The organism is Bradyrhizobium sp. Arg816, from assembly GCF_029989365.1.
Taxonomy (GTDB): Bacteria; Pseudomonadota; Alphaproteobacteria; order Rhizobiales; family Xanthobacteraceae; genus Bradyrhizobium.
The window spans coordinates 1-56054 of the sequence record NZ_JAPRAQ010000035.1; the positions used below are offsets into that span (position 1 = coordinate 1).

A 56054-nucleotide genomic window follows, 5' to 3' on the forward strand; every position below is an offset into this window, starting at 1 on the left:
TACAGATCTTGGCAGGAAATTACCGGGACCAAGGCCTTCTCTCCTGACGTCTTCAGCCTCAAGAGCCGATAACGCAACAGGCCCCTTGTGGGAGAAGGTGGCGCGCGCAGCGCGACGGATGAGGGGTATCTCTCCGCACGATTCAATCGTGAGAGGTTTGCTCGCGGAGAGATACCCCTCACCCGTCTCGCCGCTACGCGGCGAGCCCCCCTCCCCCACAAGGGGGGAGGGAAAGAGCAACCTTAGAAACACGTCGTCCGTTCGGCGGCGATGTAGCCGAACAACAGGCCCGCGCCGAACAGCAGCACGAGGGCTGCGGCGCCGAATTCGATGCCGCGCATGAACAGCGCGCCGCCGCCGTCGCGCCCCGCGCTGAGGCGGGCGGCGATGTCCTTGGCGGAGACGGCGACGACGGCGATGGCCGCGACCGTAATGGCGGTGCCGAGCCCCATCAGCAAGGTCGCGGCGATGCCGGCCCAGAACAGGCCCTGCGCAAGCGCGAACACCAGCACCAGGATCGCACCCGAGCAGGGCCGGATGCCGACGGTCAGGATCGCAGCAAACCCGCGCCGCCAGCCGCCGGGACCGGCGAGCTCACTCGGCGTGGGGCCGTGGGAATGGCCGCAATGCTCGTCATGGACGTGGTCGTGCCCATGGTGGTGATGGGCGTGGGCGTGACCATGGTCGTGATGATGGTGATCATGACCGTGATCGTGGTCGTGATGATCATGGGCGTCATGATGATGGTGATGGCCGTGATCATGATGCTCATGCGGCACGCCGGCGATGGCCGGCACCGGCTGGACCGCCTGGAGCGCGCGGATGAAGGTGCGGCCCTTGACCCAGACCAGGCGCAGGCCGAACAGCGCGATCAGGCCGTAGCTTGCGATCTCGATCGCGCCTTCCGCCTTGCACATGGTCTTGGCGGTGGCGTTCAGCACCCAGGCCGAGATGCCGACGATCAGGATCGCCACCAGCGACTGCATCAGCGCCGAGGCAAACGACAGCGCGATACCGCGCCGCGCGGTCTCGCGGTTGGCGACGAGATAAGAGGCGATCACCGCCTTGCCGTGGCCGGGGCCGGCGGCGTGGAAGATGCCGTAGGCAAAGGAGATGAAGAGCAGCGTCCACACCGCCGAGCCGTCGGACTTGGCGGCGCGGATGGTCGCCGACATCTGGCGATAGAATTCCGACTGCTTGGCCAACAGCCAGCCGATGACGCCGCTGGCCTCGGGCTCGGCCGCCTGCGCCGGCCGTGGTGCGCCGAACGGATTTTGCGCGAGGAGATCGCGAAGCGCGGCGTCCGCCACGCTCACAACAACGAGCACGGCCGCACAGGCCAGAAGCCCGCGCACAAGCGGGGAACGAAGACGACCGATCAAGGGCAATCCACCGTGATCTTGTTGGCGAACATCATGCCGAAATTCGAGTTCTCACCGTTCAGGAAGGTCTGCTCGTTGAGCTTCTGCGCGGTGGCGGAGCCGTCGCTGGGCCGATCGAGCTTCATCTGGCAGCCGGCGGGCGCGCCGACCAGCTTGACCGGGTTGTCCTTGGCCATCTGGAAGTCGATGAAATAGGAGCGGTCGAACACTTCGAGCACCAGCTGCTTGGGCTTGACCGGGTTCTTCAGCGGCAGCGTGAAGTGCAGGGTCAGCACGGTATCTTTGTAGTCGAGGAAGTAGTCGACCGGCTCGTTAAAACGCTCCTTCTTGCCGTCGGCTCGCGCGAAGGTGAAGTAGGCGTATTCCTTCAGCGACTCGACATTGGTCTGCGCCAGCGGCCCCAGCTCTTCACGGGTGTAGGCGCCCTTGGTCTTGCTCTCGAGCCCCTGCAGCGCATAGGCCGAGAACATGTCATCGAAGGTCCAGGCGTGGCGGACACCGGTAATGCTGCCGTCGGCGGCGTAGAGCAGCTCGCTGGTCGCGGTGATCCAGACATGTGGATGCGCGCTTGCCGCGCCCGCTGCGAACGTCATCGCAGCGGCGAGCAACAGGCCGAACAGGGCACGCATGCCCATCAGGCCGCCTTCGCGCCATCGAGCAGGCCGCGCCGGCGCAGCAGCGCGTCGGGCTCCGGCGGACGGCCGCGGAAGGCTTCATAGGCGGCTTCGGGATCGACCGATCCGCCCGAGGAGTAGATGTCGTCGTGCAGGCGTTTTGCCACCGCCGGGTCGAAGATGTCGCCGGCCTCCTCGAAGGCGCCGAAGGCGTCGGCGTCCATCACCTCCGACCACATGTAGCTGTAGTAACCGGATGCATAGTGGTCGCCGGAGAAGATGTGGCCGAACTGGGTCGGCCGGTGGCGTAGCGAGATCTCCTCGGGCATGCCGATCTTCTCCAGTTCCCTCTTCTCGAAGGCGCGGACATCCTGCGCGGCAGAAGCCGGCTGGGTGTGGAATTCCAGATCGACCAGCGCCGAGGAGACGAACTCGACCGTGGCAAAGCCCTGGTTGAACTTTCGCGCGGCGAGGAAGCGCTGGAGCAGATCGTCCGGCAGCGGCTCGCCGGTCTGGTAGTGGCGGGCGAACTGCTGCAGCACCTCGGGCCGCTCCTGCCAGTGCTCGTAGAGCTGGGACGGCAGCTCGACGAAGTCGGTGAACACCGCGGTGCCCGAGAGTGACGGATAGGTCACATTGGAGAGCATGCCGTGCAGGCCGTGGCCGAACTCGTGGAACAGGGTACGGGCATCGTCGGGCGAGAGCAGCGAGGGCTCGCCGTTCGCGCCCTTGGCGAAGTTGCAGACATTGATGACGAGCGGCGCGATCTCGCCGTCGAGCTTCTGCTGGTCGCGCAGCGAGGTCATCCAGGCGCCGGAGCGCTTCGACGGCCGGGCGTAGTAGTCGCCGTAGAACAGCGCCTTGTGCTTGCCGTCCGGCCCCTTCACCTCCCAGACCCGGACATCAGGGTGCCAGGCCGGTACGTCCTTGCGCTCCTCGAAGGTGATGCCGAACAGGCGCGTGGCACAGTCGAAGGCGGCGGCGATCATGTGATCGAGCGTGAGATATGGCTTGATCGCGGCGTCGTCGAAATTGGCGCGCTGGAGGCGGAGTTTTTCGGCATAGAAACGCCAGTCCCAGGGCGCGAGCTTGAAATTGGCGCCCTCTTCCGTGATCAGCGCCTGCATCTCGTCGCGGTCGGCGAGCGCGCGCGCCCGCGCCGGCTTCCAGACCCGCTCCAGCAGGCCGCGCACCGCATCCGGCGTCTTGGCCATGGAATCCTCGAGCCGGTAGGCGGCGAAGGTCGGATAGCCCAGGAGCTTGGCGCTCTCCTCGCGCAGCTTCAGGATCTCGACGATGGTGTCGTTGTTGTCGTTGGTATTGCCGTTGTCGCCACGCGCCGTGAAGGCCTTGTAGACCTTCTCGCGCAGGTCACGGCGGGCCGAGCTCTTCAGGAACGGCTCGGTCGAGGAGCGCGACAGCGTCACGATGGCCTTGCCGTCCATGCCGCGCTCTTCCGCCGCAGCCTTGGCGGCGGCGACGAAGCTCTCCGGCAGGCCCTGGCGGTCGGCCTCCCCCAGCTCCATGAACCACTCCTGCTCGTCGCCGAGCAGGTGGTGGCTGAAGCTGGTGCCGAGTTGGGCGAGCTTCTCGTTGATCTCCGCCATCCGCGCCTTGGCCTCTTCGGAGAGGCCGGCACCGGAACGGTGGAAGCGGGTGTAGGTGCGCTCCAGCAGCCGGAGCTGCTCGGGCGAAAGACCAAGACTGGCGCGGTTCTCGTGCAGATGGGCGATGCGACCAAACAGCACGGCGTTCATCATGATCGGATTCCAGTGCCGCGCCATCCGCAAGGAGACCTCCTTGTCGATCTCCAGGATGGCCGGGTTGGAATGCGCCGAGACGAGGTCGTAGAAGACCGCGGCGACCTTGGTGAGGAGCTTGCCGGAGCGCTCCAGCGCCGTGATGGTGTTGGCGAAGTCGGCGGCCGCGGGATCGTTGGTGATCGCCGCGATCTCGGCGGAGTGATCGGCGAAGGCCTGCTCGAAGCCCGGGAGGAAGTGCTCAGGCTTGAGCTCGTCGAAGGGCGGTGTCGCAAACGGCGTCACCCAGGCCTTCAGCAGCGGGTTGGTCTCGGGGTCCGTGGTTTGGCGGGGGTCTGACATCGCAAGTCCCGGTTTTTGTGGCTCGATTGTTGGGGTCAGGTATAGCACGCGATGGGGCTTTTTTGGGCCATTTGCCCTTGCTCCCGGGCGCCTTTTCGGGGAGATTGCGGCCCTCGAAGCCACGGACCCCAAAGCTCATGAACGCGCCTGCCTCCTCTTCCCGTCAGATCGTCTGGCCGAGCGTCATCACTGTCATCAGCGCCGCCATCCTGATCGGCGCCGAGGTGTTCGGCGCCGCGTTCGCCGGTGGCTGGGCGCTCGCGATCCTGTTCGGGCTCGGCGATCAGGGCACGCACATCCTCCAGGCCGTGCTGTTCGCGCTCGGCGTGCTCGTGATGACCGCGTTCATCCGCGCGGCTCAGCGCGTCGAGCCGTTCACGAAGCGCCGCTGACGCTTCCTCGCGCGCGCGAGACGCGCGCACGACGCAGAAAACTTAACGCGCGTTCATCTTCCGCGTCGCTCGCGCAACACCGCGCAAGCAGATGTTAGGCAATTCTGTCCGCAGCCTAAAAAAATTCTTGCGAACCAGAGTCAAAACGCTTATGTGCGGACTTGCCCAATTTCGCACGTGCCTGTGGTCGTGTGTCAGTCGGTAGGTATCCGGACAAGAGGCCGGACAGCCGCCAAGGGGTGAAGAAGCCGAGGGGCTCTTCGGAAGTGCGGAAGTCGAAAGACCGAAAGGTCGGACGAGGAAGCAAACCCGGAGCGTCCAGCATCTCTCTCAAAGAGATGCCATGTCGAAGGTGACTTCACTTTTTGCAACCGTGACTGGCAGCCGGAGGCGAACCGGCGCACCCCGCTCTCAACGGGGGACGCGACTTAAAGCAACGACGGATCGGGCTTTTTTGGTCTCTACCGGCATTCCAACGCCGGCGCGGGCTACTGAAAAGGCTTGTCCTTCATTGCCAGGTGTGCGGGCGGGAAAACTCCCAACCAATCCACGGCAGCACAGTCTGATGTGAGTCTTTGGCTCGTCACGCCTCCATCGCGTGATCTGGCCGGAGCGCTCTTATCCGACGACATTTTTTGAACGGATCCCCGTCGCTGGGCCGTTTGGGAGAGTGCTATGACCGAACGTATTCAGGAATTCCTGCGCAACCGCCGCAGCGAGGGCCGGGACACCGAGCCTTGCCTCGTGGTCGATCTCGAAGTCGTGCGCGACAATTACCAGACCTTCGCCAAGGCGCTGCCCGACAGCCGCGTGTTCTACGCCGTCAAGGCGAACCCGGCGCCGGAAGTGCTGGCGCTGCTGGCCTCCATGGGCTCCTGCTTCGACACCGCAACCGTCGCCGAGATCGAGATGGCGCTGGCCGCAGGTGCGACGCCCGACCGCATCTCCTTCGGCAACACGATCAAGAAGGAGCGCGACATCGCGCGCGCCTTCGCGCTCGGCATCCGGCTGTTCGCAGTCGACTGCGCCGCCGAGGTCGAGAAGGTCTCCCGTGCCGCTCCCGGTGCAAAGGTGTTCTGCCGCATCCTCTATGACTGTGCCGGCGCCGAATGGCCGCTGTCGCGCAAGTTCGGCTGCGACCCGGAAATGGCCGTCGACGTGCTCGACGTCGCCAAGCGCCTGGGCCTGGAGCCGTGCGGCATCTCCTTCCATGTCGGCTCGCAGCAGCGCAAGGTGAAGGCGTGGGACCGTGCGCTGGCGATGGCCTCGCAGGTGTTCCGCGACTGCGCCGAGCGCGGCATCAACCTGACCATGGTCAACATGGGCGGCGGCTTCCCGACCAAGTACCTGAAGGACGTGCCGCCGGTCGTGACCTACGGCCGCTCGATCTTCCGCGCGCTGCGCAAGCACTTCGGCAACCAGATTCCGGAGACCATCATCGAGCCGGGCCGCGGCATGGTGGGTAACGCCGGCATCATCGAATCCGAGGTCGTGCTCATCTCGAAGAAGAGCGACGAGGACGAGGTGCGCTGGGTCTATCTCGACATCGGCAAGTTCGGCGGTCTCGCCGAGACGATGGACGAGTCGATCCGCTACGCCATCCGCACCCCGCATGACGGCGCGGACATGACGCCGTGCGTGCTCGCGGGCCCGACCTGCGACAGCGCCGACGTGCTGTACGAGAAGAGCCCGTATCCGCTCCCCGTCACGCTCGAGATCGGCGACAAGCTGCTGATCGAAGGCACCGGGGCGTATACGTCGACCTACTCGGCGGTGGCGTTCAACGGCATCCCGCCGCTGAAGACGTACCACATCTGATTTGCCACATCTGATCCGCCTCTCGTTCTGAGGCCTGACGAACCCGGGAGCCGGTCCGCCGGCTCCTTTCCTGACATTGCCATTCTGACGACGTCTTGAGCCGGCGTGCTTCTCGCACGCGGGTTCAAGCGGGGACTGACGCGCCATGACTGCTTTTCGGAAGCCACAAGTCGCCCTCACTTCGAAAGCCGCTCCGTTCGCGATCCGTGCGGAACGTGCTGCCGACGTCGCCGCCCGTGAAGCGCTGCTGGATGCCTGCTTTGGCGAGAACCGCCATGACCGCACCTGCCAGCGCCTGCGCGACGGACGTGCACCTGCCGCAGGCCTTGCCCTGTCGGCTGTGCGCGAGGGGACACTCGTGGGAACCGTGCGGCTGTGGCACGTCAGCGCCGGAGGCAGGCCCGCCCTGGTCCTCGGACCGCTGGCGGTGGACCCTGCCTTCCGCGAGCTCGGGATCGGCGCCGCGCTGATGCAACAAGCGCTGGCCGCCGCCCGGGCGCGCGGGCATGCCGCCGTGATCCTGCTCGGCGATGCCCCCTATTACGCCCGCTTCGGCTTCTCGCCCGCCTGGCGATCGAATTCCTACCCGGTGCGCTGGATGGCGTTGAGGGGATGATCGTCCCGACCGGCGCGGCCCTGCCCAAACGGAGGGTAGTTCGCGCCCTCCAGGCGCACGCGGCCTAAGGGATCGCCATGATGGCGACGACTTAAGCCGCGCTCCGCGGCGATGCCTGCGCGTGCCCGTTCCTTTAGGGTTGCGCGGGCCTGAGAAACGCCCTTTAACCCGCCAACCCCCCCCCTTCAGTCGAGGCCCACGACCATGTCCCGTCGCCTGATCTCCACCGGCTCTCCCCTCGAGAAGACCGTCGGCTACAGCCGCGCCGTGATCGACGGTGAGTTCGCCTTCGTCGCCGGAACCACCGGCTATGACTACGCGACGATGACGATGCCGGCCGATGTCACGAGCCAGTCACGCAACTGCTTCAAGACCATCGAAGCCGCCCTGAAGGAGGGCGGATTCGAGATGGCCGATATCGTCCGTGCGACCTACTACGTCACCGACGCCAGCTACATCGACGCCCACTTCGCCGTCTGCGGCGAGGTTCTCGGTGACATCAGACCTGCTGCGACGCTGCTGGTCGTCAGCGCCCTCGCCAAGCCCGAGATGAAGGTCGAGATCGAAGTCACCGCCAAGCGCCGCAGCGTCTGACAAGCGCCGCAGCGCCTGATCCACCCCTCACCCTTTAGTTTGCCAGCACGTTCCGGAGAAACCATCCCATGAGCCACCCCTCGCAGATCTACGCGAAGATCACTGGTCCCATCGTCATGGTCGGCTTCGGCTCCATCGGCAAGGGCACGCTGCCGATGATCGAGCGGCATCTCGATTACGACAAGTCGCGCGTCACCGTGATCGATCCCAAGGACGAGGGCCGCAAGGCGCATTGCGAGAAGCAGAACGTCCGCTTCATCCAGAAGGCCGTGACCCGGGACAATTACCGCGAGTTGCTGACCCCGCTGCTCACCGAAGGCGGCGGCCAGGGCTTTTGCGTCAATCTCTCGGTCGACACCGGCTCCACCGACATCATGGAGCTCTGCAACGAGCTCGGCGCGCTCTACATCGATACCGTCAACGAGCCCTGGCTCGGCTTGTATTTCGACGCGTCGAAGGGCCCGGAAGCGCGCTCCAACTACGCGCTTCGCGAAGTGACGCTGGCCGCCAAGAAGGCGCGCCCGGCGGGCTCGACGACGGCCGTCTCCTGCTGCGGCGCCAATCCCGGCATGGTCTCCTTTTTCGTCAAGCAGGCGCTGCTCAATGTCGCCGCCGATCTGAAGCTCAATGCCCCCAAGCCGAAGACCAAGGCCGAATGGGCCGACTTGATGCGGCAGGCCGGTATCAAGGGCATCCACATCGCCGAACGCGACACCCAGCGCTCCAAGACGCCGAAAGAGCCTGACGTCTTCGTCAACACCTGGTCGGTGGAAGGCTTCCTGTCCGAAGGCGTGCAGCCGTCCGAACTCGGTTGGGGCACCCATGAAAGGTGGATGCCCGAGAATGCGCATACCCACGAAGCCGGCTGCGGCGCGGCCATCTATCTGATGCAGCCCGGCGCCAACACGCGCGTGCGCACCTGGTGCCCGACCCGCGGCGCACAGTATGGCTTCCTCGTCACCCACAACGAGTCGATCTCGATCTCCGATTACTTCACGGTGCGCGACGCATCGGGCACGGCGGTCTATCGGCCGACTTGCCACTATGCCTATCATCCGGCCGACGATGCCGTGCTGTCGCTGCATGAAATGTTCGGCCGCGCCGCGAAGATGCAGGAGAAGCACCATATCCTCGATGAGAACGAAATCGTCGACGGCATCGACGAACTCGGCGTGCTGCTGTTCGGCCATGACAACAATGCCTATTGGTACGGTTCGCAGCTCTCCATCGAAGAGACCCGCAAGCTCGCGCCCTACCAGAACGCCACCGGCCTGCAGGTGACCTCCGCCGTGCTCGGCGGCATGGTGTGGGCGCTGGAAAACCCGAACGAAGGCATCGTCGAAGCCGACGAGATGGATTTCGATCGTCTGCTGGAAATCCAGCTGCCGTATCTCGGCCCGGTGAAAGGTTTCTACACCGACTGGACGCCGCTGACGGATCGTCCGGGACTGTTCCCCGAAGATATCGACACCAGCGATCCCTGGCAGTTCCGGAATGTCCTGGTGCGCTGATCGCTCAACGGACTCGAACGATCAAAATGCCCGGCTTCGTGCCGGGCATTGTCGTTTCGCGACCTATTTCGCCAGATAGTCGAACGCGACGCTGCCGAGCCCCAGCGTCAAATCCGCTTTGAAATGCAGCGCCGAGACCACCTCGCGCACCGGCAGACGGGCGACGTCGCAGAGCGCGTGAGGAAACAGGCCGAGCGCGGCGGGACCGGTCCAGGCTTCCTTCAGCGTGATGTCCTCGAGATGGAAGCGCACCAGCTCGCAGATCCGAGGGGAACCGTCGACATGCGGGATGATCTTCAGGATGAAGTTCGGCGCCTTCATCGACTGCAGCACCACGTCAAGGTCGACCTTGCGGTGCTTGTAGCCCATCGTCGCGGAGGCGCAGAGCACCGAGCCGTAATGCAGCGAGCCGACCAGCACGTCGCTCTCGACCTCGATCTTCGGCCGCGCCAGCTTCTTCGGAAAGCCCCACAACTCGCGACCGCCGGCGATCGGTCCCTCGTCGTCCAGATACATCGCGTGGGTGTAGGCCCCCTCCTCGCCCTTGAGGCGGACCGGGATCACCTGCCCGGTTTCGGTGTAGTCGCCGAATCCGGTCGAGTCGGGCATGCGGATGAATTCGTATTTCACCACCGGCTCCGCCACCTCGAGCGGCTCGGGCACGATGGCGGCGAGGGCTTCGGGATCGGTCCTGTAGGTGATGACGAAATACTCGCGGTCGAAGAAGCGATATGGCCCCGGCGGGAATGACGGGTTGGTGAGCGGCATCGAATAGGCGGTGCGGCGGACGTCTTCGATCTTCATGGGAGGCCCCATCTGTCGTTGGCGTGACAGATTATGGAACGGGCCGGCTGCCGAGGCGAGATCAAATGCGCGTCACAATACGCCGACCGCCGGGCTACTTCTCCTTGATCGGCGGCGCGATCTTCTCCGCGGGCGCTGCCGGCAGTGCCGGCTTGGTCGCCGCACCCTGCGTCTGCGGGTCGGGGCGCGCGGGCTCGGGGGCCGGCGTGGTCGGACGGTCGCCGCCGGGCTTGGCTTGCGCGGGCGTCTTGTCCTGATCGTTGGACGGCGTGCCTTGGAGCGGTTGCGTCGCCTGCGCCGTCTGCATCCGGCTCTCGGCGCGGATTTCCGCCAGCGATAGGCCTGAGACCACGACACCTGCCGCGAACAGCGAGCAGGCGATCACCAGGTCGAGCTTCAGTCTGCGCTTGTCATTTGGGCCGGGCATGTCGATCACCGCCTTTGTCCGCGGGATCAACGAACTTGCCCGACTGCGGTTCCGTGGTGGACGAGGCGGGAACCGTGCCGTCGCGTGCTAAAACGCCGCGCTCAGTCCGAGGTGCTGACTTCCCAGGTGGCGTGGCGCACGCCCGGCAGGTGCTGCAGATCGGTCGCCACCGCGTTCAGCTCGTTCGGATCGACTGCGGTCGCAACCAGCTTTGCGACAATCTCGATCAGGTCATCCCCAGTCTCAACCACGTCGATATCGGCCACCGGATATTTCGCGGCCTCCAGCTTGTCGACGAGACGGTCGCGCATGTCGGGCAGGGCGTCGGCCGCGACGGCGAGCTTGAAATAGTAGGTCGCCTCCGAGGTCTTCTCGTTCAGCGGAATGCGGTTGATGGCGTTGACCAGCGGGCGCAGCATGGTGTTGCCGGCGATGACGAACACGGTCAGCGCAGCCGCCTGCGCGACCATGTCGGCGCCGGCACAGGAGCCGACGGCGGCGGAGGCCCACAGCGTCGCCGCGGTGTTGAGCCCGCGGACGTCCATGCCCTGCTTCATGATGACACCGGCGCCGAGGAAGCCGATGCCTGATACGACATAGGAGATCACGCGGACCGCGCCGTCGGCGCCGGTCAGATGCATCGCGAGATCGACGAAGGCGGCGGCACCGACCGCGACCAGCACGTTGGTGCGCAGACCGGCGGTGCGCTGGCGGTACTGCCGCTCGGCGCCGATCAGCGTGCCCAGCACGAAGGCCGTGAACAGGCTGACCAGCGTATCCGCGAAGTCAGCAATCTGGAATGTCGTCAAAAACCGCATGGTCCCTCGCACGGGTTGGCAAACGATCTATGCGAGAGTGCCGACGAGGTCAATTTGAACGGGCACCGGCTGTGGAAGCCGATGCCCGGTCGTCTTGTTTTCTCTGCCTTAGTGAGCGGCCGCGAGCAACGCCTGCTGGGGCGGCGTATAGCTCAGCACTGTGCCGCCATTGCCGTCGGCCGAGAGCGCGAAGGACGAGGCCGAGTATTGCGCGAGCAGAGCCCAGGAGTAGCTCTGGCCGCCGTCGGTCGTGACCGTCAGATTGTTCGCGCCGTCGACATCGAGGCTGGAGATCACGGTGTTGCGGAAGTCGATGGTGTCATCGGCGCCAAAATTGGCGATCGAGCCGGTCAGGCCTGTCGGCGCGTCCAGCACCAGCGTTGCGCCGCCGGAGCCGCCGAAATCGACGTTCTGGGCGAGGCCGCCCGCATAGACATGCTCGCTGCCGCCGTCGAGATGCGAGTTCGAGGCGAGGCCGCCCGCCCCCACTTCCTGCTCGCCACCACCGCTGACGGTTGCGCCGGTCGCAGCACCTGCGACGAACTGATAGCCGCCGTTGATCGTCGCGCTGCCGTCGGTCGCGCCGGCGTCCACATATTGGAAGCCGCCGGTTGCGATCGTCGTGCCCGTTGTCGCGCCACCGGAGCCGACATATTGCCGCCCGCCGGCATTGATGACGGTGCCGGCCGCGTGGCCATTGCCGAGCACCTGCTGATTGCCGTCGAGCACGGTGTCGGTGACGGTCCCTTGGTAGACGTCCTGATAGCCGCCCGCCGCGACCGTCGTTCCGGCGGCGCTACCGCCCTGATAGACGTGCTGGGAGCCGCCACTCGCGACGAGGACGCCGTTCGCCGTGCCGTAGTCGTATTGATTGCCGCCGGCGCCCACCGTCGTGCCCGTCGCCGTTCCGCTCAGATATTGCGTTCCGCCGTCGATCGTCGAGTTGACGTCGCGGCCGCCGGCGGCAACGGACTGCTGTCCGCCAGCCTTGATCGTGGTGTGGGCCGAGGTGCCGTTGGCGTAGACCTGCCCGAAACCGTACAACAGGGTATCTGTCGCACGCCCGCCGGCGCGGATGTCCTGATAGCCGCCGGCTTCGATCGTCGCGCCGGTCGTGCCGGTGCCAAAAATATGCTGCTGGCCGCCGTTCTTGACCACCGATCCGGTCGAGATGCCGTAATCTTCTTCGATTCCGTTGCGCAAGACGGTCGCCCCGACCGACGTGCCGCGGACGACAAGGCTCGGGTTGAAGGACGAGGTGGACGCCGCGACGATGGTGCCCTGCAGTGAAGCGCCGCTCGCGATCGTGTAGCCAAAGGCGAGAGGGATCGATTGCGACACACCGTCATTGCCGGCTGCGTCGCGCAGACGGGCCGTCACGTAGGAAAGTCCGGTTGCCGGAAACAGATTGTCGAGCCGCCAGGTGCCATCGGCAGCGCTGGTGACCGCGTAATCCGTCGGACCAAACGACAAGGTGATCGCGGAGGCCGCATCGGCTACGTCGAGCGTACCCCGGACGGTGATCGAAAAAGGCGTTGCAGCGGAATTTTCGATGCTTGTGATCGCGAGGACGGGGGCGGTCGTATCAACCTTGAAGGTGAACACTGGCCCGGGATTGCTGTGGTTGCCCAGGGCATCCGTGGCCGTCGCAGCATGGCTGTAGGTCGAACCGTCCTGGAGGCCGGACACGCCGAGGCTCCAGCTGCCGTCGCGGCCAACCGTGGTGACGCCAACGACGGAATTGTCGCCGGCATTCGTGACCGTGACAGTGTCTCCCGCATTGCCCCTGCCGGACAGGGTCGTCGTCCCGCCGTGGAAATGCGCCGCGTTGATGTAGTAGCTGCCGTCGGCCCCCGGCGTCACGTCCGCGTCGACAATGGTCAGAGCCGGCGGCGTGCGATTGATCGTATATTGCGTGGTGGTCGAATTCGGCGCGGTGAGGAGGACATCCTCGCCGGTCGAGGAGTTGCTCGTTGACCACTCCACCACGACGTCGGCTTTTCCGTCTCCATTGAGGTCACCGACGGTGATTCCGTTGGCGCCCGAAGCGAGCGGCAACGTCACCGCCGGACCGAACGTGCCGTCACCGCGACTGTAGAAGGTCGAAAGCGTGTTGTTGCTGGTCGCGACCACGGCGAGGTCCGTTTTGCCGTCGCCATTGAAGTCCGCGGCCGCCAAGTTCCAGATGGGCGCCGGTGTCAGGAAGGTCTGTGGCGATGCAAAAGTGCCGTCGCCGTTGCCGAGCAGTAGCGACGTGCCAATGTTGTTCGACATGATCACGTCGGCCTTGCCGTCGCCATTGAAGTCGGCAAACGCCCTGATATTGCCGCCAGTGCTGCCACCCGTCGCATACTTCGTCGCCGCCGCGAACGTGCCGTTGCCATTGCCCAGCCTGACGTCCAGGGTCCCGGTGAAGATGTTGCCCATCAGGACGTCCAGCTTGCCGTCGCCGTTGACGTCGCCGAGTCGAATCGACGATTCCAGCTCCGAAGCTCCGGTCAGCGAGGTTTGCGTGAACTGGCCCGTGCCGTCATTGGTCCTGACATCGAGAAAGTATGCGGAAGCGCTGACGGTTCGGACATAGACCATATCCTGCTTGCCATCGCCGTTGACGTCACCGACCGCCGCCGTGTTGATGATGCTGAAGCGCGGGCCGCTCATCTGCGTTTCGGACTGGAACGGCCCGACATAATAGCCGCTGGAATCGTGCACATTGGTGCCGGTCAGTTGCAGCCCCAGCGAACCGCTGCCCGAGCCGGTGTTGACCGTGACCGTGTAGCTCGCGCCGTTGCTGCCGGTCACCGGCGTGATGTCCGTGATGCCAGCGCCGTTGATGCTCCCCGTCGCGGCGAGGGTGAACTGATCGACCGTGACGCCGGACACCGGCTTCGAAAAGGTGACGGTGTAGTGCACGACGGACGCGTCGGTCGACGACGGATCGGTGCCCGTGATGCTGACGAGCGTCGGAAGAACGGGGATGAGTGGCATGGGGATTCCCTGGCGTGGCGCCTTGATGCGAGGATTCGAATTGCACACCGTCGCCGGACAGGCCGGCGTCAGGCGCAACTGATCGCGCGGCAGCAATTCGAAATTGCATGCCGTGCTCTCTACATCTGCGACCCTACAGGGGCTGCTTGTCGGTTATGTTACATATTAACAAAAAATAACATAACGAGCGAAACCGTGGCGACCAGCGTGTCGAGAAAGTCTGCGAGCTGGAAGCTCGTCAGAAACCGCATAGGCCCTCGCACAATGGACAGACGATCTATGCGAGAGGGGCGCCAAGTTCAATTTGAACGGGCACCGGCCGTGAAAGCCGATGCCCGTCCGTCTTGGTTGTCTTGCCTGGTGCCCCCTCAGTGAGCGGCCGCGAGTTGCGTCTGCTGGGGCGGCACGTAGCTCAGCATCGTTCCGCCGTAGCCGTCGGTGGCGAGCACGAAGGACGAAGCTGCGTACTGCGCCAGCAGCGCCCAGGAGTAGCTCTGGCCGCCGTCGGTCGTGACCGTCAAATTGTTCGCGCTGTCGACATCGACACTGCTGACCACCGTGTTGCGGAAGTCGATGGTGTCGTCAGCGCCGAAATTGGCGATCGCGCCAGACAGGCCCGTCGGCGCGTCGAGCACCAGCGTTGCGCCGTTCGAGCCGCCGAAATCGACGTTCTGGAGCAGGCCCCGGCGTAGACATGCTCGCTGCCGCCGTCGAGATGCGTATTCGCAGCCGTGCCGGTTGCGCCGACATCCTGCTCGCCGCCGCCGCTGACGGTGGCGCCGGTCGCCGTGCCCGCCACGAACTGGTAGCCGCCGCTGATCGCGGCACTGCCGTCGGTGGCGCCGGAGTCCACATACTGGAAGCCGCCGGTCTCGATGGTCGTGGTGGTGGTTGCACCGCCCGAACCGACATATTGCCGCCCGCCGGCATTGATGGTGGTGCCGGTGGCATGGCCGTCCGTGAGCACCTGCTGCTCACCGTCGAGCACGGTGTTGGTGACAGTCCCCTGGGAAACGTCCTGATAGCCGCCCGCGGCAACGGTCGTGCCATCGGCACTGCCGCCCTGATAGACATGCTGGATGCCGCCGCTCTGGACCAGCGCACCGGTTGCCGTCCCGTAGTCGTACTGAACGCCGCCCGCGCCAACGGTCGTGCTCGTCGCCGATCCGACGATGTACTGCCGGCCACCAGCGATGGTCGCACCGCTGTCGGTGGCACCGGCGTCGACATACTGGAAGCCGCCGGTCGCGATGGTCGTATTGGTGGTCGCGCCACCGGAGCCGACATATTGCCGCCCACCGGCATTGATGACGGTGCCGGCAGCCTGGCCACCGGCAAGCACCTGCTGATTGCCGGCGAGCACGGTGTTGGTGGCCATCCCCTGGTAGACGTCCTGATAGCCGCCCGCAGCAACGGTGGTGCCGCTGGCACTGCCGCCTTGATAGACGTGTTGGGAGCCGCCGCTCTGGACCATTGCACCGGTCGCTGTGCCGTAATCGTATTGATTGCCGCCCGAGCCGATCGTGGCATTCGCGCTGCTGCCCGTCACATATTGCGTGCCGAAGACGATCGCATCGTGGTCGGCGCCGGCCGTGCTTTGGGTGCCAAGAGCCTCGATGACGGTGCCGTAGGTGCTGCCGTTGACGTAGACGTTCTGGAGTCCGCCCGACTTGATCGTGGTGTGGATCGCCGTGTTGCCGACCGTTTGCGTGCCATAAAGCACCGTGTCCTTGGCGGTCCCCTGGAAGCTCACGAGCTGAGTGGCGCCAGCCTGCACCAGGGTCCCGGTCGCCGTGCCGTATTCGAGCCCTTGGCTCCCACCATTGTATATCGTTGCCCCGGTCGAGGTCCCGCGGACGATTTCGCCCGCGCCGGAGAGCACGATCGCACCGGTTTCCGCGGCGTTGGAATCCACGGTGAAGAAACTGTTCACAACCACCGCGTTGGTGATCTGCGTGCTGGAGACAAGCGTATAGCCGCCCCTGATGAGCGTATAGGTCGGCGAGGCGCCGACATTGCCTGCGGCATCCGAGAATCTAGCCGCGATCGTCGTCAATCCGAACGGCACCACCTGGCTGTTGAACTGCCACGATCCGGTTGCGCTGGAGACGATCACGTCGGTCCCTCCGACCGTGACGGTCACCTGCGCCGCCACGTCGGTCGTCCCCTGCAGGGTGACCTTCGGGTTTGACACCGACGAGTCGGCCGACAAATTGATGCCCGTGATCCCGAGCGATGCGGTCGCATCGACCGTGAAGGTGAACGCCGGGCCGACGCTGCTGTTGCCGTGGGAGTCGGTCGCAGCCGCGACATAGCTGTAAGTGGTGCCGTCCTGCAGGCCGGACACGCCGAGGCTCCACGTGCCGTTCTGGCCGACCGTGGCCGTGCCGACGACTGCGTGAGTCATGGCGTCGGTGACCGAGATGGTGTCGCCGGCATTGCCGGTGCCGGCCAACGTCGTCGCCCCACCATGGAAATGCGCCGCGTTGATGTAATTGTTGCCGTCGGCGCCGAGGGTGACGTCCCCGTCGGTGATGGTCAGCGCCGGCGACGTCCGCACGATCGTGTACGCCGGTCCCGTCTCGCTGGATGAACCGGTCAGCAGGATATCGGTGCCCGAACTTTGAGTGAAAGGATTGGTGCCGAATTGATATCCGACCAGAACGTCGGCCTTGCCGTCGCCGTTCAGGTCACCGACGCCGATCTGCCCGGCGGTCTTGTCGAGCGGCGAGATCCTCACTTGCCCGAACGTGCCGTCGCCGTGACCGAAGAAGGTCGAGAGCGTGTTGTTGGTTCCGACGACCACGAGATCAGCCACGCCATCGCCGTTGATGTCGGCGACCGCGCCGGATCCGATCGTACCCGCCGCCTGAAGAGTCGTCCCGGACGAGGTGAAAGTACCGTCGCCGTTGCCGAGCAGGATCGAGATTGTGGCGCTGCTGACGGCCGCCATGTCGAGCTTGCCGTCACCGTTGAAATCGCCGGTGAGGACAGATGTCGCCGTCCCGACCGGGGACGACGGAGCCTGGAACGTGCCGTCACCATTGCCGAAGCTCAGCGCTATTGCCAGATTGGTCGAATTCCTCGTCACGAGGTCGAGCTTGCCGTCTCCATTGAAGTCGCCATAGGCGATGGAGCCGACGCCGAGATTCGTGGTGATGGCAGTCCCAAACGTACCGTTGCCATTTCCTGGCAGGACCGTGCTGCCGACGACGATGTCGAGCACGCCATCGCCGGTCACGTCGATCACTTTAGGTGTTTGATAGACGCCGCTGCCGACGGAATAGCTCGTGTTGGCCCCGAACGTGCCGTTACCGTTGCCGAGACGAACAGTCACGGTACCGTCGAGGGTGACCTGTTCGATGTCCAGCTTGCCGTCGCCATTCAGATCGGCAAGCGCCAGCAAGGGCAATAGGCCTGGGCTCGAGGTGTTCGAGGCTGAGGAGAAGTGACCGGTGCCGTCGTTCAGCGCCACGCTGACGTAGCTCGGGTTGACGAAAAAGTTTGTCCCCATCACGACGTCCAGCTTCCCGTCTCCGTTGACGTCGCCGATCGCGAAGGACGTCGGGCTGTTTACGGTCAGCTTCGATTCGGATTGGTACGGTCCGACATAGTAACCATTGGTATCGTGGACGTTGCTTCCCGTGAACTGGAGCGCCACCGAGCCGGAGCCGAATCCGGTATTCACCGTGACCGTATAGCTCGAAAGGTTGCTGCCGGCGACCGGCGTCACGTCGGTGATGCCCGCGCCGCCGATGCTGCCACTCGTTGCAAGGCTGAACTGATCGATCGTGACGCCAAGAACAGGCTTCGAGAAGGTGACGGTGTAGTGCACCGTTCCGGCGTCGGTCTGGGTCGGATCGGTCGCTGTGATGCTGGTGATAGTCGGAAGATCGGGGATGACGGGCATCTGAATTCCCTGCGGTGGCGCGTGTTGATGCGAGAAATCGAATTGCACGCAAACTCCGGAGAGACCGGCGCTGTGCGCAATTGACCGCACGACGGCAATTCGAAATTGCACGTCGCACGCTCTGCATCCGCGACCCTACAGGGGCTGCTTGTCGGTTATGTTACACGATAACAAAATTAACATAGCGGGGAGAGGCTGTGGATAGTCGGTCTCACAGCTCCAGCAATCCGCCGTCGCCGTTCTCGTCGGCGAAGGCCAGCAGCGTGCCCTTGGCGTTCCAGGCAATCGCCGCGACCGGAGGCGTGCCGTTGCGCCGGACCAGGATCTCGGCGCCGTCCTCGAGCCGCACCATCAGCACGGTGCCGTCGCTGTAACCGGCGGCGAGTATGTCGTTCTTGGGATGACACGCGACCACCGACACGCGCGCCTGCAGCGGCGCGAGCATCGCGGGCTCCTTGCCCATCGGGCCGTCCTTGCTGCCGAACGGCCAGATGATGACTGTGTCGGCACCCGAAGTCGCCAACCCTTTGCCGCCCGCGCTCCAGGACATCGAGCGGACGCGGCCGGGATAGCCGGTCATGCGCATGTGCCTGTTGTCGGCAAGCCGCCAGCCGTGCAGCGCCGCCTCGTGCATCGTGGTGACCAGGAACTTGTTGTCGGGGCTGAAGGTGACGCCGAGATGCGAGCCGGCCCAGGGCAGGAATTCGGCTGAGCCTTCCATGTTCGGAAACCACAGCGTGGCGCCGTTGTAATGGGCGATCGCGAGCCGCAGGCCCTTCGGCGCGAAGGCGAGACCGCCGACGGTCGAGGGCACCTCAAGCGACTTCTCCTCGGCCCTGCCGCTCTTGACGGTCGCCTTCTTGCCGGCCGACCAGGCATAGGCACCGTCGGGATGGAGCGCCACCGCGTCGATCCAGCGCCGCTTGGGGTCGGTGGCGAGCAGCGTCACCTCACCCTTGGCGTCGAGCGACACAACCTTACCGTCGTCGCCGCCCATGATGAGGCGCTTGCCGTCGGAGGCGGTCGACAGAATGCCGCCGCTATGGACAGCGACCGTCGTGATCTCGCCCTTGGCGTCGACGAGCGCGACATTCTCCTCGCCGCCGACGAAGGCGGCGCGGGGCCCAAGGAAATACACCGAGGTCACGCCCATGCCGAGCGTAACCGGCTTGACGCGGTCGGTGACGGAGACGATCGAGGCGGAATCGGGGGCCGGCGTAAACTCTTTCATCACGAGACGATGCAGCTCTCAAAACCCTCGCGAATGGCCTTTTCCGGCAATTCGCGGCCGATGAAGACGAGGCGGCTCTCGCGCGGCTCGCCGTCCTTCCACTTCCGCTGGTGGTTGCCCTCCAGCATCATGTGGACGCCCTGGAAGACATAGCGGTCATCATCGTCGTGGAAGGCGAGGATGCCCTTGGAGCGCAGGATCTTGCCGCCCTCCACCTGCACCAGGTTCTGGAGCCAGGGCATGAACACGTTCGGATCGAGCGGCTTGTCGGTCTTGAGCGACAGCGATTGCATGTCCTCGTCGTGATAGTGCTTCAGGCCGTGGCCGTGATCATGGTGGTGATGGTCGTGGCCGTGATGGTGATGATCATGGTCGTGGTCATGATCGTCGGCCTCCAGGAAATCCGGCTCGATGTCGAGGATGCGGTCGAGGTCGAAGGCGCCGCGGTCGAGCACGTCCGCCAGGGCCACCGAGCAGCGCTCGGTGCGATGCAGCTTGGCATAGGGGTTGATGGCGCGGATGCGGGCCTCGACCTCGGCAAGCTCCGGCTTGGTGACGAGATCGGTCTTGTTCAGCACGATGACGTCGGCGAACGCGATCTGGTTCTTGGCCTCGGGCGCGTCCTTGAGCCGGTCGGACAGCCATTTGGCGTCGGCGACCGTGACGACGGCATCGAGCCGCGCGTTCTTCTGCACGTCCTCGTCGACGAAGAAGGTCTGGGCGACCGGCGCCGGATCGGCAAGGCCGGTGGTCTCGACGATAATGGCGTCGAACTTGCCCTTGCGCTTCATCAGGCCGTCCATGATGCGCACGAGGTCGCCGCGCACGGTGCAGCAGATGCACCCGTTGTTCATCTCGAACACTTCCTCATCGGCGCCGATGATGAGGTCGTTGTCGATGCCGATCTCGCCGAATTCGTTGACGATGACGGCGTATTTCTTGCCGTGGTTTTCCGACAGGATGCGGTTCAACAGCGTGGTCTTGCCGGCGCCGAGATAGCCGGTCAGCACGGTCACGGGAATTTTCTGGGACGCTTCAGACATAACAACTCCGGGTCGGGCTTTTCCGCGCGACGCACGGCGGGGTGGCCCCCTGCCCTAGTGGTCAAGCGCGCTGGTCAGGGCCTTTATATTGTGCCTGACCATATCAATGTAAGTGGGTGCGAGCCCCTTTTCGCCGGTCAAACCGTCCGAAATCAGGGTCCCGCCGACCTTGGCCCCGGTCTCGGCCGCGATCCGCCGGATCAGGCGGTCATCACTGATGTTTTCCAGGAACACGGCCGGGATTTTTTGGGCCTTGATCTGGCCGATGATGGCGGCGATGTCCCGCGCGCTGGGCTCGGTCTCCGTGGAGACCCCCAAGGGGGCCACGAACTGGACACCATATTCGGCGGCGAAATAGCCGAAGGCGTCATGGGTGGAGATCACCCTGCGCCGGCCCAGTGGGATTTTCGCCACGGCCTCCCGCACCTCGCGGTCGAGCGCTTCGAGCGTATCCAGATAGGCCTTTGCCCGGGCGCGAAAGAACTCGGCGTCGTCAGGGTCGGCCGCGGCCAGCGCATTGGCGATGTCGCTCACGTAGATCTTGGCGTTCGGGACGGACTGCCAGGCATGCGGATCCGCGGCCGAGCCGAGCTTCAGCGGTGCGATGCCGGCGCTCGCGGTGACCACCTGCGCCTTGCTTCCGGCGGACTGCACCAGACGCGGCAGCCAGCCTTCGAGGCCGAGCCCGTTGACGATCACGAGCTTTGCGTCCGCAATCCGCTTCGCATCGCTTGGCGCGGGCGTGTAGACGTGGACGTCGCTGTCGGGGCCGACCAGCGTCGTGACGTTGACTCGATCGCCGCCAACGTTCCGGACGAAATCGCCGAGGATCGAGAAGCTCGCGACGACATTGAGCCGCTCGGCCGCATGCAGCGGCGAGGCGATCAGCAGGAGCACATAAAGCAGGAGACGCCGCATCGTCACGCTTCCAGATGCCGGCCGGGAAACAGCTGCCGGACGATACCGCCGACGCGGCCGAACAGGACGGAGACGATGTAGAGCACCGTCGCCACCAGAATGATCGCAGGGCCCGACGGCACGCGGGTCTGAAACGACAGCACAAGGCCCGCATAGCCCGAGACCGCGGCAGCGACGACGGCGATGCAGATCATGACGGTGAGATCGCGCGACCAGAACCGGGCAATGCCGGCCGGCAGGATCATCAGGCCCACCGCGAGCAGCGTGCCGAGCGCCTGAAAGCCGTTGACGAGGTTGATCACGACGAGCGCGAGGAAGGCGAGATGCGCGGGGCCGCCGGCGCGGCTGACGGTGCGCAGGAACAGGGGATCGACACTCTCGATCACCAGCGGGCGATAGATCACCGCGAGCACCAGCAGCGTCACCGTGGCGTTGAAGGCGACCACCAGCAGGGTCTGGTCGTCCATCGCGAGGATGTTGCCGAACAGCACGTGCAAGAGGTCGATATTGGTGCCCTTGATCGAGACGATGGTGACGCCCAGCGCCAGCGAGGCCAGATAGAAGGTCGCAAGCGAGGCGTCCTCCTTCAGCCCGGTCGAACGCGCGACCACGCCGGCGAGGATCGCAACCGCAAAGCCTGCGACCAGGCCGCCGGCGGTCATCGCGAACAGATTGAGGCCGGAGAGCAGGAAGCCGACGGCCGCACCGGGCAGGATCGCATGCGCCATGGCGTCGCCGACGAGGCTCATCCGCCGCAGCATCAGGAACACGCCGATCGGCGCGCCCGCCAGCGACAGCGCGATCACGGCGGCAAGCGCGCGCCGCATGAACTCGAATTCGGTGAACGGGCCGATCAGCGCGTCATAGATCATCTGTGATCACGCCGCCCGCGAACGTCCGTCCTCGGCGCAAGCCGTGGCACTGTCGTCAAAAGCCTCGCACATCCGCATCGCGACCAGCAGGTTTTCCGGCGTCAGCACCTCCGCCGTCGGTCCCCAGGCCACGGGCCCGCGCGCCAGCACCAGCGTTTCGGTGAAATGGTTGCGCACCATTTCCATGTCGTGCAACGCGGCGAGCACGGTGCGGCCTTCGCCGTGCCAGTGCTTCACCAGCGCAAGCAGATCGGCCGTGGTCTTGCTGTCGATGGCGTTGAAGGGCTCGTCGAGCACGATCAGGCGCGCGTCCTGGAGCAGCACGCGCGCGAACAAGATGCGCTGCATCTGCCCGCCCGAGAGCGTGCCGATGGGGCGGTTCTCGAAGCCGTTGAGGCCGACGGAGGCGATCGCGCGCAGGATCTTCTCGCGCGCAGCCTTGCCGATGCCACCGAACAGGCCCGCGTCGCGCCACAGCCCGGTGCCGACGAAGTCGAACACCGAGATCGGGAAGCTGCGGTCGATCTCCGCGCTCTGCGGCAGATAGGCGATATCACGGGAATCGAGTCCGCCGAGATGGATGCTGCCGTCGAGCGGCCGGAGGATGCCGACGATGCCGCGCAACAGCGTCGACTTGCCGGCGCCGTTCGGGCCGATCACGGCGACCAGCGCGCCAGCTGCGACCTCGCCGTTGAGATGATGCACGGCCGGGTGACGGTCATAGCCGAGCGTGACGTTGTGAAAGTGCAGTGCCGCCGCCATGGTCACCTCATCGCCAGGAAGACCACGCCCCAGAGCACGGCACAGACGGCAAGCGCGGCCGCGAGCCGGCCGGCCAAGGTCATGCGCAGGATCGACCAGGGCGCGTCCTGGGCCGGATGGGGCGAGGCCGCATCATGGACATGGGCGTGGGTATGGTCGTGGCCATGCGAATGCCCGTGGTCATGAGAATGGTCATGAACGTGGTCGTGCTGATGGGCGTGGGACGCGGCGGGAACCATGTCTAAGACGTTATACTATAACATTACCCCTGTCCACGGCCGGCTCAGGGCTTGCCGATCACCATCGCGATGGCGGCGGCGGCGAACGGGAACGGCACCGAGACGACGCAGCGGAACCAGACGAACCGGGCCGGCATGAACGGGATTTCCCACAGAATCACCCGCTGGAAGGCGAACAGGGCCCAGGCGACGACATAGGCGACCACCTGCGGCACCCCGCCGCCCGACTTCAGCGCCACCGTGCCGATGGAAAAGCCGATCACGGGTCCGCCGGGGGTGGCGGCGCCGGCGACCACGGCGGTCGCAACCCCGAGCCAGCCGCTGTCCGGCCCGAGCCAGCCGGTGATCACCTCCTGCGGGATGATGGCGGCGATGTAGCCGGAGCCGATCACCCCGAGGGCGATGCGCGGCACGATGTTGATGAAGTCCATGGAGCCTTCGCGGAGCGAGGCCTTGAACACCGGTGGGCCGCGGCGGAAGGCGATCAGGCCGACGCCGAAAACCGAGCCCCACAGCAGGATGTCGATCAGAAGCGCCGCGCTCAATTCTCGTCGTCCTTCGCGGCCGGCTGCGGATAGATCCGGACATAGACGAAGCGGCCCAGCGCGCCGGCGAGCACCGGCAGCGGCAGCGAGATCAGGATCCGCCACAGCGTGAAGTCGGTGCCCATGATCGGGATTTCCCAGGCCACCGCGCGGCCGTAGCCGATCAGGGTCCAGCTCACGACCATGGCGATGGTGGCGCCGAAATCGGCGCCGACGGCGAGCAGCGCGCTCGCCACGGGATAGGCGGTGAAGGGTCCGCCCGGCAGGATCGCGCCGAAGGCGGTGCCGATCAAAAGGCCCATCAGCCCGGATTTCGGCCCGAGCGAGCGCGAGACTTTTTCGTGCGGCAGGATTTCGGAGATGAAGGCCCCGAGCAGGCAGCCCGCCAGCACGCGCGGCAGGATGCCGCCGAACAGCGAGAGGTCGTGCGTGAGAATCTCCAGGACACCGTCTGTGCCATCACGCCGCCAGACCAGGCCCGCGCTCACCGCCACCAGCACCGCGATGATGATGGTCGACCAGCCGATCGGCTTGCGCACACGCCCCGGCCGCGGCTCGGACTCCGCGTCCTCGGCAGGCGCCGGATTGTTCGGGGAAGGTTCTGACAACGGCTCGGTCGGATCGAGGGTGATGCCCATTCTGATTAAGGGCGGCGTCCACGCGATGCAAACGATACGATCACAGGCCGATGCGCGCACTGCGCAGGACTAGTTCGGCGAATTCCGCACAGCAAAAAGGCGGCCGCGCATGCGACCGCCTTTTCGTCATTCCGGGGCGCGCGGGGCGCGAGCCCGGAATCCATTTGTCCACGCGGACTGACGCCCGATGGAGTCCGGGATCGGCGCTGACGCGCCGCCCCGGAATGACCAAGAAGCCTTACGCCTTGTCGTACAGGGACTCGACGTATTCCCAGTTCACGAGGTTCTCGACGAACGCCTTCAGATAGTCCGGACGGCGATTGCGATAGTCGATGTAGTAGGAGTGCTCCCAGACGTCCACGCCGAGGATCGGGGTGGCGCCGTGCACCAGCGGATTCTCGCCGTTCGGGGTCTTGGAGATTTCGAGCTTGCCGTTCTTGACCTGCAGCCAGGCCCACCCGGAGCCGAACTGGCCGACGCCGGCCGCCTGGAAGTCCGTCTTGAACTTCTCGAAGCCGCCGAGGTCCTCGTTGATCTTCTTCTCGAGCTTGCCCGGCAGCTTGGTGCCGCCGCCATTGGGCTTCATCCAGCTCCAGAAGTGGATGTGGTTGTAGTGCTGGCCGGCATTGTTGAACACGGCCGGGTTCTTGCCGAACGAGCCCTTGACGATCTCCTCAAGGGACTTGCCTTCCCATTCGGTGCCCTTAAGCGCGTTGTTGCCGTTGGTGACGTAGGCCTGATGATGCTTGTCGTGGTGGAATTCCAGCGTCTCCTTCGACATGAACTGGCCGAGGGCGTCATAGGCGTAAGGGAGTGGGGGCAGCGTAAAGGTCATGGGTTGTTGTCCGCGACTGATGGGGAACTGGCTTAACGGGGAGTCTTATAGAAGGTTCCACCGCCGTTAAATACCGCCAATTTGCGAAAATGGGTGATGCGGCCGATTGGCCGGATTGCATAAAATCGACGCATCGTGGGGCGCGCTTCGACAGGCCGTAAAATATCATTGCCTTTGAGGCGCTTATGGCAGAACGAACGCACCACGGCGCGAGGATGCGAAAGAGAAAGCGATGAGCATCGAGATCGACATTTTGAACGGCGACGCCTCGTGGCGGATCGCGGAGCCGCTGCATCAGGCGGTCTGGGGTCCGCACATGGTCGCGGATAAGCCCTGGGCCCACGTCAAATGGGCCAATGCCGATCTGCGCGTGCTGATCGAGACGCCCGAGGACGGCCTCGTCTGCCACGTCGGCATCTACTTCCGTACCGTCACCTGGAATGGACAGAAGGTTCACATCGGCGGCATCGGCGGGGTCTGCACGCGCGAGGACCGGCGCGGTCGCGGCTACGCGACCATGGCGATCGACGCAGCCATCCACACCATGCGCGCCAACGAGGCGGTCCGTTTCGGGCTGCTGTTCTCCGAACCGGACAATTTTGCGTTCTACCAAGCCCGCAGCTGGCTGCCCTTCAAGGGCGAGGTCTATTGCGAGCAGCCGGAGGGTCGGATCCGCTTCGACTACATGGCGCCCTACGTCTTCAACATCGTCCGCGCGCCGACGCTGGGCACCATCGACCTATGCGGCCTGCCCTGGTGAGCCCTGCGTGAGGGGAGGACTGGCGCGAAGGCGCTGCGCCCTATAAAATGTCGATCGTCATCCAATATTCCGCCCGGTGGACATGACGATCGACGCCTCCGCAGACGCCGCGCCGCCACGTGCACCGGTCGCTTCCCCCATTGCGGGCCTGCTGACGGCGCCGATCCTGCCGACGCTGCTGCGGCTCGCGATCCCCAACATGATCGCGATGGTCGGAAGCACGCTGGTTGCGATTGCCGAGACCTCCTATATCGGCCGGCTCGGCACCATTCCGCTGGCGGCGATCGCGCTGGTGTTTCCGTTTGCGATGCTGACGCAGATGATGAGCGCGGGCGCGATGGGCGGCGGCGTTTCGTCCGCGATCAGCCGCGCGCTCGGCGCAGGCGATCGTGACCGCGCCGCGGCGCTGGCGCTGCACGCCGCCATCATCGGCCTCTGCGGCGGGCTGTTCTTCACGGCGATGATGCTCGCTTTCGGCCGCAGCTTCTTCACGCTGCTCGGCGGACGCGAGCGCGTGCTCGAGGAAGCCAGCGGCTATTCGCAAATGCTGTTCTCCGGCGCGGTCGCGATCTGGCTCGTCAACACGCTGGCCTCGGTGATCCGCGGCACCGGCGACATGCGCCTGCCTTCGATGATTCTGATCGGGGCGAGCGCGCTCCAGATCGCGCTCGGCGGCGCGCTGGGGCTCGGCCTGTTCGGCGTGAAGCAATTCGGCATGCCCGGTGTCGCCGCCGGCCAGTTGATCGCCTTCACCTGCGCGGCGATCTTCTTCGTCTGGTATCTCCTGTCGGGCCGCAGCCGGCTGCCGCTGAAGGTCCGCGCCTTCCATTTCGAACGCGCGATGTTCCTGGACATCCTCAAGGTCGGCGCGGTCGCCTGCCTGTCGCCGCTCCAGACCGTGCTCACGATTCTGATCTTCACAAAGATCCTCGCGACCTTCGGCACCGAGATGCTGGCCGGCTACGGCATCGGCTCGCGGCTGGAATTCCTGCTGATCCCGATCACCTTCGCCTTCGGCATCGCCTCGGTGCCGATGGTCGGCATGGCCATGGGCGCCGGACATGTGAAACGCGCCCGACGTGTCGCCTGGACCGCGGCCGCGGCTTCGGGATTGACCGTCGGCGTGATTGGCCTCGTCGTCGCGCTTGATCCGGCGTTGTGGGTATCGCTCTTCACTGCGGATCCCGGCGTCACCGCGGCGGCGCACAGCTATTTCCACTGGGCGGGGCCGGCCTTCATGTTCTTCGGCATGGGCGTGTCGCTGTATTTTTCCTCGCAAGGTGCGGCGCGCGTCGGCGGTCCGGTGCTCGCCTCCACGGCGCGGCTGCTGATCGTCGCGATCGGCGGCGTCGGTCTCATGACGGCGCAGGCGCAGGCGCCGGCCTGGACCTTGTTCGCGCTGGTCGGCGGCGCCATGGTCGTGTTCGGGCTTTCGACCGCGGCCTCGGTCGCCTTCGCCCGCTGGGGCAAATGAGCGCAGGCAAATGAACGTGGGCGGGATAAACGCGGGAATGTGATTCCATCCAGCGTTGCACTATCCTGCCGGACTGCTATGGAGGCGCCTCAATTTTTGGGGGCCCTTTCCATGTTCGGCAGATTCGCCATCCTTTCCGTCATCCTGGCTGCAATGTTTGGCGCGCCTGCCGCCCACGCGCAGAGCGCCGATGGGACCTGGCTGACGCAGGCCGGCGATGCGCGCGTCAAGATCAGCAAATGCGGCGGCGGCATCTGCGGCCATATCGTCTGGCTGCGCGAGCCCTATGACACCGCGACCGGCCAGCCTGCGACCGACAGCAAGAATCCCAATCCTGCGCTCGCCAAACGCGCGATGATCGGCCTGCCGCTGTTCAGCGGCATGGAGCCCTCAGGGCCGAACAAATGGTCGGGCCAGATCTACAATGCCGATGACGGCAGCACCTATGCGAGCAACGTCTCCGTGACTGGTGCGGATTCGCTGCGGGTCGAAGGCTGCGTCGGCGCGCTCTGCGGCGGCGAGACCTGGACGCGCGCGGGACGCTGAGATCTACGAACTCTCGTGCCCCGGACGCAGCGCGTCCGGGACACGAGAATCCCCTTACCCCACCATCGCCTTCAACGCCGTTGCCGCCGACGCGTAGCCGCCGCGCGCGCCGTCGATGAAATGGACGTGGTCGCTGCGCAGGGCCGACGGCGTGAAACAGGTCATCATCGCGGCGTCCTGCTGGTAGAGGCCGTAGCGCACGATGCCGTCGCGCGCCGCAGCCGCGAGACAGTCGCTCAACGCGCGTTCGAGCTGCGGGGTGCAGTCGAGGATCATGCGCAGGCCATCGTCGTATTTGCGGAAGTCTGAATTCTCGACCACCTGGCGCTTGTAGATGTTTGGCACGAAGCCGCCGACGTTGAGGTCGAAACGCATGATCAGATAGACGAACAGCGTGTAGGCCAGGACGCTGGCGCGACGCGCAATCAGCGGGCCGCCACGCCTGGTGCGGGCTTCGAATTCCAGCCCCTGCGGCGGCCATTTCAGCGGCGGCCCCTGCGGCGGCACCGGGCGGCCGCCATCCGGGCTGCGCTCCACGAGATGGATGATGTCCTCGATCACCTTGCGGAAGGCGTCCGGATCGGCACCGCGCGCCGGCATCACCAGCACCGACAGGATCAGGCCGCGCGCGGCCGGCATCACCTCGAAGCGGCACGACAGGCCGGAAAGATCGGGCTGCGTGCCCGCCGGCGCTTCGGCGACCGCGAACTCGCCGCGCTTCATGGCGGCGTCGGCCCAGGCGAGCCCGCCGCCGGAAAACATCGCATAGGACAGATTGGCCGACGGACCGAAGCGAGCGACGCGGACGTCGAGCCCTTGCGCGCGGATCGCACTCACCGGCACCAGCGCGACGCGCATCTTCAGATCGAGATCTTCCCGCACCCAGGTCGCGGTCGCGGCCAGCGCGTCGCGGGCGTGTTCGACATCGGAAGGCGCAACCGCAAAGCTCGCGCCGTCGCCGCCGAACACGAAGGGGAATTCGCGCCCCTCGAGCGCGTTGGTCACCGCTGCGATCACGGCGGCACCGGCCATGTTGACCGCCTTGTAGCGCTGCGCCGCAATCGCTTTGGTGGAATCGACGATGTCGGCGACGCCGATGCTCCAATCATCCGGAAGCGGCGCATAGAGCGCGGGGTCCATCAGGCTGGTGAAGCCGCGGAAGACGGGAATGCCGCCGTAGAAGGATTCGCCTGATGTCATCGGGTGATGCCGGATGGTTGGGAAGCGCGTCCGAGGAAAGATACGAGGCAGGATCGATCCGGGTTCGCCGGCCGGCGCCCTCTTTCGATTCCCGATCATTGGCCGAAATGCACCCGGACAACAAGATCGCGGCGCGCCGCAAATGCCGCAGTCCGTCATTGATCGGCGTCAAACAGCCGGCCGGAAGAGCGGCTATGGTCGGGGCATCTCCAGAGATTACATGGGATGATCGAAGTGCCCGACTTCGGCAACAAGGACTCGAACGTTCCGGTGCGCCGGCGCACGGGGCTCGATCCGGTCAGCGCGGTGAAGATGCCGGAGCGACTGACCGCGACCGTCGATGCCTGGGCTGAAGCTCATCACCTGTCGCGTTCGGCTGCGATCTGCAAGCTGGTCGAGCTGGGCCTGAAGGTTGCGCCCCCGGCATTCACGTCGGATCCGCCAGTCGTATCCGACGCCACCAGGATCGAGGCGCTGGCCGTGCACGAGATCGAGCGGCTGCTCGACCCCGCATTGCCCACGGACGAACGCGAACGCCGCATCCGCCGCCTGACCGAAGGGCCGCCGGAATTTTCACACGACCGGATTGATCTGCCGAAGCAAGCGACGTGAACGCCTAGTGCAGCTTTTCGTCCTCGCGCTTGCGCAAGGCCTCGAGCGAGGCGTCGTGGCAGCCGACGAGGCGCACGAATTGCTGCGGATACATCTGATAGCCGTGACTGCCCGAATTCTGATTTGTCATCGGCGTGCAATGGATGTCGTCCGGCTTCGCAAGAGGCTGCTCGGTCCGACTCTGATTTGAAGCGGTCATGCTTTGCGCGGCCATCGACTGCTCCCCTTCGATTAGGGCAGATCGATTGACGTAACCCAATCGATTGCGGGGCATCTTACGACCAAATCCGGCTCGATGTCATTGTGCCGGATCAACTCAATTGTGGCGGCGGAGTTCCGCTTACGCCGTATTCCCCGCGTCGATCGTGAACACGGTGCCGGTGACGTTGCGGCCGCCCTCGCCCAGCAGATATTCGACCATGCGCGCGACATCGTCGGTCTCCGGCAGGCGACGCAGCGCGCTGCGGCCGGCGATGCGCTTGCGCCCTTCGTCGGAGAGATTGTTCGTCAACTCGGTGTCGATGAAACCGGGCGCGATCGCGTTCACGGTGATGCCGAGCTTGCCGACCTCGCGCGCGAGCGAGCGGGTGAAGCCGGTGGCGGCGGCCTTGGTCGCGCCGTAGACGGACAGGCCGTTGTAGCCCGTGGTCGCAATGATCGAGGAGATATTGATGATGCGGCCGGCGCCGTCCGCCATCATCTGGCGCGCGACATACTTCGTGAGGATGATCGGCGACAGCACGTTGAGCTGCACCAGCGCCTCGATCTCGGAATTGTGCATGGTGGCGAGCAGGCCTTCGGTGCCGAGGCCGGCATTGTTGACGAGGCCGTAGATCGGGCCGAACTCGTCGCGGATAAGCTTCGCGAACGCCGGGATCGCGTCGATCACGGCGAGGTCGCAGGCGCGGAAATGCAGGCGCCCTTCGGAGAGGCCGATCGCCGCCCTGAGCTCGTCGCTCTCGCGCCGTGCCGCCGCAATCACGTTATAGCCGGCATCAGCCAGCCGCCTGCCGATCGCAAGGCCGATGCCGCGGCTGCCGCCGGTGACGAGGACATTATGCATCGGTGCGCGCCAGTTTTCCGGCCGGGGTGACGTCGAGCGCCTCGACGAAGCGGATCACCGCCGGCACTTTGTGAGAAGCAAGCTGCGCGCGGCACTGATCCAGGATCTGGTCGCGGATCTCCTTTGCCCGCGCCTGATCGGTGCCGTCGGCGAGGATCACGTCGGCGACGACGATGCCGCCGGTGATCGGGCTGCGGCGCGATTTCGCCCGCGACATCCGCACGTTGGCATGGCGGTTGATGACCGCCTCGATCTCCTCGGGGTGAACCTTCAGCCCGCCGATATTGATGATGCCGCCGCGGCGGCCGACGAAATAATAGCGGTCACCGCGCAACTCGACGATGTCGCCGCTGTCGACGAACCCGTCGTCATCGGTGAGCGCGGCCGCATTGCGGCCGATGTAAGCACGCGCCGTGCGCGTCGAACGGATGCGCAGCGAGCCGTCCACGACCTTCATCTCGACGCCGTTGCGGTTACCAAGATAATTTGCCGGAAAGCCCTCCAGCCCGTCATTGACGGCAAAGCCGACACCGGCCTCGGTCGAGGCGTAGGCGTGACCGACGGAGGAATTGGGGAACGCGACTTTCAGGCCGTCGAGCACCGCCTGGTCGGCGATCTCGCCGGACAGACGGACGTATCCCGGCGCGAACTGTGCAGCCGAGCCGCTCATCAAGAGCTTGCGCCAATGCGATGGCGTGCCGGAGATATGGGTGACGCCGCGCGCGTTCAGCCGCGCGACGTGGTCGCCGAGCGCTTCATGCGGATCGGACAGCACCATCGAGCCGCCGGAGAGAACCGCGCGCAGGAAGATCTGCAGGCCGCCATAGCGGCGAATGTCGTAGAATGTCGCCCAGACCGGCGCGGGTCCGCGCGCGGGACCTTCGGCGACGATGGCGCCCGTCAGTGCTTCCAGCGTATGGCCGGCGATTTTTGGTACGCCCGACGTGCCGGACGTCAGCATCAGCCATTCCGTGGCGCGTTCGGTCTTGGCCGACGCTGTGGCCTGAAGCGGCAATTGCGCGGCGACGACGAGCGCGACCGCCTTTGCGGCCCATTGAGCGGGCTCGTCGCTGACGACGGCATCGATCTCGGCATCCGCGATCAGCGCGTCGAGATGGTCGGGATTGAGATCGGGCGGGCACAGCAGCATGCGCCGCACAACACCGTCGAGCTCGATCATGGCGAGGCCCGATTTGAGCTGGTCCGACAACTTCAGCAGGACCGAGCGGCCCGCCAGCTCACGCAGGCGGCCGCCCAGAACCGTATGCCCCAGCACGTCCGTCAGCGACACCACATGATGGGCGTCGGAGATCGTGCGGCCCTCGAGCTCCGGGCTCAGATAGTCGCGGAGCGCAAAAATCTCACGCGGGGACATTTTCGTAGGCCCGCACGAAATCGCCCACGGTGGCGGGGAACGCAGCGTCCTCGGAAATGGTGAAGGGATCGACGCCGGTCTCGTCCTCGAGGCGCGCCACCAGAATTGCGAAGGCGAGGGAATCGAAACCCGTCTCGTGCAGCGAAAGATCGTCCGAGAGTGCGGGAAGCGTGACGTGCTGCTCCTTGGCGATCCGCTGGATCGCTTCGATGACCTTAGACCTTACCGACATGGCTGGCTCGCTCTTGTTATTGATGGTTCGTGTTACGGCGGCTCTTGATGACCGCCTCCCCATGGCCCGTGTTGTTTACCCGACAGAAGTAAATGGCTTCTTGGACAATTCAGATAAAATTGGACCTATCTGGCGGATTTTGCTGCGGCTAGAGCCTGATCGCGCCATCGATGATCCCTGCGTACACGTCCGTGTCCAACGCAACATAGGCGCCGGATTTCGGGTCGAGCATGAACAGCGGATCGCTTATCAGCCCCGGATCAAAGCCCTCCCGGGCCAGCTCGCCCTTCTTCTGCTTGAACGTCTCGGTCGCATCGAGCTCGCGCGAGATACGGACGAAGACTGGGCGGGCGTAAACCGGCAAGCGCTGCGCCAGATGCGCAGGCAGCGCTTCGATATAAAACCCCTCGTTCACGACGATGGCACTCATGCCGGCGCGGCCATCGGCGCCGGGGATGCTGACGCCGCAGGTGGTGGCATCGATCACGCCGGTGAAATCGCGCACGGCGTCGTTGACCTCCGATGTCGCGACGTTCTCGCCCTTCCAGCGAAAGGTGTCGCCGATGCGGTCGACGAAATGGAAGAAGCCCTTGTCGTCGAGCCGCATCAGATCGCCGGTGCGGAACCAGGCATCGCCCTTGGCGAAGACGTCGCGCAGAATCTTCTTCTCGGTCTCGCCGGCGTCGGTATAGCCCTCGAAGCGGCCGCCGCCTTCATCGGCGGTGCCGATGCGGCCGATGGCTTCGCCGGCCTCGCCCCTGGCGCAGGCAATGCAAAATCCCTCTTCGTTGCGCAGCGGCGCACCGCTATCAGGGTCGAGCTTGACGAGCCCCGCCGGAAAGCGATGCGCGAGCAGCGGCGGAACGCGGCCGATCGCGCCCGGCTGGCCCTCGACGTTGAACAGTGAGAAATTGCCTTCCGTCGCCGCATAGAATTCGAGGATGCGCGGAATGCCGAAGCGGTTCTGGAAATCCTCCCAGATGTCGCCGCGCAGGCCGTTGCCGCAGACGAGCCGCAGGCGGTGACGGTTCTCGTATTCGGACGGCGCCGCCTTCAGAAGGTAGCGGCAGAGCTCGCCGATGTACTGGAACAGCGTGCAATCGTGCCGCACGATGTCGGGCCAGAAATTCGAGGCCGAGAATTTTTCCGCGATCACCACCGAGCCGCCGGCGGCGAGCATGCTGCACGGGGCGACAATGCCGCCGACCGAGTGGAACAGTGGCAGGCAGTCATAGAGCCGGTCCTGCGGCGTGGCGCCGGTGAGGCCGGCGAACCAGAAGCCCCAGTTGAGGATGCGGCGGTGGCTGATGCTCGCTGCCTTCGGCAGGCCGGTGGTCCCGGAGGTGTAGATCAGCAGGGCCCGGTCGTTGATCGTCACGTCGCCATGCTCGTCCGGCGAGAGCGGCCCGTCCTCAAGCGCGGCAAGTGCGACGTCGATCGCGCGCTCGCTGCGGGCATCGCCATGGGTCCAGACTTTTGCTTCTGTCTTCAGGTGCGGCGACGCGCCGTCCAAGGCTCCCATGAGCTCGTGCGCGACGATGACGTGCGACGGCCTGGCGACATCGACGCAATGCGCCAGCGACGGGCCGACGAGTTTGGTGTTGATCAGCGCGACCACACCGCCGACCCGGCTGATGCCGAGCCATGCGGCAACATAGTCGATGCCGTTCGGCATGATCAGCGCGACGGTATCCCCCTTGGCCACGCCGATCGAGCGCGCCCAGCGCGCATAGCGGTTGATGCGCTTCGCGAGGCCTGCGTAGTCGATCGTCGTCTCATCTGCGACCAGCGCGGTGCGAGCGGGCTGACGCTGCGCCCAATCGTCGACGACGTCGGCGAACAGTCGGCCCGGCAGCGTCTCGATGCGCGCGGTGAGCTCGATCGCCTTCAGCCAGATCTTTGAAGCCGAAGGTGCGCGCGCGACTTTCGGTTGCTCGATGACGCCGGTGGTCATGCCGTCCATTCTTTCGGAACGTATCTGCTGCTTCCCGAGCTTAGCTCGCCCGCCCTGCCCAGGTGTTAAGAGACAAGGTAAAGTCAGGTTAGTACGTGATTAACTCTAGCCATCCGACGCGGGCGAGTTCGGCGGCATGCAGACGACGGAGACTGAGCGCTGGCGCAAGGTGGTCGAGTTTGTCGGGGATCAGCACGGGGTAGCGATCCGGCCTCGCCGAGGCTAGGCGCTTCCTGGTAAACGGGCTATGCTTTTCTACCCTGCGTTGTCATGGCTACGAAAGGGAGGCGTCCCGTGGCTCTCGATCCGTCAGAGTTTCCGGTCCAGGCCGCCCCGTTCGAGCAGCCCCTGAAGAATTTCGCCGGCCGCGCGAAGGGTGGGCAGGCCAGAGTGGTTGCGATCGGCTCGTCGACCACGGCGGGCGAAGGAGGCATCGCTCCCTATCCGCAACGGCTGCTGGCGGATCTTCGGATCAAGTTTCCAAATGTCGGAATCGAGGTGATCAACCGGGGCGTCGGCGGCGAAGACGCTCCCTTGGAGCTGAAGCGGTTCGCCCATGACGTCTTCGATCTGAATCCCGATCTCGTCATCTGGCAGGTCGGCACCAATTCAGTGTGGCAAGCCGGAGGTCCCTCGTTCGCGGACACCACGAAGGCCATCCGTAAAGGTGTCGACCAACTGCTCGGCGCGAAGCGGATCGACGTGATCCTGATGGACCTTCAATATGTGCCTGCGGTGCTGACACCGGCCAAGCGCAAAAAGGCGAACGCCATGGTGGAGGCGATCAGCCGGATCGCGCACAAGAAACGGATCAACGTCTTCCGCCGCTTCGCGCTGATGAAGAGCTGGCACGAGGTCGCAAGGATTTCGTTCGACCGTTTGGTCGACCCGGGCGATGACACCAGGCTGCACGCCAGCGACTGGACCACGGACAAGATGACCTGGCAATTGACCGACGCGATCTTCGCGGCTGCCAACAAGGTGCCTCACGGCACCTAGTTCTGCATGCTCCGCCGGATTCGCAGCTGAACGGGTGGTGGGCGCTAGCCGCCTCGCCTGTAGCGTGGGCGCAGCGGCGCAACGTTCACCGGATAATACGGATTGAGATCGCAGGTCGCGGCGCGGCCCGACGCCGTGGCGCGGCACTGCGGCAGCGACGTGAAGGAGCAATCGTACCACTCTCCGCCGCCACCGTTCGCGCCGGAATAGACGTGCATGCAGACGGGATAGCTGGGATCAAAGGTCTGCGCATGCGACGGCGCAGCCGCGGTCAGCGCGCCGACGGTGATGATCAGCGCGGAAGAGAAACGCATGAGGGATGTTGCTGCGCGCCGCATAGCCAACAACTACTGCACCTTCTTGTGACGCTTGCGCGGGGGCGGCGGCGGCTCGTTGTAGGCGTAATAGGGATTGACGTCACAGCTCGCCGCGCGGCCCGACGCCGTGGCCCGGCACTGCGGGATCGAGGTGAAGGAGCAGTCGTAATAGTCGCCGCCACCGCCCCGGCCGCCCGCAGTATAGACGTGCATGCACACCGGATAGCGCGGGTCATAGGTCTGGGCGCCGGCATCTGCCGCCACGAACAGCGCGGCAATCGCGGTGAGGGTCAGGAGAGGCAGGCGCATGGAGACGTCCTCGAATCGATGGCGGCGTCGAATCTCGTGCCGACGTCCTCCTATGGCATAACACCACGCCGGAGGCGACTGTTCCTCCGGCGGATGACGGCAAGGTGAGCGGGGTGCGCTGCGCGCGCTACCCGCCCAGCCCTTGCAACACCAGCCGGTTCAGCCTTGCCGCAAACGCGGCGGGGTCTTCGGGCAATTCGCCGTCCAGGATCTGCGCCTGTTCGAACAGGAGCAGGCTGAGATCGTCGACCGCCCTGGAGCCGGCCTGCGCCCTGGTGATCGCCGTCACCAGCGGATGGCGCAGATTGATCTCGAGGATCGGCTTGGTGCGCATGCCGCGGTTCTGCTGCGACAGAATGCGCTCGAGCTCGCGGCTCGGGCCCTGGCTGTCGGCGACGAGACAGGAGGCAGAACTGGTGAGGCGCGTCGAGACCTTGACGTCGCTGACGCGCTCGCCGAGCGCGGCCTTGATCACCGCGATGGTGGCGGCCTCGTCGGCTTGCGGCTCGTCCTTCTTCGCCTCGTCGGCCTCGTCGGTGCGCGGGATCAGGTCGAGATTGAGATCGCCCTGGCTCAGCGATTTCAGCGGCTTGCCGTCAAACTCCGATGGCATCGAGGTCCAGAAGGCATCGACCGGATCCGACAGCAGCAGCACCTCGATGCCGCGCGCGGTCGCGGCTTCCAGCCGCGGATTGGACTTCAGCCGCTCGATGCTGTCGCCGACGAGATAATAGATCTCGGTCTGGTTCGGCTTGAAACCGGCGATGACGTCCTTCAGCGACCGCTTCTCGCCCGAGGTGGTGGTGAATCGGGACAGGGACAGCAGCTTTTCGCGCCGCTCGAAATCCTCGTAGATGCCTTCCTTCAGCACTGCGCCGAAGGCGTCCCAGATCATGGCAAAATTCTCCGGGTCCTTGTCGGCAAGGCTTTCGAGCTCGGACACGACCCTGGTCGCCACGGCCTTGCGGATCTGCGCGAGCTGCGGATTGTTCTGGAGCATCTCGCGCGAGATGTTGAGCGGGAGATCTTCGCTGTCGACCACGCCCCGGATGAAGCGGAGATAGCCCGGCAACAGATCGGCATCGTCGGTGATGAAGACGCGGCGGACGTAAAGCTTCACCCGGCCCTTGCGGTTCGGCTCGAACAGGTCGAACGGCTTCGTCGACGGCGCGAACAGCAGCACGGCGTAGGAATAGCGGCCCTCGGCGCGGTAGTGCAGCGTCATCGCGGGATCGTCGAAGGCCGATGCAATCTGCTGATAGGCCTTCTTGTAGTCCTCGGCCGTCAGCTCGGACTTGGAGCGCTGCCACAGCGCGCTCGCCGAGTTGATCTGGCGCGGCTCGCCCTCTTCCGGCACCAGCTCGATAGGGAACAGGATGTTGTCGGAATAGGCACTGACGACGCGCTCGATCTCGTAGGTCTCGAGATACTTCTTGGCGTCGTCCTTCAGGTGCAGGACGATCTCGGTGCCGCGTGCGACGCGCGCCGCTTCCTCATCGCTGGCGCGCGCGATCTCGAAGCCGGAGCCGCCGGAGGACGTCCAGCTCCACACGTCGCTCTCGCCGGCACGCCGGCTGACGACGACGATCTTCTCGGCGACCATGAAGGCGGAATAGAAGCCGACGCCGAACTGGCCGATCAGGCCGAGGCCGTCCTTGGCCTCCTTCAGCTTCGAGACGAACGCCTTGGTGCCGGAGCGGGCGATGGTGCCGAGATGGTCGATCAGCTCCTGGCGCTCCATGCCGATGCCGTTGTCGGCGATCGTGAGCGTTCCGGCCGTCTTGTTCGGCATGATCCGGATCTTGAGCGCGTCGCCCTCGCCCAGCAGCGCCGGGCTGGCGATGGCTTCATAGCGCAGCTTGTCGCAGGCGTCCGATGCGTTGGAGACGAGCTCGCGCAGGAAGATGTCGGTCTCGGAATAGACGGAGTGCACCATCAGGTGCAGAAGCTCGGAAACCTCGGCCTGGAAAGGCTGCGTATGCGCGGCCGTATCTGACGTCGTCATGCGTTTACCCGGTCAATCAAAGGGGGAAGAAACCCGGCATATAACGCGATGGGATAGGGGATCAAGTGGACGTGAAATATCGCCCTCCCGGCGGGAAGGCGATTTGCCCGTGGTGGCCAGGGGCGGCGAAGAAGGATCAGGTCACACAGCGGCCGGGCTGGAGCAGTTTTGCGACCTCGGTCAGGGAGCTGACCATCGGCTCGCAGGCAATCGTCGGCCGCTTGGGGCCCTGCTTCCGGTTCTGGAGCAGCACCGGCGGCTTGGCGCTGCCGGTCTCGATCACCGCGGGGACCCGCAGCAGCACCGAGGTCTCGGCCAGATCGTTCAGCCGCATCGACACGGTGCGGGTGGGAACCGGAGCCTGCTTGAGGTCGGCGAACCGGTCGGCCTTGCCGTAACGGTTGACGTTGTGACCCACATCTTGCGTGGGTCTGTCGGCGACCGCCTGCCAGCGGGCGGCCAAATCATGGCCAGAGGCCAGCTGCACGGCACCAACCTGGACGGCACTAAGCGTCGCGGCAATCGCGACAGCACCCAAAAATACCTTTTGAATCTGTAACATGGCTGACAATCCCACGCCCCATGGCGATCAGGGGAACAACGCGATGGGAGGACCGGCAGTTCTCAGCCGTTAAGATCACTTAACCGTGTGCGAAATTCACCGCAGGCCGCATAAAAAGGCCGCACAAAAAAATTTTCACCCGCTTGGAACGACTCTCAGGCCCGAGAGTCGTCTCAACAGCCGGCTATTCCCCCCTGCCCCATAAGCCGGCGACGTAGGGCGCGACTGTGGTGATGCCAGTCGCGCCTTACTTTTGTTTGATGGCACCTTTCCATCCCCGCCCCACCGATGGTCTGCGGCTTAAGCCCGGTCCCCCGAGCCGAATTTGCCTGCCCCTGAATTCCACTGCGGGCGGCCGAATTCTTCCACCACAGTCATCGTCCTGAGATCACTGCGATTTCCGACGGTACCTCCTCAATATGCTCGGCGTGTTTGCTAAATTCGAGAACCTCGCCGCGAGCGGCAACTCGAAGGGATTGCGACCGCAAGTGCGCGCAAGACTTGGTCCTAAGGGGGGAAGGAAAGATCGGGTAGAAAGAATGCTCTGTTGCGGAAACGCCCGCTGGATTAGCCGTAGCGACTGAAAAATACGACTTGGACCCCCTATCTTTTGACCGCCGACCTTCGCGTGAGCATGATGACAACGCGAACAGCGCGTTCGGCACTTCTCTGATCCGCCCACCAGTAACCGTGGATTGGAATATTGCCATGGAGCGGCCGGTTCGGCTTGAACGTAGACTAGCAGCGATAATGGCCGCTGACGTGGCGGGATATTCGCGGCTGATGCACCATGACGAAGAAGCAACCCATGCCCTAATGACAACCCTCTTTGCGGAGGGTATCACGCCTGCCATCGCAGAACATGGTGGCCGGGTTGTCAAGAACACCGGCGACGGGTTCTTGGCGGAGTTTCCAAGTGCCGTCGAAGCGGTTCGCGCCGCCGTTCAGTTTCAAACTCATATTCGAGAGTTCTCGACCACCATCGCCGAAGACCGACGAGCCGTCTTTCGTGTCGGCATCAACGTCGGCGATGTGATTGTCGAGCCGCATGACGTCTTCGGCGACGGTGTAAATATTGCAGCACGGCTGGAGAGCATCGCTGAGCCCGGGGGCATCTGCATTTCTTATTCAGCTTACGACCATGTCCGAGGCAAGGTCGGCATTGAGTTTGTCGATCTCGGAGAGCAAAACCTCAAGAATATTGATCGCCCGATCCGAACCTATGCCGCGGCTTGGGAAGAGCATAGCCTGATTGCACCCGGTGAGCGCGCGAAGGAAAGCCTACCTTCGCCACCTCGCCTTTCTATCGTGGTGCTGCCTTTCGCCAACCTCAGCGGCGATCCCGCGCAGGATTACTTCGTGGACGGCGTGACTGAGAGCCTGACCACGGACTTATCCCGCATCAGAGGCTCGTTCGTGATCGGCCGCCACACCGCATTCACTTACAGAGGCAAAGCGGTCGATCTCAGGCGGATTGGCCGCGAGCTAAACGTGCGCTATGCGCTGGAAGGCTCTGTACAGCGCGGCGACAATCGCCTTCGGGTCAACGTCCAACTTGTTGATGCTGAGAGCGGCAATCACCTCTGGGCTGATCGCTTCGATAAGCCCATCGCTGATCTATTCGAAATGCAAGACGAAATCGTGTCGCGGGTCGCTCGTACACTGGACACTCAACTTGTTGCGGCCGAGGCCCGGCGGGCGGAGAATTTGCCTCATCCAGATGCGACGGACCTCTACTTTCAAGGCCGCTCTCGGGCGAACGAAGCGGCTTCTCCCGAGGGATTAATTACAGCGCGCAACTTTTTCGAACGTGCTTTGGTACTCGATCCTCGCGATGTGCGTGCGCTGGCGGGCCTGGCAGGCGTTGATCTGACAATAGGTGCCGATCATTTTATGGAGGATCGAACCCCTCTCCTTTCGACAGCCGAAGCGAATGCGATCAAGGCCGTTTCATTATCCCCGGATTACGCGGTAGCCCGCTTTGTCTTGGGCTCTGTCTACATTTGCACAAACCGCGCAGATAAAGGAATTTCCGAATGTGAAATGGCATTGAACCTTGATCGGAATTTTGCCAATGCACACGCTGCCATCAGCTTGGCGAAATACTACATGGGCCGCGCCGCCGAGAGTGAAAATCACATACGCGAGGCTTTTCGTTTATCCCCGCGGGACGCCCAGAGCTATCGCTGGATGCATTTTGCTGGCCTTGCCAAGTTACAACTTGGCGCGGATGTCGAAGCAGTCGATTGGCTTAGGCGAAGCATCGAGGTGAACCGGAATTCTCCAAATACCTACTTCGTACTTGGGGGCGCACTGGGCTTGCTTGGCGCGGTTGATGACGCGAGAGCGGCCACAATCGCAGGACTGGCCTTTGTTCCTGACTTCACTATCCGCCGCCTACGCTCCGCCAAATTCAGCGACAATCCGACTTATCTTGCGGGGCGCGAGCGCATTTGTGAGGGGATGCGGATCGCTGGCGTACCGGAGGGGTAGCGCATCGGCGGCCTTGAGGCGGGCCTCCATAGCCGACAAGCCGTCCTTGCCCGTGCCTTGGCTGGACCAAGGCCAATCTCTCTGCGCCTGCTAACGGTCTTCAACGAACAGCAGCGGGGTTATCCCGCGACTGTGGTGACGCCAGTCGCGCCTTACTTTTGTCTGAGCCTCACTTCGCTTTCCCCGCGAGCCAGTCCCGCCCCTCGCCATAGAGCTTCTCGACCTCAGGCCCGGTCAGGCCCGGCATGTCGCGCTTGACCTTGTAGCCGATCAGCTCCTGCATGTAGGCGAGGTGACGGTAGCCTTCGGGCAGTGCGGCGAGCGCTTTTTGGTCGAGTTGAAGCGTTGCGGCGGGATCGACCGGGTCGATCCGGTCCTTCTCGTAGATCGGCTGGCGGCGGACGATGCCCCATTTGCCAATACCTGATTGGTCATGCCGCTTCTCCAGGAAATCGTAGAAGCGCCCGGTGCAGACGACGTCGCAGAGCACGTCATGTACCGGGGCACGCTGCGAGATCGTCATCTTGGTCTGCGCAATGGCGCGCGCGCCTGCGAGATCGATGCTGGTGCCGCCGAGGAAATGCAGAATGCGCACCCCCTTGGCAAACCCCTCCTGGCTGACCCGCATGAAATCCCGCGCCGGCCCCTGAAACCAGGTGGCGGACATCCATCCCTCTTCATGCCAGACCGTGGCAAAGCGCTCCCAGTCGCCGGCGTCGCGCCACACCGCCCAATTCTCGACGAGGTCGCGGATGGCGAGGCGATCGAGGAGTTGCTGGTCCATGATGAAAAATCCCCTGGCGGCTCGAGGTTGCGACTGATGTCATCGACCCGACGTATGAACGAGGCAATTTGGCCGCCGTCAAGCGGGCTTCCCGGCCCTTCGAATTGCCCACAGCCGCGTGAACGCGATACGGGTAGCGAGCCTTGCAATCAACCTGACCGCGATTAGTATCCGCACCGATGCAGATGAAATTCCCCTTGGTGGCCGCACTTCTCGGATGGTTGGCGGCGTTCCCCGCACATGCGCAGACTGAACCGCAGAGCGAGACCGTCAAAGCCTGGAAGGCGAAACTGACGGCCCACATTGTCCGCAACAGGGACTTGCCGCCTGAAGGGCGGGGACAAACCGGTGAGGCCAAGGTCGCATTCGGCATTGACCGGTTTGGCAAGTTGATCTGGCGGGCACTGGCTATGAGCGCCGGCTCCCGGCCGCTCGATGTTGCTGCGCTGGATATCATCGCCCGCGTCCAGCCGTTTCCGGTGCCGCCTCCGGAGTTGAAGGAGACCTCGCTCACCTTGACCGTGCCGATTGCCTTCAATGGCCGTCAATTCGAGGTGCCATCTCCTGGTTTAGAGCTGAGCAAGCCGGATCCCGCCTCGGGCCCACCCGATGCCATGGCCGTCTGGCGCAAGGAGGTTACCGAGCGTGTATGGCGCAACGGGACGTTTCCTCCGGGGGCAATCGGCCAGCGCGGCGATGCCGGAGTCACATTTGTAGTGAACCGCTCGGGCAAATTGATCTCGAGCGCTCTGGTGGAAAGTACAGGATCTCCGCTTCTCGATGCAGCAGCTCTCAAGATGGTGGAGCGAAGCGAGCCATTTCCGAATCCGCCTTCCGACGCGAAGGAGGACCTCCAAAGGGTTACCGTGTTCATGACGCTCGACGGAACGCCACGCAACGGCGGGCTCGGGCCATGGGAGGACGAGACCAAGGTAAAGGCCAAGCTCAACAGTATCTGCCGCGGTTGCTAACGCCGGACGCCGGCAATCAAAAACGGCGCGCCTTGCGACGCGCCGTCTTCTGGTTCGAGGAAGTCTCGTTACGCCGCCGGCGCCTTCGGCGTGCGGTTGCGCGAGTTGCGCTGGAAGAACAGCGCCTGGCTCGCCACCGCCGACACCATCGCGGGCTGGAACGGCTTTGAGATCAGGAAAGCCGGCTCGGGGCGCTCGCCGGTCAGGAAGCGCTCCGGATAGGCGGTGATGAACACCACCGGCACCTCGAAGGTGCGGAGCAGCTCATTGACGGCGTCCAGACCCGACGAGCCGTCGGCGAGCTGGATGTCGGCGAGGATCAGGCCCGGCCGCTTGTTCTTGGCCAGCGCCACCGCATCGGCATGGGTGCGCGCGACGCCGACGACATTGTGACCGAGATTCTTCACCAGGCTCTCGAGGTCCATGGCGATGAAGGTCTCGTCCTCGATGATCAGCACGTCGGTCGCGATCTCGGCCGCCATCTCGCGTCCCGCGGCATCGGCAAGCCGCCGCGTCTCGGCGACGTCGGTGCCGAGGATGTAGCCGACTTCCTCTTCCGAGAATCCTTCGAGCGAGAGCAGCAGGAACGCCTGCCGCGGCAGCGGCGTGATGTTCGACAGCCGCCGCTCCGGCGGCATCGGCAAGGTCGTCACCTCGGCATCGTCGTTGACGGAGACCGAATTCCAGATCTGGGTGAACAGCCGGAACAGGCCGGCGCGCGGACCATGGCTCTCGTCGAGCACGGACGGATCTCCGAGCATCGCTTCCAACATGGCTGCGACATAGGCGTCACCGGAGGCCTGGCTGCCCGTCAGGGCGCGCGCGTACCGGCGCAACAACGGCAAGTGTTCAGCAACAAGCTGCGAACGGGACATCCCCACTCCATTCATCTTCGGGCGACCTTGACGAACCACGCAACAAGCGGGGAGGCCCGGGTTCCCTGCTGGGCTGACTACGCCTCACGCCAACAAAAGTTCCGCTTATCTGGGAACTTTTTGTCGAACCTCGAATTGTGCCTATCCAGGGAACGGCTCCCGGTTGAGAGAACTTCTCGATTTTACAGTTACTTAACTCGGGGAAACGTGGAACAGGTCATGAAAGATCTCAAGTCTCAAGCCAGCAAAAGCACGACCCCCGGCAAGGGAGGCCTCACTCCGGAAATCCAGTCCCGGATCGGCCACCAGCTGCGCGCCATGTACGACGACGTGGTGCGGCAGGGGGTTCCGGACCGGTTCGCGGAACTGATCAAGAAGCTTGATGCGCCGGGAGGCGCACCCCAAGTGGAACCTGACAGGGGCTCCAACGACAACAACAATGGGAGGGATTAATGCCTCTCACGGACTCCCTACGTGACGACATCCTCGCGGCCGTGCCCAGTCTGCGCGCGTTCGCGATCTCGCTGAGCGGCAATGCGGATCGCGCCGACGATCTGGTGCAGGAAACGCTTCTGCGTGCGCTCGCCAACATCGACTCGTTCCAGCCCGGCTCGAACCTGCCGGCGTGGCTGTTCACGATCCTGCGCAACCTGTTCCGCTCCGACTATCGCAAGCGGCGGCGGGAGGTGGAGGATGCCGAGGGCAACTATGCCAAGACGCTGAAGACGCAGCCGTCGCAGAACGCGCATCTCGAGTTCGAGGAGTTCCGCGGCGCGCTCGAGAAGCTTCCGCAGGACCAGCGCGAGGCGCTGATCCTGGTCGGCGCCTCCGGCTTCTCATATGAGGACGCAGCTTCGATCTGCGGCTGTGCCGTCGGCACGATCAAGAGCCGCGTCAATCGCGCGCGCTCGAAGCTTGCTGCGCTACTTTATGTCGATGGCGCCGAGGACTTCGGGCCCGACGAGACCGTGCGCGCCGTGATCGGCGGCAGCGGCGGATAACGGCCCCGTCAACCGGACCGAGACGAATGTGAAGGCGGCCGTTTCTGCGGCCGCCTTTGCGCGTCTAATTACTCTTCGACGAACGTCACCGTGTCGGCAACACTCGCGCGCGAGGTCCGGTAGCTGTTGACCTTGTGGGCGTCGTCGGCATAGCCGAACGAGATGCCGCAGACCACACGGCGGTCGTCGGGCAGATTGAAGTGGCGGCGGATCAGCCCGGAATGGCGCGCGAGCGCCGCCTGCGGGATGGTGCCGAGCCCGAGCGCCTGCGCGGCCAGCATGAAATTCGAGACATAGGCGCCGCAATCGATCGCACCGTAGATGCCGAGCGGCTCGTTGGTGTGAATGATCGCGACATGCGGCGCGCCGAAGAAATTGTAGTTCTCCAGCGCCTGTTTTGCGTAGGCGCCTCTGTCGCCGCGCACGATGCCGAGCGTGTTGTAGAGCTGAAAACCGCTCTCGCGGCGGCGCTCGAGATAGACGCCGACATATTCGCGCGGCGGGGTGAAGTCGTAATCGTCACCCAATCCGCCCGATGCTTCCCGGTAGATCGCCTGGCGGAAGCGCTCCTTGGCCGCACCGCTGGCGATGATGACCTGCCAGGGCTGGCTGTTGCACCAGGACGCGGTGCGCTGCGCGGTGGCCAGCACATGCTCGATGGTCGCGCGGTCGACCTCCTTGGCCAAGAAGGCGCGGACGGAGTAGCGCTCGTTGAGGAGCTCCTCGAGCACGCCGATACGGTCCTGGGTCTGGCTCACTTTTGCATCCATGAATTGGCTCGCGCTCTTCTCCTAGGGTGGGCAAAGGCGCGATAGCGCCGTGCCCACCGACAACTTACCCCGGCGCATCTGCATATGGTGGGCACGCTTCGTTTGGCCCACCCTACGAGATACAGCGAGAGGTTGGATCACCGCCCCTTGGTCGGGATCTTGTTATACGGCACGTCCTTGTCGACGCGAATGTCGCCCGGCAATCCCAGCACGCGCTCGGCGATGATGTTGCGCAAGATCTCGTCGGTGCCGCCGGCGATGCGCATCGAGGGCGAAGACAGCAGCATCTGCTGGAACTGGCCCTGCACCGTCTCCTCGTCCGCGCCGGTGAGAACACCGGCCGCGCCCTGGAGGTCCATGGCGTAGGTCGCGATGTCCTGCAGCATCATGCCCGAGACGAGCTTGCCGATCGAATTCTCCGGCCCCGGCCGATCGCCCTTCGACAGCGCCGAGATCGCGCGGTAGCTGGTGTATTTCAGCCCGCTCGACTTCACTGCCCAGCTCGCGAGCTTCGAGCGCACGGCGGGATCGTCGATGGCGAGCCCGTCCTCCAGCATCAGATTGGAGCAGAACTCGAACATTTCGGGGACGCCGGTCGCAAGCCGCGAGCCGATCGACATCCGCTCGTTCATCAGCGTCGTCAGCGACACGCTCCAGCCCTCGCCGACGGCGCCGAGCCGCTGGCTGTCTGATATCACCACATCGGTGAAATAGACCTCGTTGAACTCCTGCATGCCGTTGGCCTGCTTGATCGGCCGAACCTCGACGCCGGGGCTCTTCATGTCCAGGAAGAACATGGTGAGGCCCTTGTGCTTGGGCACATTCGGATCGGTGCGCGCGATCAACAAACCATAGTCGGAATAATGCGCACCCGAGGTCCAGATCTTCTGGCCGTTGACGACCCAATTGTCGCCCTTCTTCTCCGCGCGCGTCCGCAGCCCCGCGACGTCGGAGCCGGCGGACGGTTCGGAGAACAGCTGGCACCAGATCTCCTCGCCGGAGGCGAGCTTCGGCAGATGGCGGCGCTTGGCGTCCTCGCTGCCAAAAGCCATCACGGTCGGGCCGCACATGCCCTCGCCGATCTGGAACGGCTGCGTCAGCTTGCCGTAGACGCCCTCTTCCTGCTGCCAGATCACGCGCTCGATCGGCGTGGCGCCGCGCCCGCCATATTCCTTCGGCCAGTGCAGGCAGGCCCAATTGCCCTCGAACTTCTTCTTCTGCCAGGCCTTGCCGACATCGACGATGTCATGATGGGCAAGCCGGATGCGGCCGAGCGAGGATTTTGACAGCTCCTGCTCGAACTCTTTCGGCGCGTTGGCGGCGACCCATTTGCGCGCGGTCTCGCGGAATGCGGCTTCCTGCGGGGTGTCGTCGAAATTCATGGCGGACCTCTACCCTCTTCCCTTCGTCGGGATCTTGTTGAACGGCACGTCCTTGTCGACACGGATATCGCCGGGCAGGCCCAGCACCCGCTCGGCGATGATGTTGCGCATGATCTCGTCGGTGCCGCCTTCGACGCGGGTACCCGGCGCGCGCAGCAGCATCGCCTGGAAACGGCCGGCGAGTTCGGCATCCTCCGAACCGCTGACCACGCCGCTCGCGCCCTGCAGATCCAGCGCGTAGGTCGCGACGTCCTGGACCATCGAGCCCGCGACCAGCTTGCCGATCGAATTCTCCGGCCCCGGTCGCTCACCCCTCGACAGCGCCGAGATCGCGCGCATGCTGGTGTATTTCAGCCCGCTCGCCTTCACCGCCCAGTTCGCGAGCTTCGAGCGCACCGCACGATCCTCGATCGCCGGGCCGTCATCAAGCATCAGGCTGGAGCAATATTCGAACAGCTCCGGGAAACCGGTCGAGACGGCCGCGCCGATCGCGCTGCGCTCGTTCATCAGCGTGGTCAGCGAGACGTTCCAGCCGTCACCGACCTCGCCGAGGCGCTGATGGTCGGGAATGCGGACATTGGTGAAATAGACTTCGTTGAAGTCGGAGGCGCCGCTCGCCTGCTTGATCGGCCGCACCTCGACGCCCGGGCTCTTCATGTCCAGGAAGAACATGGTGAGGCCCTTGTGCTTGGGCACGGTCGGATCGGTGCGGGTCAGCAGGATGCCATAGTCGGAATAGTGCGCGCCCGAGGTCCAGATCTTCTGGCCGTTGATCACCCAGTCGTCGCCTTCCTTCTCTGCGCGCGTGCGCAGGCCCGCGACGTCGGAGCCGCCGGCCGGCTCGGAGAACAGCTGGCACCAGACCTTTTCGCCGGAGGCGAGCGGCGGGAGGTACGTGCGTTTATGCTCCTCGCGCGCGAACGCCATCATGGTCGGCCCGCACATGCCGTGGCCGATGATGAACATGCGGGACAGCTGGCCGAACGGCCCTTCTTCCTGCTGCCAGATCACGCGCTCGATCGGCGACGAGCCGCGGCCGCCATACTCCTTCGGCCAGTGCAGGCAGGCCCAACCGGCATCGGCCTTCTTCTTCTGCCAGGCTTTTGCCACTTCGAGGATGTTGGCGTTCTTGAGCTGGGTGCGGCCCAGCGAGGACTTGCGCAGCTCTTCCTCGTATTGTTTGGGCGCATTCGCGCCGATCCAGGCGCGGGCGGTGGCGCGGAATTCGGCTTCCTGCGGGGTGTCGTCGAAGTTCATGACGTGATCCTTCGCTTATGCCGCGTTCTTCTTGCGCATGCGGTCGATCAACTGGTCTTCCCAATAAGTGAGACTGCCGAGCCCGAGCGCCATGGCGTTGGCACGGCGGTAGTACATGTGACAGTCGAACTCCCAGGTGAATCCCATGCCGCCGTGAACCTGGATGTTGTTCTTGGCGCAGTGCTGGAACGCCTGCGTCGCGCTGATGCGCGCGGCGGCTGCGGCTTCCGGCAGCTCGCCCGCGTTGGTCGAAAGCGCCCAGGCGCCGTAATAGCTGTTGGAGCGCGCCAGCGTCGCCGACACATACATGTCCGCGAGCATGTGCTTGACCGCCTGGAACGAGCCGATCTGGCGGCCGAAGGCGATGCGGTCGAGCGCGTAGTCGCGGCCCATCTCCAGCGCGCGGTCGGAGCCACCGACCTGCTCGAACGCGCACAGCACCGCGGCGCGGTCGAGCACCTGGGTCAAAATGCTCCAGCCTTCGCCGGTGGCGCCGAGCGGCTCCGCCTTGCAATCCCTGAACGTGATTTCGGCCTGCCCGCGGGTCGGATCGAGATTGGTCAAGCTCTTCACCTCGGCGCCGCCGGCCTTGAGGTCGACCAGGAACAGCGAGACGTCACCGTCGCGGCCGCTCGATCCCGTGCGCGCGGCGACGACAGCGAAATCGGCGATCGCACCATCGGCGACCGGCTTCTTGACGCCGTTGAGCACGCCATTCGCGGCGGTCAGCTTGACGTTCTTCGGCGACGGATTGCCCTTGCCCTCGAACAGCGCCAGCGTGCCGATCGCCTCGCCCGAGGCAATCGCCGGCAGCCATTTCTTCTTCTGGGCATCGCTGCCCGCGATCAACAGCGCTTCAGCGGCAAGATACACGGTCGAGGAGAACGGCACCGGCGCGTTGGCCCGGCCCATCTCCTCCGCGATCACGCAAAGCTCGAGATGTCCCGCGCCCGCACCACCGAAATCCTCGGGGATTGCAACGCCCAGGAAGCCCATCTCGGCGAGGCCTTTCCAGAGCTCCTTGTCGTAGGGCGCCTTGCCGTCGAGCACGACGCGCACTGCCTTGGGCGAGCATTTTTCGGTGAGGAATTTGCGCGCCTGGTCGCGGAGCTGTTTCTGGTCGTCGGAGAAATCGAAGTTCATGGCGGGCTACCTTTGTTTATTCGTTGTCATTTATTTGAGCCGTCATTCCGGGACGCGCGGAGCGCGAGCTACGATGCGCAATTGCGCATCTGAGAATCCATATCCACCAGCCGGGGTTATGGATTCCGGGCCTGGCCCTTCGGGCCATCCCGGAATGACGAGAGAGTTGCGCATTCATCGCAGCACGATCACATCCTGATCCGGCTTATCCGCGTAGAGCCGCTCGACCAGCGCCGCACGGCGCTCTAAGCCGGCGCGCTGGTTGATGTAGCCCTTGTCGGTGAGCTCATTGCCATCAATGGAGGGCGGCTCGGCCATCAGCATCGCGCGCGCGATGGCGCGGCTGCTGGCGCCGCCACATTCCGTGTTGTGTGTTTCCAGTCCGCGTTTGAAGCAGGCGATCACCTCAGGATGCTTCACGGCATCCTCGAAGCTCAGCTCGGGATTGCCGACCAGCTGGCGACACGCATGCAGATTGGGCCACGCCAGCAGACCGATCGAGCATTGATCCTGTCCCGCAACCAGCGCGTCATGCACCACCGGCGTCGCCGCCGCGATCGCATCGGTACGCAGCGAGCCGACATGCACGAAGGTCCCGGTGGTGAGCTTGAAATCCTCGACGACTCGCCCGGCAAAGATGATGCCCTTCACCGGATCGGCATCGTCGACGAAGATGCCGGCATCGCCGATGCAGTAAAAACCTTCCTCGTCGAACATCTTCTTGGTCAGGTCCGGCTGGCCGAAATAGCCGGGCGTGACGTTGACGCCGCGCAGGCGCAGCTCGTATTTCGCGCCGCACGGCACCATCTTCAATTCGACGCCGGGGAACGGCAGGCCGATCAGGCCGACGCGCTCGGTGTCCCAATAGGTGCCGGTCGAGGTCGGCGCCGTCTCGGTCGAGCCCCAGCCGGTGTAGAACACGATGCGCTCGCCGGTCGTCTTCACGGCGAGGGCCTGCATGCGCTCGTAGAGATCGTCAGGCAGCCGCGCGCCGCCATAGGCCATGATCGACAGGTTCTTGAAGAACGAGCGGCACAGCGCGTCGTCCTTCTCCATGGCGGCGGCGAGCGCGGCATAGCCGGCCGGCACGTTGGCGTAATAGGTCGGCGAGATCTCGCGCAGATTCCGCAGCGTCTCCTCGAACTGGCCCGGCATCGGCCGGCCGTCATCGATATAGAGCGTGCCGCCGTCGACCAGCACGGGGTGAAACGCCGCATTACCGCCCATGGTGTGGTTCCATGGCATCCAGTCCAGCATGGTCGAGATCGGACCGCCGGGATCGCGCGGCCGCACCTGCATCATCATCGCCGCATTGGCGCACATCATCTCTTGCGTGTTGATGACCGCCTTGGGCATGCCGGTCGAGCCGGAGGTGAACAACAGCTTGCCGACGGTCTGCGGCGTGATCTTCGCGATCGAAGCGTCGACGTCGGCGGTCACGGACGTTGCCGCGAGCTCGGCAAAACTGACGCTCGTGATGCCGTCGCAGGGACGCGCGACGTGAACGACGGTGACGCCGGTGAGGTCGAGAGCGTTCAGCGCCTTCTCGAAGGTCGGGCCGTCCTGCACCATCACCGCGGCCGGCTTGATCAGGTCGAACAGATATTTCAGCTTGACGTGATCATGGCTCATCAAGGAGTAGGCCGGCGACACCGGAGCCGCCGGCGAGCGCGCCTGCATCGCGGCCTGCGTCATCAGCGCGTGCTCGATCGAGTTGCCGGAGAGAATGGTCACCGGACGCCCGTCGAGATTGAGATTGAGCAGCGCCTGCGTCAGCGCATCCACGGTACGCTTGGCTTCGCCATAGGAGACCTTGCGCCATTCGCGGTTCGCTCCGCCGCGCTGCGCGAGCCAGACGCGCTCGGGCGCTTGCCGCGCCCATTTCGCCAGCGAGGCCGGCAGATGCGTCTCGTAGGCTTGCAGCGGAATGCGCGACTTCAGCACCACCGTGCCGTCGCCACGGCGCTCGACGTCGATGTCGCGCGCGAGCCACTCGACCTTGCGAAAGGCGGGCTTCGTCATCACTGCCGCCGCACTTCCACTCATTTTGCGTCTCCCGGAATTATCGTCCTTTGCGGATCGTTCTCGTTCAGCGCCTGATATAGACAGGCTTTCGCTTCTCAAGGAAGGCCCTGATGCCTTCCGAAAATTCCTCGGAGCGGCTGCACAGGACCTGGTTGCGGTCCTCTATCGCGATCACGGTTTCCAGCGATCCCGCATCAACGCTCATGTTGAGACATTCTTTTGACAGGCGCAGTCCCACCGGCGAGGCCGTCATCATCGCATCGACATAGGGCGCAGCAGCAGCATCGAGATTGTCTTCATCGACGACCTCGGACACTAGCCCAACCGCGAGCGCACGCTCGGCGCCGATGAAACGCCCGGTCAGGATCAGCTCGGATGCGACGGAGACGCCGACGAGCCGCGGCAGAAAGTAGCTGGTGCCGATATCGCAGCCGCCAAGGCCGAGCTTGATGAAAGCACAGTTCATGCGCGCCGACTTCGTCGCGATGCGGATGTCGGAGGCAAGCGCCAGCGCAAACCCGCCGCCGGCCGCCGCGCCCTGCACCAGAGCGATGATCGGCTGCGGACAACGTCGCATCAACATCACGATGTCGGCGATGCGGCGCTGCGAGTCGAGCGATTCGGTGACGCCGGGCGGCTCCTGCTGCCCGGCGCGGCGGGCCATCGCCGCCTTGAGGTCGAGGCCGGCGCAAAAGTTCTTGCCGGCGCCGCGCAGCACGACGACGCGCGTGTCGCGGTTGCGCTGAAGGCCTTGGAAGTAAACGTTGAGCGCATCGATCAGCGCGGGATCGAGCGCGTTGAGGTTTTCAGGCCGATTGAGCGTCACCGTGTCGACGCCGTCGTTGTGCTCGATCAGCAGCGGTTGGGACATGGGAGCGTCCTCCATGCGAGTCAGGCGCCGGTCTTTCACCCTCCCCTGGAGGGGGAGGGTCGATCGCGCGCAGCGCGAGCGGGGTGGGGTGACGGTCTTTCCGCCCTGAACGCTGCCCGTGTGGAGAGATCACCCCACCCCGGCGCTTCGCGCCGACCCTCCCCCTCCAGGGGAGGGTAAGTACGCAGCGCCTACCGCGGCGCCATGCGGATAGCGCCGTCGAGACGGATGGTCTCGCCGTTGAGCATCGCGTTCTCGACGATGTGCACCGCGAGCGAGCCGTATTCCTTGGCATCGCCGAGGCGCGAGGGATGCGGCACCTGGGCCCCTAAGCTCTTGCGTGCCTCTTCGTTCAGACCCATCAGCAACGGCGTGAAGAACAGGCCGGGCGCGATGGTGTTGACGCGGATCTTCTGGCTGGCGAGGTCGCGCGCAGCCGGCAGCGTCAGGCCGACAACGCCGCCCTTCGAGGCCGAGTACGCGATCTGGCCGATCTGGCCTTCGTAAGCAGCGACCGAAGCCGTGTTGATGATGACGCCGCGCTCTTCGCCGACCGGCTCGATCGTGACGAGGCGCTCGGCGAACAGACGCAGGCAGTTGAAGGTGCCGATCAGATTGACGTTGATGATGCGCGCGAATTTTTCCAGCGGATAGACGCCGTCGCGGCCGACGATGCGCTGCGAGCCGCCGATGCCGGCGCAGTTCATCAGCACGCGCGCGACGCCGTGCGCGGCTTCCGCCTTCGCGATCGCAGCCTTGATCTGCTCTTCGCTGGTGACGTCGGCATGGAGCGCGACGCCTTTCACCTCGGCGGCGACCTTCTCGGCGTTGTCCTTGTTCTGGTCGATCACACCGATCCTGGCGCCCTTGGCCGCCATGGCGCGGGCGGTGGCCTCACCGAGGCCCGAACCACCGCCGGTGATGAGAACGGCTACGTCTTTCAACTCCATCGTAAGCTACCTTTCCTCTGCCTTTTCCTTGGGCGTTTCTTCTCTAGACTTGAGCGTGATGGCGAGATTATCCGGCCGCGACAGCTTCCCCGGCTTGCGTGAGGATGCCGCCGCAGATCAGCGTTTCCATGTGCTTGATGTATTGCCGGCAGACGTCGTCGGTGACCGGGCCGACGCCGGTCGCGCGAGACATCGCGTGCCGGCCAAAGAACAGGTGATCGCAGGCGCCGATCAGGCTGGTGTAGAACAGCACCGGATCGGTCGCGCGGAACTCGCCGCGGCTGACGCCCTCAGTGAGCAGGCGCCGGTGGAAGTCCAGCAGCGGCGCCACGAAGAACTTTGAGACTTCGTCGGCAGAGCCGGCAACGCTCTCATGCAGCAGATAGTGGATCAGCCGGTTCATGTAGGGGAACCGGTAATAGGCCCGGATAATGCCGGCGATGTGCAGCTTCAGCTTCGCCGTCGATGTGATCGGTTGCGCCAGCAGATATTCGAGATTTGACATCTCGGTCGCGGCATCGCGCGCGAGCAGCGCCAGCAAGAGGCCATCCTTGTTGCCGAAATGATATTTGACCAGCGCGGCATTGGCGCCCGACTTCTGGGCGATGTCGGAGAGCGAGATCTCGATCGACGAGCGTTCGATCATCAGCTCGCTCGCGGCCACGAGCAATTTCTCTGCCGTGGAATTCTTTCCGCTCGGGAGCCTGTTCGGTACGCTGGTAGTCACGGAGTTCCCTGTTCTCGCCGCTTGAAGCGGCCGGAGATAAGCCGAACCAGCGCCTCATCACAAGAGTTAATTGATCGATTGACTAAACGATGTCGCGCCCATTAAATCCGCGCCGACAATCCAACTCGATAAAAAACAATCCAGGGAGAGACCGACATGGCCGAGGCTTATATCGTCGCCGCTGCGCGTACCGCGGGCGGGCGCAAGGGGGGCCGCCTCGCCGGCTGGCATCCGGCCGATCTCGCCGCCAAGGTGCTGGACGAGCTGGTCGATCGCACCAAGGTCGATCCCGCCCTGGTCGAGGACGTGATCATGGGCTGCGTCATGCAGGTCGGTGAGCAGTCCAACAACGTCGCCCGCAACGCGATCATGGCCTCGAAGCTGCCGGAGAGCGTTCCGGGCACTTCGATCGACCGCCAGTGCGGCTCGTCGCAGCAGGCGCTGCACTTCGCCGCGCAGGCCGCGATGTCCGGCACGATGGACGTGGTGATCGCCGCCGGCGTGGAATCGATGACGCGCGTACCGATGGGCCTGTCCTCGCAGCTTCCGGCCAAGAACGGCTTTGGCAATTACAAGAGCCCGGGCATCGAGCACAAATATCCGAACATCGTGTTCAGCCAGTTCACCGGCGCCGAGATGATGGCCGAGAAGTACGGCCTGTCGAAGGACGATCTCGACGAATATTCCTACAACAGCCATCAGCGCGCGATCGCGGCGACGCAAGCCGGCCACTTCAAGAAGGAGATCGTGCCGCTCGAGATCACCCGCTCCGACGGCAGCAAGGACACCCACCACATCGACGAGGGCATCCGCTTCGATGCCACGCTCGACGGCATCAAGGGCGTCAAGCTGATCGCCGAGAACGGCAAGCTCACGGCGGCCAGCGCCAGCCAGATCTGCGACGGCGCTTCCGGCGTGATGGTCGTGAACGAGCGCGGCCTGAAGCAGCTCGGCCTCACGCCGCTGGCGCGCATCCACCACATGACCATGACCGGCGGCGATCCCGTCATCATGCTGGACGCACCGTTGCACGCCACCAAGCGCGCACTGGAGAAGGCCGGCATGAAGGTCGACGACATCGACCTGTTCGAGGTCAACGAGGCCTTCGCCTCGGTGCCGACCGGCTGGCTCAAGACCACCGGCGCCGATCCGTCCCGCCTGAACGTCAATGGCGGCGCCATCGCACTCGGCCATCCGCTCGGCGGCTCCGGCACCAAGCTGATGACCACGCTGGTCCACGCCCTGCACCAGCGCGGCAAGCGCTACGGCCTGCAGACCATGTGCGAAGGCGGCGGCATGGCCAACGTGACGATCGTCGAACGGCTGTAAGAAAAGACAAAAACGAATAGTGGGTGGCGAGTAGCGAATGGTGAGTAGGCGAAGAGCGGTTTGCCTTCTTCCCTATTTGCCATTCGCCACTCGCCATTCGCGTTTTGAGGAAACGCCATGACCCATCCGTCCGTCTACGCGAAGACCACGCCCGACAAGATCGCCTACCAGATGGCCGGGACCGGCAAGGCGATCACCTATCGCGAGCTCGACGAGCTCTCGAACCAGGGCGCAAACCTGTTCCGCTCGCTCGGCCTGAAGGCCGGCGACCACATCGCGCTCTTGATGGAAAACCGTCTCGCGTTCATGGAGATCTGCTGGGCGGCGCAACGCAGCGGGCTCTATTACACCGCGATCAGCCGTTATCTGAAGCAGGACGAGATCGACTACATCATCGGCGATTGCGGCGCCAAGGTCGTGATCACCACGCCGAAATGCGCCGACCAGATCAAGGCCCTGATCAAGGGCGCGCCCGGCGAGCCGATCTTCTACATGGTCGACGAGCCGCAAGCCGGCTTCCGCTCTTACGACAAGGAAGCGTCCGCACAGCCGGCGACGCCTGTCCCGGACGAGGTCGCCGGCTACGACATGCTGTATTCGTCGGGCACCACCGGCCGGCCCAAGGGCATCAAGAAGGCGTTCGAGGGCAACAAGATCGACTTGCCGAACGCCTTCCTGCGCGTGCTTTGCGCCGACATGTGCGGCATGAATGCGGAGAGCACCTACCTCTCGCCGGCGCCGCTCTATCACGCGGCCCCGTTGCGCTTCAACATGATGGCGATCGTGCTGGGCGGCACCTCCATCATCATGGAGCACTTTGACGCCGAGGATTTTCTCAAGCTGGTCGAAAAGTACAAAGTGACCCAATCACAGCTCGTACCGACCATGTTCGTGCGCATGCTGAAGCTGCCCGACGAGGTCCGCGCCCAGTACAACGTCTCGACGCTGAAAGGCGCGATCCACGCCGCAGCTCCATGCCCGGTCGACGTCAAGGCAAAAATGATCGATT

Annotated in this window: 53 protein-coding genes and 1 pseudogene (1 of these 54 running past the window's edge); 16 read left to right on the plus strand and 38 right to left on the minus strand. The window is 64.5% G+C overall.

What is annotated here, in order from left to right:
* Positions 1-242: 242 nt before the first annotated feature.
* The 3 genes from OWC48_RS42155 to OWC48_RS42165 are packed head-to-tail and all read right to left on the minus strand — an operon-like array spanning position 243 to position 4098.
* Complete coding sequence (locus tag OWC48_RS42155) at positions 243-1388, minus strand: nickel/cobalt transporter (protein WP_282525292.1); 1146 nt, start codon at positions 1386-1388, stop codon at positions 243-245.
* Positions 1379-2017: a DUF1007 family protein gene (locus OWC48_RS42160; RefSeq protein ID WP_282525293.1), complete on the minus strand. Its 639-nt coding sequence runs from the start codon at positions 2015-2017 to the stop codon at positions 1379-1381. Before OWC48_RS42160 ends, OWC48_RS42155 begins: the two co-directional genes overlap by 10 nt.
* Positions 2017-4098: a M3 family metallopeptidase gene (locus tag OWC48_RS42165; RefSeq protein ID WP_282525294.1), complete on the minus strand. Its 2082-nt coding sequence runs from the start codon at positions 4096-4098 to the stop codon at positions 2017-2019. The genes OWC48_RS42160 and OWC48_RS42165 overlap by 1 nt, the downstream gene beginning before the upstream one ends.
* A gap of 137 nt (positions 4099-4235) precedes the next feature.
* On the opposite strand from OWC48_RS42165, the gene OWC48_RS42170 reads away from it, so the two are divergent.
* From OWC48_RS42170 to OWC48_RS42190, 5 genes and pseudogenes are all read left to right on the plus strand, one after another.
* The gene (locus tag OWC48_RS42170; RefSeq protein ID WP_028157810.1) at positions 4236-4490 is read left to right on the plus strand and encodes a hypothetical protein; all 255 of its coding nucleotides are present in this window, start codon (positions 4236-4238) and stop codon (positions 4488-4490) included.
* A gap of 675 nt (positions 4491-5165) precedes the next feature.
* Positions 5166-6308 (plus strand): type III PLP-dependent enzyme, encoded by a 1143-nt coding sequence (locus OWC48_RS42175; RefSeq protein ID WP_282525295.1) that lies wholly within the window; start codon positions 5166-5168, stop codon positions 6306-6308.
* A gap of 145 nt (positions 6309-6453) precedes the next feature.
* A pseudogene (locus tag OWC48_RS42180) lies at positions 6454-6992 on the plus strand (GNAT family N-acetyltransferase).
* Positions 6993-7128: 136 nt separating this feature from the next.
* Positions 7129-7518 carry a RidA family protein gene (locus tag OWC48_RS42185; RefSeq protein ID WP_282525296.1) on the plus strand — a complete coding sequence of 130 codons (390 nt, stop codon included), beginning with the start codon at positions 7129-7131 and terminating at the stop codon, positions 7516-7518.
* Positions 7519-7586: 68 nt separating this feature from the next.
* Positions 7587-9029 carry a homospermidine synthase gene (locus tag OWC48_RS42190; protein ID WP_282525297.1) on the plus strand — a complete coding sequence of 481 codons (1443 nt, stop codon included), beginning with the start codon at positions 7587-7589 and terminating at the stop codon, positions 9027-9029.
* A gap of 63 nt (positions 9030-9092) precedes the next feature.
* Here OWC48_RS42190 and OWC48_RS42195 read toward each other — a convergent pair whose 3' ends face one another.
* From OWC48_RS42195 to OWC48_RS42265, 15 genes are all read right to left on the minus strand, one after another.
* Positions 9093-9833 carry an acetoacetate decarboxylase gene (locus OWC48_RS42195; protein WP_028148116.1) on the minus strand — a complete coding sequence of 247 codons (741 nt, stop codon included), beginning with the start codon at positions 9831-9833 and terminating at the stop codon, positions 9093-9095.
* A 94-nt stretch (positions 9834-9927) separates the two neighbouring features.
* Positions 9928-10260, minus strand: a complete 333-nt coding sequence (locus OWC48_RS42200; RefSeq protein WP_282525298.1) for a hypothetical protein — start codon at positions 10258-10260, stop codon at positions 9928-9930.
* 101 nt (positions 10261-10361) lie between these two features.
* The gene (locus OWC48_RS42205; protein ID WP_282525299.1) at positions 10362-11078 is read right to left on the minus strand and encodes an MgtC/SapB family protein; all 717 of its coding nucleotides are present in this window, start codon (positions 11076-11078) and stop codon (positions 10362-10364) included.
* Between the two features lie 108 nt (positions 11079-11186).
* Complete coding sequence (locus OWC48_RS42210; RefSeq protein ID WP_282525300.1) at positions 11187-14066, minus strand: FG-GAP-like repeat-containing protein; 2880 nt, start codon at positions 14064-14066, stop codon at positions 11187-11189.
* A 368-nt stretch (positions 14067-14434) separates the two neighbouring features.
* Positions 14435-14587 (minus strand): hypothetical protein, encoded by a 153-nt coding sequence (locus OWC48_RS42215; protein ID WP_282525301.1) that lies wholly within the window; start codon positions 14585-14587, stop codon positions 14435-14437.
* Positions 14584-17976, minus strand: coding sequence for an FG-GAP-like repeat-containing protein (locus OWC48_RS42220; protein WP_282525302.1), 3393 nt, complete (start codon positions 17974-17976; stop codon positions 14584-14586). The genes OWC48_RS42215 and OWC48_RS42220 overlap by 4 nt, the downstream gene beginning before the upstream one ends.
* Before the next feature lie 211 nt (positions 17977-18187).
* Positions 18188-19207: a WD40 repeat domain-containing protein gene (locus tag OWC48_RS42225; RefSeq protein ID WP_282525303.1), complete on the minus strand. Its 1020-nt coding sequence runs from the start codon at positions 19205-19207 to the stop codon at positions 18188-18190.
* Entirely contained in the window at positions 19207-20250 is a 1044-nt protein-coding gene (locus tag OWC48_RS42230) for a GTP-binding protein (RefSeq protein ID WP_014491771.1), read from the minus strand. The genes OWC48_RS42225 and OWC48_RS42230 overlap by 1 nt, the downstream gene beginning before the upstream one ends.
* 54 nt (positions 20251-20304) lie before the next feature.
* Positions 20305-21168: a metal ABC transporter solute-binding protein, Zn/Mn family gene (locus OWC48_RS42235; RefSeq protein ID WP_282525304.1), complete on the minus strand. Its 864-nt coding sequence runs from the start codon at positions 21166-21168 to the stop codon at positions 20305-20307.
* Positions 21169-21170: 2 nt separating this feature from the next.
* Complete coding sequence (locus OWC48_RS42240; protein ID WP_282525305.1) at positions 21171-22040, minus strand: metal ABC transporter permease; 870 nt, start codon at positions 22038-22040, stop codon at positions 21171-21173.
* 6 nt (positions 22041-22046) lie between these two features.
* Complete coding sequence (locus tag OWC48_RS42245) at positions 22047-22802, minus strand: metal ABC transporter ATP-binding protein (protein WP_282525306.1); 756 nt, start codon at positions 22800-22802, stop codon at positions 22047-22049.
* A gap of 2 nt (positions 22803-22804) precedes the next feature.
* Positions 22805-23041 (minus strand): hypothetical protein, encoded by a 237-nt coding sequence (locus OWC48_RS42250; protein WP_282525307.1) that lies wholly within the window; start codon positions 23039-23041, stop codon positions 22805-22807.
* Between the two features lie 44 nt (positions 23042-23085).
* The gene (locus tag OWC48_RS42255; RefSeq protein ID WP_282525308.1) at positions 23086-23586 is read right to left on the minus strand and encodes a hypothetical protein; all 501 of its coding nucleotides are present in this window, start codon (positions 23584-23586) and stop codon (positions 23086-23088) included.
* Entirely contained in the window at positions 23583-24194 is a 612-nt protein-coding gene (locus OWC48_RS42260; RefSeq protein WP_247315803.1) for a permease, read from the minus strand. Before OWC48_RS42260 ends, OWC48_RS42255 begins: the two co-directional genes overlap by 4 nt.
* 268 nt (positions 24195-24462) lie before the next feature.
* The gene (locus OWC48_RS42265) at positions 24463-25059 is read right to left on the minus strand and encodes a superoxide dismutase (protein WP_028148125.1); all 597 of its coding nucleotides are present in this window, start codon (positions 25057-25059) and stop codon (positions 24463-24465) included.
* Between the two features lie 232 nt (positions 25060-25291).
* Between OWC48_RS42265 and OWC48_RS42270 the strand changes: the two genes are divergently transcribed.
* The 3 genes from OWC48_RS42270 to OWC48_RS42280 all read left to right on the plus strand — a co-directional run bounded on the left by OWC48_RS42270 (position 25292) and on the right by OWC48_RS42280 (position 27839).
* Positions 25292-25819, plus strand: a complete 528-nt coding sequence (locus tag OWC48_RS42270) for a GNAT family N-acetyltransferase (protein WP_282525309.1) — start codon at positions 25292-25294, stop codon at positions 25817-25819.
* A gap of 82 nt (positions 25820-25901) precedes the next feature.
* Entirely contained in the window at positions 25902-27293 is a 1392-nt protein-coding gene (locus OWC48_RS42275) for an MATE family efflux transporter (protein ID WP_282525310.1), read from the plus strand.
* A 111-nt stretch (positions 27294-27404) separates the two neighbouring features.
* Positions 27405-27839 (plus strand): DUF2147 domain-containing protein, encoded by a 435-nt coding sequence (locus OWC48_RS42280; protein ID WP_282525311.1) that lies wholly within the window; start codon positions 27405-27407, stop codon positions 27837-27839.
* Positions 27840-27893: 54 nt separating this feature from the next.
* Here the strand turns inward: OWC48_RS42280 and OWC48_RS42285 are convergent, their stop codons facing one another.
* Entirely contained in the window at positions 27894-29039 is a 1146-nt protein-coding gene (locus OWC48_RS42285) for a DUF3095 domain-containing protein (RefSeq protein ID WP_282525312.1), read from the minus strand.
* A 225-nt stretch (positions 29040-29264) separates the two neighbouring features.
* Here OWC48_RS42285 and OWC48_RS42290 point away from each other — a divergent pair, with 225 nt between their 5' ends.
* A complete protein-coding gene (locus OWC48_RS42290) occupies positions 29265-29651 on the plus strand; it encodes a hypothetical protein (RefSeq protein ID WP_282525313.1) in 387 nt (128 codons plus the stop codon).
* Between the two features lie 4 nt (positions 29652-29655).
* Here the strand turns inward: OWC48_RS42290 and OWC48_RS42295 are convergent, their stop codons facing one another.
* The 5 genes from OWC48_RS42295 to OWC48_RS42315 form a co-directional block, all read right to left on the minus strand.
* On the minus strand, positions 29656-29865 hold the full coding sequence (locus tag OWC48_RS42295) for a hypothetical protein (RefSeq protein WP_282525314.1): 210 nt from the start codon (positions 29863-29865) through the stop codon (positions 29656-29658).
* A 126-nt stretch (positions 29866-29991) separates the two neighbouring features.
* Positions 29992-30714 (minus strand): SDR family NAD(P)-dependent oxidoreductase, encoded by a 723-nt coding sequence (locus OWC48_RS42300; RefSeq protein WP_282525315.1) that lies wholly within the window; start codon positions 30712-30714, stop codon positions 29992-29994.
* Positions 30707-32089: a class I adenylate-forming enzyme family protein gene (locus OWC48_RS42305; protein WP_282525316.1), complete on the minus strand. Its 1383-nt coding sequence runs from the start codon at positions 32087-32089 to the stop codon at positions 30707-30709. The genes OWC48_RS42300 and OWC48_RS42305 overlap by 8 nt, the downstream gene beginning before the upstream one ends.
* Positions 32076-32321: an acyl carrier protein gene (locus tag OWC48_RS42310; protein WP_282525317.1), complete on the minus strand. Its 246-nt coding sequence runs from the start codon at positions 32319-32321 to the stop codon at positions 32076-32078. Before OWC48_RS42310 ends, OWC48_RS42305 begins: the two co-directional genes overlap by 14 nt.
* Before the next feature lie 148 nt (positions 32322-32469).
* Positions 32470-34284, minus strand: coding sequence for a long-chain-acyl-CoA synthetase (locus OWC48_RS42315; RefSeq protein WP_282525318.1), 1815 nt, complete (start codon positions 34282-34284; stop codon positions 32470-32472).
* A gap of 285 nt (positions 34285-34569) precedes the next feature.
* Between OWC48_RS42315 and OWC48_RS42320 the strand changes: the two genes are divergently transcribed.
* Positions 34570-35274: an SGNH/GDSL hydrolase family protein gene (locus OWC48_RS42320; protein WP_282525319.1), complete on the plus strand. Its 705-nt coding sequence runs from the start codon at positions 34570-34572 to the stop codon at positions 35272-35274.
* A 44-nt stretch (positions 35275-35318) separates the two neighbouring features.
* Here the strand turns inward: OWC48_RS42320 and OWC48_RS42325 are convergent, their stop codons facing one another.
* The 4 genes from OWC48_RS42325 to OWC48_RS42340 form a co-directional block, all read right to left on the minus strand.
* Positions 35319-35588, minus strand: a complete 270-nt coding sequence (locus OWC48_RS42325; RefSeq protein WP_282525320.1) for a DUF3551 domain-containing protein — start codon at positions 35586-35588, stop codon at positions 35319-35321.
* Positions 35589-35621: 33 nt separating this feature from the next.
* Positions 35622-35900, minus strand: a complete 279-nt coding sequence (locus tag OWC48_RS42330) for a DUF3551 domain-containing protein (protein WP_282525321.1) — start codon at positions 35898-35900, stop codon at positions 35622-35624.
* A gap of 127 nt (positions 35901-36027) precedes the next feature.
* On the minus strand, positions 36028-37905 hold the full coding sequence (gene htpG, locus OWC48_RS42335; RefSeq protein ID WP_282525322.1) for a molecular chaperone HtpG: 1878 nt from the start codon (positions 37903-37905) through the stop codon (positions 36028-36030).
* A 136-nt stretch (positions 37906-38041) separates the two neighbouring features.
* Positions 38042-38467 (minus strand): hypothetical protein, encoded by a 426-nt coding sequence (locus OWC48_RS42340; RefSeq protein WP_282525323.1) that lies wholly within the window; start codon positions 38465-38467, stop codon positions 38042-38044.
* 750 nt (positions 38468-39217) lie between these two features.
* On the opposite strand from OWC48_RS42340, the gene OWC48_RS42345 reads away from it, so the two are divergent.
* On the plus strand, positions 39218-40960 hold the full coding sequence (locus OWC48_RS42345; protein WP_282525324.1) for an adenylate/guanylate cyclase domain-containing protein: 1743 nt from the start codon (positions 39218-39220) through the stop codon (positions 40958-40960).
* Between the two features lie 169 nt (positions 40961-41129).
* Here OWC48_RS42345 and OWC48_RS42350 read toward each other — a convergent pair whose 3' ends face one another.
* Complete coding sequence (locus OWC48_RS42350) at positions 41130-41744, minus strand: nuclear transport factor 2 family protein (protein ID WP_282525325.1); 615 nt, start codon at positions 41742-41744, stop codon at positions 41130-41132.
* Positions 41745-41923: 179 nt separating this feature from the next.
* Between OWC48_RS42350 and OWC48_RS42355 the strand changes: the two genes are divergently transcribed.
* Entirely contained in the window at positions 41924-42715 is a 792-nt protein-coding gene (locus OWC48_RS42355; RefSeq protein ID WP_282525326.1) for an energy transducer TonB, read from the plus strand.
* Between the two features lie 68 nt (positions 42716-42783).
* On the opposite strand, the gene OWC48_RS42360 is transcribed toward OWC48_RS42355, so the two are convergent.
* A complete protein-coding gene (locus tag OWC48_RS42360; protein WP_282525327.1) occupies positions 42784-43590 on the minus strand; it encodes a response regulator in 807 nt (268 codons plus the stop codon).
* Between the two features lie 219 nt (positions 43591-43809).
* Between OWC48_RS42360 and OWC48_RS42365 the strand changes: the two genes are divergently transcribed.
* Complete coding sequence (locus OWC48_RS42365; RefSeq protein WP_028148140.1) at positions 43810-44043, plus strand: NepR family anti-sigma factor; 234 nt, start codon at positions 43810-43812, stop codon at positions 44041-44043.
* The gene (locus tag OWC48_RS42370; RefSeq protein WP_014491704.1) at positions 44043-44591 is read left to right on the plus strand and encodes a sigma-70 family RNA polymerase sigma factor; all 549 of its coding nucleotides are present in this window, start codon (positions 44043-44045) and stop codon (positions 44589-44591) included. The genes OWC48_RS42365 and OWC48_RS42370 overlap by 1 nt, the downstream gene beginning before the upstream one ends.
* A gap of 68 nt (positions 44592-44659) precedes the next feature.
* On the opposite strand, the gene OWC48_RS42375 is transcribed toward OWC48_RS42370, so the two are convergent.
* From OWC48_RS42375 to OWC48_RS42410, 8 genes are all read right to left on the minus strand, one after another.
* A complete protein-coding gene (locus OWC48_RS42375) occupies positions 44660-45361 on the minus strand; it encodes a nitroreductase (protein ID WP_282525328.1) in 702 nt (233 codons plus the stop codon).
* Positions 45362-45498: 137 nt separating this feature from the next.
* Positions 45499-46743 (minus strand): acyl-CoA dehydrogenase, encoded by a 1245-nt coding sequence (locus OWC48_RS42380; protein ID WP_282525329.1) that lies wholly within the window; start codon positions 46741-46743, stop codon positions 45499-45501.
* Positions 46744-46752: 9 nt separating this feature from the next.
* Positions 46753-48000, minus strand: a complete 1248-nt coding sequence (locus OWC48_RS42385) for an acyl-CoA dehydrogenase (protein ID WP_282525330.1) — start codon at positions 47998-48000, stop codon at positions 46753-46755.
* 15 nt (positions 48001-48015) lie between these two features.
* Positions 48016-49143 (minus strand): acyl-CoA dehydrogenase family protein, encoded by a 1128-nt coding sequence (locus tag OWC48_RS42390; protein ID WP_282525331.1) that lies wholly within the window; start codon positions 49141-49143, stop codon positions 48016-48018.
* Positions 49144-49317: 174 nt separating this feature from the next.
* Positions 49318-51189 (minus strand): AMP-binding protein, encoded by a 1872-nt coding sequence (locus OWC48_RS42395; RefSeq protein WP_282525332.1) that lies wholly within the window; start codon positions 51187-51189, stop codon positions 49318-49320.
* A gap of 43 nt (positions 51190-51232) precedes the next feature.
* Positions 51233-52039 carry an enoyl-CoA hydratase/isomerase family protein gene (locus tag OWC48_RS42400; RefSeq protein WP_282525333.1) on the minus strand — a complete coding sequence of 269 codons (807 nt, stop codon included), beginning with the start codon at positions 52037-52039 and terminating at the stop codon, positions 51233-51235.
* Positions 52040-52230: 191 nt separating this feature from the next.
* The gene (locus tag OWC48_RS42405; protein WP_282525334.1) at positions 52231-52989 is read right to left on the minus strand and encodes an SDR family NAD(P)-dependent oxidoreductase; all 759 of its coding nucleotides are present in this window, start codon (positions 52987-52989) and stop codon (positions 52231-52233) included.
* Positions 52990-53056: 67 nt separating this feature from the next.
* Positions 53057-53635 carry a TetR family transcriptional regulator gene (locus tag OWC48_RS42410; RefSeq protein ID WP_282525335.1) on the minus strand — a complete coding sequence of 193 codons (579 nt, stop codon included), beginning with the start codon at positions 53633-53635 and terminating at the stop codon, positions 53057-53059.
* A 237-nt stretch (positions 53636-53872) separates the two neighbouring features.
* Between OWC48_RS42410 and OWC48_RS42415 the strand changes: the two genes are divergently transcribed.
* Together OWC48_RS42415 and OWC48_RS42420 are read left to right on the plus strand one after the other, a co-directional pair.
* Positions 53873-55045 (plus strand): acetyl-CoA C-acetyltransferase, encoded by a 1173-nt coding sequence (locus OWC48_RS42415; RefSeq protein ID WP_282525336.1) that lies wholly within the window; start codon positions 53873-53875, stop codon positions 55043-55045.
* 117 nt (positions 55046-55162) lie between these two features.
* A protein-coding gene (locus OWC48_RS42420; protein WP_282525337.1) for an acyl-CoA synthetase crosses the window boundary here: on the plus strand, positions 55163-56054 show its 5' portion. 653 nt of this gene lie beyond the right edge of the window; 892 of the gene's 1545 nt are visible here — the first part of the coding sequence; its start codon is at positions 55163-55165; the stop codon falls past the right edge of the window.

What these genes read in the sequence shown, in the direction of transcription:
- OWC48_RS42160 (WP_282525293.1), bottom strand. Translation starts at nt 2,017, where the DNA reads ATGGGCATGCGTGCCCTGTTCGGCCTGTTGCTCGCCGCTGCGATGACG.
- OWC48_RS42165 (WP_282525294.1), bottom strand. Translation starts at nt 4,098, where the DNA reads ATGTCAGACCCCCGCCAAACCACGGACCCCGAGACCAACCCGCTGCTG.
- OWC48_RS42170 (WP_028157810.1), top strand. Translation starts at nt 4,236, where the DNA reads ATGAACGCGCCTGCCTCCTCTTCCCGTCAGATCGTCTGGCCGAGCGTC.
- OWC48_RS42175 (WP_282525295.1), top strand. Translation starts at nt 5,166, where the DNA reads ATGACCGAACGTATTCAGGAATTCCTGCGCAACCGCCGCAGCGAGGGC.
- OWC48_RS42185 (WP_282525296.1), top strand. Translation starts at nt 7,129, where the DNA reads ATGTCCCGTCGCCTGATCTCCACCGGCTCTCCCCTCGAGAAGACCGTC.
- OWC48_RS42190 (WP_282525297.1), top strand. Translation starts at nt 7,587, where the DNA reads ATGAGCCACCCCTCGCAGATCTACGCGAAGATCACTGGTCCCATCGTC.
- OWC48_RS42195 (WP_028148116.1), bottom strand. Translation starts at nt 9,833, where the DNA reads ATGAAGATCGAAGACGTCCGCCGCACCGCCTATTCGATGCCGCTCACC.
- OWC48_RS42200 (WP_282525298.1), bottom strand. Translation starts at nt 10,260, where the DNA reads ATGCCCGGCCCAAATGACAAGCGCAGACTGAAGCTCGACCTGGTGATC.
- OWC48_RS42205 (WP_282525299.1), bottom strand. Translation starts at nt 11,078, where the DNA reads ATGCGGTTTTTGACGACATTCCAGATTGCTGACTTCGCGGATACGCTG.
- OWC48_RS42210 (WP_282525300.1), bottom strand. Translation starts at nt 14,066, where the DNA reads ATGCCACTCATCCCCGTTCTTCCGACGCTCGTCAGCATCACGGGCACC.
- OWC48_RS42220 (WP_282525302.1), bottom strand. Translation starts at nt 17,976, where the DNA reads ATGCCCGTCATCCCCGATCTTCCGACTATCACCAGCATCACAGCGACC.
- OWC48_RS42225 (WP_282525303.1), bottom strand. Translation starts at nt 19,207, where the DNA reads ATGAAAGAGTTTACGCCGGCCCCCGATTCCGCCTCGATCGTCTCCGTC.
- OWC48_RS42230 (WP_014491771.1), bottom strand. Translation starts at nt 20,250, where the DNA reads ATGTCTGAAGCGTCCCAGAAAATTCCCGTGACCGTGCTGACCGGCTAT.
- OWC48_RS42235 (WP_282525304.1), bottom strand. Translation starts at nt 21,168, where the DNA reads ATGCGGCGTCTCCTGCTTTATGTGCTCCTGCTGATCGCCTCGCCGCTG.
- OWC48_RS42240 (WP_282525305.1), bottom strand. Translation starts at nt 22,040, where the DNA reads ATGATCTATGACGCGCTGATCGGCCCGTTCACCGAATTCGAGTTCATG.
- OWC48_RS42245 (WP_282525306.1), bottom strand. Translation starts at nt 22,802, where the DNA reads ATGGCGGCGGCACTGCACTTTCACAACGTCACGCTCGGCTATGACCGT.
- OWC48_RS42250 (WP_282525307.1), bottom strand. Translation starts at nt 23,041, where the DNA reads ATGGTTCCCGCCGCGTCCCACGCCCATCAGCACGACCACGTTCATGAC.
- OWC48_RS42265 (WP_028148125.1), bottom strand. Translation starts at nt 25,059, where the DNA reads ATGACCTTTACGCTGCCCCCACTCCCTTACGCCTATGACGCCCTCGGC.
- OWC48_RS42270 (WP_282525309.1), top strand. Translation starts at nt 25,292, where the DNA reads ATGAGCATCGAGATCGACATTTTGAACGGCGACGCCTCGTGGCGGATC.
- OWC48_RS42275 (WP_282525310.1), top strand. Translation starts at nt 25,902, where the DNA reads ATGACGATCGACGCCTCCGCAGACGCCGCGCCGCCACGTGCACCGGTC.
- OWC48_RS42280 (WP_282525311.1), top strand. Translation starts at nt 27,405, where the DNA reads ATGTTCGGCAGATTCGCCATCCTTTCCGTCATCCTGGCTGCAATGTTT.
- OWC48_RS42285 (WP_282525312.1), bottom strand. Translation starts at nt 29,039, where the DNA reads ATGACATCAGGCGAATCCTTCTACGGCGGCATTCCCGTCTTCCGCGGC.
- OWC48_RS42290 (WP_282525313.1), top strand. Translation starts at nt 29,265, where the DNA reads ATGATCGAAGTGCCCGACTTCGGCAACAAGGACTCGAACGTTCCGGTG.
- OWC48_RS42295 (WP_282525314.1), bottom strand. Translation starts at nt 29,865, where the DNA reads ATGGCCGCGCAAAGCATGACCGCTTCAAATCAGAGTCGGACCGAGCAG.
- OWC48_RS42300 (WP_282525315.1), bottom strand. Translation starts at nt 30,714, where the DNA reads ATGCATAATGTCCTCGTCACCGGCGGCAGCCGCGGCATCGGCCTTGCG.
- OWC48_RS42305 (WP_282525316.1), bottom strand. Translation starts at nt 32,089, where the DNA reads ATGTCCCCGCGTGAGATTTTTGCGCTCCGCGACTATCTGAGCCCGGAG.
- OWC48_RS42310 (WP_282525317.1), bottom strand. Translation starts at nt 32,321, where the DNA reads ATGTCGGTAAGGTCTAAGGTCATCGAAGCGATCCAGCGGATCGCCAAG.
- OWC48_RS42315 (WP_282525318.1), bottom strand. Translation starts at nt 34,284, where the DNA reads ATGGACGGCATGACCACCGGCGTCATCGAGCAACCGAAAGTCGCGCGC.
- OWC48_RS42325 (WP_282525320.1), bottom strand. Translation starts at nt 35,588, where the DNA reads ATGCGTTTCTCTTCCGCGCTGATCATCACCGTCGGCGCGCTGACCGCG.
- OWC48_RS42330 (WP_282525321.1), bottom strand. Translation starts at nt 35,900, where the DNA reads ATGCGCCTGCCTCTCCTGACCCTCACCGCGATTGCCGCGCTGTTCGTG.
- htpG (WP_282525322.1), bottom strand. Translation starts at nt 37,905, where the DNA reads ATGACGACGTCAGATACGGCCGCGCATACGCAGCCTTTCCAGGCCGAG.
- OWC48_RS42340 (WP_282525323.1), bottom strand. Translation starts at nt 38,467, where the DNA reads ATGTTACAGATTCAAAAGGTATTTTTGGGTGCTGTCGCGATTGCCGCG.
- OWC48_RS42345 (WP_282525324.1), top strand. Translation starts at nt 39,218, where the DNA reads ATGGCCGCTGACGTGGCGGGATATTCGCGGCTGATGCACCATGACGAA.
- OWC48_RS42350 (WP_282525325.1), bottom strand. Translation starts at nt 41,744, where the DNA reads ATGGACCAGCAACTCCTCGATCGCCTCGCCATCCGCGACCTCGTCGAG.
- OWC48_RS42355 (WP_282525326.1), top strand. Translation starts at nt 41,924, where the DNA reads ATGCAGATGAAATTCCCCTTGGTGGCCGCACTTCTCGGATGGTTGGCG.
- OWC48_RS42360 (WP_282525327.1), bottom strand. Translation starts at nt 43,590, where the DNA reads ATGTCCCGTTCGCAGCTTGTTGCTGAACACTTGCCGTTGTTGCGCCGG.
- OWC48_RS42365 (WP_028148140.1), top strand. Translation starts at nt 43,810, where the DNA reads ATGAAAGATCTCAAGTCTCAAGCCAGCAAAAGCACGACCCCCGGCAAG.
- OWC48_RS42370 (WP_014491704.1), top strand. Translation starts at nt 44,043, where the DNA reads ATGCCTCTCACGGACTCCCTACGTGACGACATCCTCGCGGCCGTGCCC.
- OWC48_RS42375 (WP_282525328.1), bottom strand. Translation starts at nt 45,361, where the DNA reads ATGGATGCAAAAGTGAGCCAGACCCAGGACCGTATCGGCGTGCTCGAG.
- OWC48_RS42380 (WP_282525329.1), bottom strand. Translation starts at nt 46,743, where the DNA reads ATGAATTTCGACGACACCCCGCAGGAAGCCGCATTCCGCGAGACCGCG.
- OWC48_RS42385 (WP_282525330.1), bottom strand. Translation starts at nt 48,000, where the DNA reads ATGAACTTCGACGACACCCCGCAGGAAGCCGAATTCCGCGCCACCGCC.
- OWC48_RS42390 (WP_282525331.1), bottom strand. Translation starts at nt 49,143, where the DNA reads ATGAACTTCGATTTCTCCGACGACCAGAAACAGCTCCGCGACCAGGCG.
- OWC48_RS42395 (WP_282525332.1), bottom strand. Translation starts at nt 51,189, where the DNA reads ATGAGTGGAAGTGCGGCGGCAGTGATGACGAAGCCCGCCTTTCGCAAG.
- OWC48_RS42400 (WP_282525333.1), bottom strand. Translation starts at nt 52,039, where the DNA reads ATGTCCCAACCGCTGCTGATCGAGCACAACGACGGCGTCGACACGGTG.
- OWC48_RS42405 (WP_282525334.1), bottom strand. Translation starts at nt 52,989, where the DNA reads ATGGAGTTGAAAGACGTAGCCGTTCTCATCACCGGCGGTGGTTCGGGC.
- OWC48_RS42410 (WP_282525335.1), bottom strand. Translation starts at nt 53,635, where the DNA reads ATGATCGAACGCTCGTCGATCGAGATCTCGCTCTCCGACATCGCCCAG.
- OWC48_RS42415 (WP_282525336.1), top strand. Translation starts at nt 53,873, where the DNA reads ATGGCCGAGGCTTATATCGTCGCCGCTGCGCGTACCGCGGGCGGGCGC.